This window comes from Pedobacter faecalis (assembly GCF_030182585.1).
Lineage (GTDB): Bacteria > Bacteroidota > Bacteroidia > Sphingobacteriales > Sphingobacteriaceae > Pedobacter > Pedobacter faecalis.
In genome coordinates this window covers 1,671,770-1,729,440 of the sequence record NZ_JARXOW010000001.1, presented here as the reverse complement: position 1 = coordinate 1,729,440, position 57,671 = coordinate 1,671,770, and the positions used below count along the sequence as shown (strand labels likewise).

Annotated in this window: 49 protein-coding genes (2 of these 49 running past the window's edge); 24 read left to right on the top strand and 25 right to left on the bottom strand. The window is 49.1% G+C overall.

Annotated features, from left to right (window positions below):
* A protein-coding gene (locus QEP07_RS07750; protein ID WP_285009332.1) for an NAD(P)H-dependent glycerol-3-phosphate dehydrogenase crosses the window boundary here: on the top strand, positions 1–667 show its 3' portion. Its footprint begins 332 nt before the window's first position; 667 of the gene's 999 nt are visible here — the last part of the coding sequence; its start codon lies beyond the left edge, outside the window; its stop codon occupies positions 665–667.
* Positions 668–719: 52 nt separating this feature from the next.
* Here QEP07_RS07750 and QEP07_RS07745 read toward each other — a convergent pair whose 3' ends face one another.
* Both QEP07_RS07745 and QEP07_RS07740 read right to left on the bottom strand, forming a co-directional pair.
* Positions 720–2,543 carry a DEAD/DEAH box helicase gene (locus tag QEP07_RS07745; protein WP_285009331.1) on the bottom strand — a complete coding sequence of 608 codons (1,824 nt, stop codon included), beginning with the start codon at positions 2,541–2,543 and terminating at the stop codon, positions 720–722.
* A gap of 87 nt (positions 2,544–2,630) precedes the next feature.
* A complete protein-coding gene (locus QEP07_RS07740) occupies positions 2,631–3,083 on the bottom strand; it encodes a DUF4293 domain-containing protein (RefSeq protein WP_285009330.1) in 453 nt (150 codons plus the stop codon).
* Between the two features lie 88 nt (positions 3,084–3,171).
* Here QEP07_RS07740 and truA point away from each other — a divergent pair, with 88 nt between their 5' ends.
* The 5 genes from truA to QEP07_RS07715 all read left to right on the top strand — a co-directional run bounded on the left by truA (position 3,172) and on the right by QEP07_RS07715 (position 7,666).
* Positions 3,172–3,942 carry a tRNA pseudouridine(38-40) synthase TruA gene (gene truA / locus QEP07_RS07735; RefSeq protein WP_285009329.1) on the top strand — a complete coding sequence of 257 codons (771 nt, stop codon included), beginning with the start codon at positions 3,172–3,174 and terminating at the stop codon, positions 3,940–3,942.
* Complete coding sequence (locus QEP07_RS07730; protein WP_256003916.1) at positions 3,935–5,707, top strand: ABC transporter ATP-binding protein; 1,773 nt, start codon at positions 3,935–3,937, stop codon at positions 5,705–5,707. Before truA ends, QEP07_RS07730 begins: the two co-directional genes overlap by 8 nt.
* A gap of 198 nt (positions 5,708–5,905) precedes the next feature.
* The gene (locus tag QEP07_RS07725; protein WP_285009328.1) at positions 5,906–6,670 is read left to right on the top strand and encodes a zinc-dependent alcohol dehydrogenase; all 765 of its coding nucleotides are present in this window, start codon (positions 5,906–5,908) and stop codon (positions 6,668–6,670) included.
* Positions 6,612–6,824, top strand: a complete 213-nt coding sequence (locus QEP07_RS07720; RefSeq protein WP_285009327.1) for a hypothetical protein — start codon at positions 6,612–6,614, stop codon at positions 6,822–6,824. The genes QEP07_RS07725 and QEP07_RS07720 overlap by 59 nt, the downstream gene beginning before the upstream one ends.
* Before the next feature lie 125 nt (positions 6,825–6,949).
* Positions 6,950–7,666: an MBL fold metallo-hydrolase gene (locus QEP07_RS07715; protein WP_285009326.1), complete on the top strand. Its 717-nt coding sequence runs from the start codon at positions 6,950–6,952 to the stop codon at positions 7,664–7,666.
* A 19-nt stretch (positions 7,667–7,685) separates the two neighbouring features.
* Here QEP07_RS07715 and QEP07_RS07710 read toward each other — a convergent pair whose 3' ends face one another.
* A complete protein-coding gene (locus QEP07_RS07710) occupies positions 7,686–8,672 on the bottom strand; it encodes a PAS domain-containing protein (protein WP_285009325.1) in 987 nt (328 codons plus the stop codon).
* A gap of 467 nt (positions 8,673–9,139) precedes the next feature.
* Between QEP07_RS07710 and QEP07_RS07705 the strand changes: the two genes are divergently transcribed.
* Positions 9,140–9,466 (top strand): hypothetical protein, encoded by a 327-nt coding sequence (locus QEP07_RS07705; protein ID WP_256003924.1) that lies wholly within the window; start codon positions 9,140–9,142, stop codon positions 9,464–9,466.
* Between the two features lie 11 nt (positions 9,467–9,477).
* Here the strand turns inward: QEP07_RS07705 and QEP07_RS07700 are convergent, their stop codons facing one another.
* Complete coding sequence (locus QEP07_RS07700) at positions 9,478–10,488, bottom strand: LacI family DNA-binding transcriptional regulator (protein WP_285009324.1); 1,011 nt, start codon at positions 10,486–10,488, stop codon at positions 9,478–9,480.
* 136 nt (positions 10,489–10,624) lie between these two features.
* Between QEP07_RS07700 and QEP07_RS07695 the strand changes: the two genes are divergently transcribed.
* A complete protein-coding gene (locus QEP07_RS07695) occupies positions 10,625–13,375 on the top strand; it encodes a glycoside hydrolase family 2 protein (RefSeq protein WP_285009323.1) in 2,751 nt (916 codons plus the stop codon).
* On the opposite strand, the gene QEP07_RS07690 is transcribed toward QEP07_RS07695, so the two are convergent.
* Positions 13,352–15,175, bottom strand: coding sequence for an MGH1-like glycoside hydrolase domain-containing protein (locus tag QEP07_RS07690; RefSeq protein ID WP_285009322.1), 1,824 nt, complete (start codon positions 15,173–15,175; stop codon positions 13,352–13,354). The genes QEP07_RS07695 and QEP07_RS07690 overlap by 24 nt on opposite strands.
* Before the next feature lie 85 nt (positions 15,176–15,260).
* Here QEP07_RS07690 and QEP07_RS07685 point away from each other — a divergent pair, with 85 nt between their 5' ends.
* The 7 genes from QEP07_RS07685 to QEP07_RS07655 all read left to right on the top strand — a co-directional run bounded on the left by QEP07_RS07685 (position 15,261) and on the right by QEP07_RS07655 (position 25,262).
* Positions 15,261–15,830 (top strand): RNA polymerase sigma-70 factor, encoded by a 570-nt coding sequence (locus tag QEP07_RS07685; protein ID WP_285009321.1) that lies wholly within the window; start codon positions 15,261–15,263, stop codon positions 15,828–15,830.
* 78 nt (positions 15,831–15,908) lie between these two features.
* On the top strand, positions 15,909–17,012 hold the full coding sequence (locus tag QEP07_RS07680) for a FecR family protein (protein ID WP_285009320.1): 1,104 nt from the start codon (positions 15,909–15,911) through the stop codon (positions 17,010–17,012).
* A gap of 215 nt (positions 17,013–17,227) precedes the next feature.
* A complete protein-coding gene (locus QEP07_RS07675; RefSeq protein ID WP_285009319.1) occupies positions 17,228–20,671 on the top strand; it encodes a TonB-dependent receptor in 3,444 nt (1,147 codons plus the stop codon).
* Positions 20,672–20,711: 40 nt separating this feature from the next.
* Complete coding sequence (locus tag QEP07_RS07670; protein ID WP_285009318.1) at positions 20,712–22,151, top strand: RagB/SusD family nutrient uptake outer membrane protein; 1,440 nt, start codon at positions 20,712–20,714, stop codon at positions 22,149–22,151.
* 4 nt (positions 22,152–22,155) lie between these two features.
* A complete protein-coding gene (locus QEP07_RS07665; protein ID WP_285009317.1) occupies positions 22,156–23,352 on the top strand; it encodes a DUF4369 domain-containing protein in 1,197 nt (398 codons plus the stop codon).
* A 36-nt stretch (positions 23,353–23,388) separates the two neighbouring features.
* Positions 23,389–24,474: a TlpA disulfide reductase family protein gene (locus QEP07_RS07660; protein WP_285009316.1), complete on the top strand. Its 1,086-nt coding sequence runs from the start codon at positions 23,389–23,391 to the stop codon at positions 24,472–24,474.
* Positions 24,475–24,494: 20 nt separating this feature from the next.
* Positions 24,495–25,262: a hypothetical protein gene (locus tag QEP07_RS07655; RefSeq protein WP_285009315.1), complete on the top strand. Its 768-nt coding sequence runs from the start codon at positions 24,495–24,497 to the stop codon at positions 25,260–25,262.
* Between the two features lie 165 nt (positions 25,263–25,427).
* Here the strand turns inward: QEP07_RS07655 and QEP07_RS07650 are convergent, their stop codons facing one another.
* The 11 genes from QEP07_RS07650 to QEP07_RS07600 all read right to left on the bottom strand — a co-directional run bounded on the left by QEP07_RS07650 (position 25,428) and on the right by QEP07_RS07600 (position 39,501).
* Complete coding sequence (locus QEP07_RS07650; RefSeq protein WP_285009314.1) at positions 25,428–26,594, bottom strand: MalY/PatB family protein; 1,167 nt, start codon at positions 26,592–26,594, stop codon at positions 25,428–25,430.
* Positions 26,595–26,602: 8 nt separating this feature from the next.
* On the bottom strand, positions 26,603–27,562 hold the full coding sequence (locus tag QEP07_RS07645; protein WP_285009313.1) for a TIGR03885 family FMN-dependent LLM class oxidoreductase: 960 nt from the start codon (positions 27,560–27,562) through the stop codon (positions 26,603–26,605).
* Positions 27,563–27,577: 15 nt separating this feature from the next.
* The gene (locus QEP07_RS07640; protein ID WP_285009312.1) at positions 27,578–28,357 is read right to left on the bottom strand and encodes an SDR family oxidoreductase; all 780 of its coding nucleotides are present in this window, start codon (positions 28,355–28,357) and stop codon (positions 27,578–27,580) included.
* Positions 28,358–28,390: 33 nt separating this feature from the next.
* Entirely contained in the window at positions 28,391–29,866 is a 1,476-nt protein-coding gene (locus tag QEP07_RS07635) for a gluconokinase (RefSeq protein ID WP_285009311.1), read from the bottom strand.
* Positions 29,867–29,919: 53 nt separating this feature from the next.
* Positions 29,920–31,194 carry a redoxin domain-containing protein gene (locus tag QEP07_RS07630; RefSeq protein WP_285009310.1) on the bottom strand — a complete coding sequence of 425 codons (1,275 nt, stop codon included), beginning with the start codon at positions 31,192–31,194 and terminating at the stop codon, positions 29,920–29,922.
* A 36-nt stretch (positions 31,195–31,230) separates the two neighbouring features.
* Positions 31,231–32,664 carry a RagB/SusD family nutrient uptake outer membrane protein gene (locus QEP07_RS07625; RefSeq protein WP_285009309.1) on the bottom strand — a complete coding sequence of 478 codons (1,434 nt, stop codon included), beginning with the start codon at positions 32,662–32,664 and terminating at the stop codon, positions 31,231–31,233.
* Between the two features lie 30 nt (positions 32,665–32,694).
* Positions 32,695–36,348 carry a SusC/RagA family TonB-linked outer membrane protein gene (locus QEP07_RS07620; RefSeq protein ID WP_285009308.1) on the bottom strand — a complete coding sequence of 1,218 codons (3,654 nt, stop codon included), beginning with the start codon at positions 36,346–36,348 and terminating at the stop codon, positions 32,695–32,697.
* Between the two features lie 40 nt (positions 36,349–36,388).
* Positions 36,389–37,564 carry a FecR family protein gene (locus QEP07_RS07615; RefSeq protein WP_285009307.1) on the bottom strand — a complete coding sequence of 392 codons (1,176 nt, stop codon included), beginning with the start codon at positions 37,562–37,564 and terminating at the stop codon, positions 36,389–36,391.
* Positions 37,565–37,630: 66 nt separating this feature from the next.
* Positions 37,631–38,224 carry an RNA polymerase sigma factor gene (locus QEP07_RS07610; RefSeq protein ID WP_285009306.1) on the bottom strand — a complete coding sequence of 198 codons (594 nt, stop codon included), beginning with the start codon at positions 38,222–38,224 and terminating at the stop codon, positions 37,631–37,633.
* Positions 38,225–38,401: 177 nt separating this feature from the next.
* On the bottom strand, positions 38,402–39,163 hold the full coding sequence (locus tag QEP07_RS07605; RefSeq protein WP_285009305.1) for an NIPSNAP family protein: 762 nt from the start codon (positions 39,161–39,163) through the stop codon (positions 38,402–38,404).
* Positions 39,163–39,501, bottom strand: a complete 339-nt coding sequence (locus tag QEP07_RS07600; RefSeq protein ID WP_285009304.1) for a zinc ribbon domain-containing protein YjdM — start codon at positions 39,499–39,501, stop codon at positions 39,163–39,165. The genes QEP07_RS07605 and QEP07_RS07600 overlap by 1 nt, the downstream gene beginning before the upstream one ends.
* Before the next feature lie 107 nt (positions 39,502–39,608).
* Here QEP07_RS07600 and QEP07_RS07595 point away from each other — a divergent pair, with 107 nt between their 5' ends.
* Positions 39,609–40,727 carry a glycosyltransferase family 2 protein gene (locus QEP07_RS07595; RefSeq protein WP_285009303.1) on the top strand — a complete coding sequence of 373 codons (1,119 nt, stop codon included), beginning with the start codon at positions 39,609–39,611 and terminating at the stop codon, positions 40,725–40,727.
* 39 nt (positions 40,728–40,766) lie between these two features.
* A complete protein-coding gene (locus tag QEP07_RS07590) occupies positions 40,767–41,204 on the top strand; it encodes a DUF8192 domain-containing protein (protein WP_256003967.1) in 438 nt (145 codons plus the stop codon).
* Positions 41,205–41,211: 7 nt separating this feature from the next.
* On the opposite strand, the gene QEP07_RS07585 is transcribed toward QEP07_RS07590, so the two are convergent.
* A complete protein-coding gene (locus tag QEP07_RS07585; protein WP_285009302.1) occupies positions 41,212–41,826 on the bottom strand; it encodes a porin family protein in 615 nt (204 codons plus the stop codon).
* 57 nt (positions 41,827–41,883) lie between these two features.
* Entirely contained in the window at positions 41,884–43,284 is a 1,401-nt protein-coding gene (locus QEP07_RS07580) for a DHA2 family efflux MFS transporter permease subunit (protein ID WP_285009301.1), read from the bottom strand.
* A gap of 74 nt (positions 43,285–43,358) precedes the next feature.
* On the opposite strand from QEP07_RS07580, the gene QEP07_RS07575 reads away from it, so the two are divergent.
* Positions 43,359–43,931: a YdeI/OmpD-associated family protein gene (locus QEP07_RS07575; RefSeq protein ID WP_285009300.1), complete on the top strand. Its 573-nt coding sequence runs from the start codon at positions 43,359–43,361 to the stop codon at positions 43,929–43,931.
* On the opposite strand, the gene QEP07_RS07570 is transcribed toward QEP07_RS07575, so the two are convergent.
* Positions 43,932–44,816, bottom strand: a complete 885-nt coding sequence (locus QEP07_RS07570; protein WP_285009299.1) for a PH domain-containing protein — start codon at positions 44,814–44,816, stop codon at positions 43,932–43,934.
* 114 nt (positions 44,817–44,930) lie between these two features.
* Between QEP07_RS07570 and QEP07_RS07565 the strand changes: the two genes are divergently transcribed.
* From QEP07_RS07565 to QEP07_RS07550, 4 genes are all read left to right on the top strand, one after another.
* Positions 44,931–45,416, top strand: a complete 486-nt coding sequence (locus QEP07_RS07565) for a DUF4112 domain-containing protein (protein ID WP_285009298.1) — start codon at positions 44,931–44,933, stop codon at positions 45,414–45,416.
* An 82-nt stretch (positions 45,417–45,498) separates the two neighbouring features.
* Positions 45,499–46,233: an SRPBCC family protein gene (locus QEP07_RS07560; RefSeq protein WP_256003983.1), complete on the top strand. Its 735-nt coding sequence runs from the start codon at positions 45,499–45,501 to the stop codon at positions 46,231–46,233.
* 61 nt (positions 46,234–46,294) lie between these two features.
* Positions 46,295–46,993 (top strand): outer membrane beta-barrel protein, encoded by a 699-nt coding sequence (locus QEP07_RS07555; RefSeq protein ID WP_285009297.1) that lies wholly within the window; start codon positions 46,295–46,297, stop codon positions 46,991–46,993.
* 55 nt (positions 46,994–47,048) lie between these two features.
* On the top strand, positions 47,049–47,537 hold the full coding sequence (locus QEP07_RS07550) for an ankyrin repeat domain-containing protein (RefSeq protein ID WP_285009296.1): 489 nt from the start codon (positions 47,049–47,051) through the stop codon (positions 47,535–47,537).
* A 78-nt stretch (positions 47,538–47,615) separates the two neighbouring features.
* Here the strand turns inward: QEP07_RS07550 and katE are convergent, their stop codons facing one another.
* The 3 genes from katE to QEP07_RS07535 form a co-directional block, all read right to left on the bottom strand.
* The gene (gene katE / locus QEP07_RS07545; protein WP_285009295.1) at positions 47,616–49,835 is read right to left on the bottom strand and encodes a catalase HPII; all 2,220 of its coding nucleotides are present in this window, start codon (positions 49,833–49,835) and stop codon (positions 47,616–47,618) included.
* Positions 49,836–49,842: 7 nt separating this feature from the next.
* Positions 49,843–50,394, bottom strand: coding sequence for a YciE/YciF ferroxidase family protein (locus tag QEP07_RS07540; RefSeq protein ID WP_285009294.1), 552 nt, complete (start codon positions 50,392–50,394; stop codon positions 49,843–49,845).
* Between the two features lie 166 nt (positions 50,395–50,560).
* On the bottom strand, positions 50,561–52,123 hold the full coding sequence (locus QEP07_RS07535) for a hypothetical protein (RefSeq protein ID WP_285009293.1): 1,563 nt from the start codon (positions 52,121–52,123) through the stop codon (positions 50,561–50,563).
* Between the two features lie 66 nt (positions 52,124–52,189).
* Here QEP07_RS07535 and QEP07_RS07530 point away from each other — a divergent pair, with 66 nt between their 5' ends.
* Positions 52,190–54,478, top strand: coding sequence for a redoxin domain-containing protein (locus tag QEP07_RS07530; RefSeq protein WP_285009292.1), 2,289 nt, complete (start codon positions 52,190–52,192; stop codon positions 54,476–54,478).
* A gap of 51 nt (positions 54,479–54,529) precedes the next feature.
* Here the strand turns inward: QEP07_RS07530 and QEP07_RS07525 are convergent, their stop codons facing one another.
* From QEP07_RS07525 to QEP07_RS07515, 3 genes are all read right to left on the bottom strand, one after another.
* Entirely contained in the window at positions 54,530–54,919 is a 390-nt protein-coding gene (locus QEP07_RS07525) for a GreA/GreB family elongation factor (RefSeq protein ID WP_285009291.1), read from the bottom strand.
* Between the two features lie 12 nt (positions 54,920–54,931).
* A complete protein-coding gene (locus QEP07_RS07520; protein ID WP_285009290.1) occupies positions 54,932–56,497 on the bottom strand; it encodes an FMN-binding glutamate synthase family protein in 1,566 nt (521 codons plus the stop codon).
* Between the two features lie 259 nt (positions 56,498–56,756).
* Complete coding sequence (locus QEP07_RS07515; RefSeq protein ID WP_285009289.1) at positions 56,757–57,221, bottom strand: ferritin-like domain-containing protein; 465 nt, start codon at positions 57,219–57,221, stop codon at positions 56,757–56,759.
* A gap of 78 nt (positions 57,222–57,299) precedes the next feature.
* Between QEP07_RS07515 and QEP07_RS07510 the strand changes: the two genes are divergently transcribed.
* A protein-coding gene (locus QEP07_RS07510) for a rhomboid family intramembrane serine protease (protein ID WP_285009288.1) crosses the window boundary here: on the top strand, positions 57,300–57,671 show its 5' end (the start). 636 nt of this gene lie beyond the right edge of the window; 372 of the gene's 1,008 nt are visible here — the first part of the coding sequence; it begins with the start codon at positions 57,300–57,302; the stop codon falls past the right edge of the window.

Here is a 57,671-nt window from a genome sequence, read left to right as displayed (position 1 = left end):
CATCGTGCCCGATGAAAACCAGATCATCGGCGAATTCCTGCATCATAAGTACGGAGTGCCTTATGAAGACCTGCTGGTTATAAGCGGGCCCTGTCACGCAGAAGAGGTCGCCCTCGAAAAACTCTCGTACCTGACTATTGCAGGCTTGGATACCAGCCTCGCCGCACGGTTTTCTGACCTGGTTTCGACCCGTTATATTAAGACAAACATTTCCGACGACATCTTTGGGACCGAATATGCAGCTGTGCTTAAGAATATTTATGCAGTGGCCAGTGGCATATGCCACGGTGTTGGGTATGGCGACAATTTTCAAGCTGTCCTTATTTCCAATGCCATACGTGAAATCAAGCGCTTTGTAGATGCCGTACATCCCATATCCAGAGACATCAATGAGTCGGCCTATCTTGGGGATTTGATGGTTACCGCCTACTCACAGTTTAGCCGTAACCGGACTTTCGGCAATATGATCGGTAAAGGGTACACCGTAAAATCTGCCCAGCTGGAGATGAATATGATCGCCGAGGGCTATTATGCGGCCAACTGTATGCATCACATCAACAAAAAATATAAAGTTGATATGCCTATCAGCCGGGCCGTCTACGCGGTACTCTATGAAAAGCACTCACCGCACATAGAAATGCGTCTGCTGACCGAGCAGTTAAGCTAAAAAGCCCTCTTAGTATAACTAAAAGGGCTTTCCGGATATATATTAAAAGATATTAAAATCTTCGTTTTCCACTATCGCGTCGTCCGCTGCTGCGTTCCTCGCGACTTTTGCCAGAGAAATCCCTGAATCCGCCTCCGCTTCCACCATCACGCCTTCCGCTTCTGCTTCCTCCGTCACGTCTTCCGCTGCTTCTTCTTTCACCATAGCCACCGCGATCGCTCCGGCCTCTGCTGCTACCGCCCTCAGTTTCGCCGGTCCGCTCGATCCTGACGCCGCGCCCGGAAAATTCAACGCCGTTAAAGTTGTTGAATAATGCACTAACGGCCGAATCTTCAACCTCGAAGAAAGAATATACACCTTTTAGGTCTATCTTGCCCACGCTCTTACCGCTTATCTTACCGTTATTGCAGATAAATGATAACAGATCGCCTCTGGTCAGATCATCTACAGAACCGATGTTAATAAACAAACGTGTATAACCATCATTTGCCCTACGGCCCCGGTCCGAACGTTCGCCGCGCTCAACACGGTCGCCACGATCTGCATCAGTTGAATTAAGATCAGGTGCATTTTTATAATACTCCAGGAATCTGTTAAATTCCAGTGAAGCGAAACGCTTGATGACCTCTTCCTTGCTTAACTCGGCAAATTCATCCATGATACGCGGGATATATTGCTCAATCTGGCTCTCATTCACCTCTACGTTATGTACTTTATGCACCAGGGCGAACAATTGCTTTTCGCATACATCAAATCCGGTAGGAAGGTCTGCTTTAGTAAATTTCTTACCGATAATCCGCTCAATCTGACGGATCTTACCGATCTCCTTAGAGTTCACAATGCAGATAGAAATACCTGTTTTACCTGCACGCCCAGTCCGGCCGCTTCGGTGCGTGTAACTTTCTATCTCATCGGGCAGCGAATAGTTTATCACGTGCGTAACGTTGTTCACGTCAATACCACGAGCAGCAACATCAGTTGCAATGAGTAACTGCATACTCCGGTCGCGGAAACGCTGCATCACCTTGTCACGCTGCTGCTGCGATAGATCGCCATGAAGCGCATCGGCGTTGTAGCCATCCTTAATCAGGTGTTCCGCAACATCCTGTGTATCGAGCTTGGTTTTGCAAAAAACCACGCCAAAGATCTCCGGGTTGAAATCAACGATGCGTTTCAGCGCAGCGTATTTGTCGCGCGCCCTCACCACATAGTACTCGTGCTCAATGTTCACGTTACCAGTGTTTTTTGTACCCATGGTAAGCTCTACAGGCTCATCCATGTAATTTTTCGCTATGCGGCGTACCTCAGGGGGCATCGTAGCAGAAAACAACCAGGTCTTTTTATCGTCAGGGGTTGTCGAGAGGATATCGTTGATATCCTCCTGGAAGCCCATATTGAGCATCTCATCAGCTTCGTCGAGCACCACATACTTCACATTGCTGAAGTCTATGGCCTTACGGCCGATAATGTCTAACATACGGCCGGGTGTGGCGACCACGATTTGCACACCAATCCTGATCTCACGAAGCTGCTGCATAATATTTGCTCCGCCGTAAACGGCTACAATATTAGCACCAGGAATGTTTTTAGAGAAATTGCGGATGTCGCTTGTAATCTGCAGGCAAAGCTCGCGGGTAGGGCACAGGACCAGTGCCTGCGGCTTTTTGCTTGAAAAGTCAATTAATTCTAACAGGGGCAAGCCAAATGCGGCTGTCTTTCCTGTTCCTGTTTGGGCCAAACCAACAAAATCGTTATTGCCCTCTAACAGTACAGGAATACTTTGTTCCTGAATCGGCGTAGGATTTTCGAAACCTAAATCCTTTACGGCACTAACAACATCATCACTTATCCCCAAATTACTAAATGGGTTTATCATGTATTATAATTTATTAAGCCGCAAAGGTACGGTTAATAATCCGTATTTTTACAGAAGCATAACTAAATAAAAATGAGGCAATTAAATTTATCTGAGTCTGTCGGCCGACTTCAGCAGCTGCTCGTCTTTCCTTATTCCGCGCATGGTAAGCAGCGAAAATATAAGTCCGAGTACCGGCATAAATAAGCCCGCACCATAGTTAAACGTCGAGCCTGCGATCATAGAAGCATAGTAATACATCCAGCCGCAGGCCACTAAGATCAGCACCATACAAATGCCCGTAATGCGGCGTTGAAGCGCCCGGTTTCTGAAGTTGAATATGTTTACAAAGAATAGTATTCCGGTAATAACAATGGTGATCAGCAATGGCGTAGCAGCGGTACTTTGAGTCTCGCCAGCTTCAGTTAAGGTATAAATGCCCGAACCTTTCAGCCAGGTTTCAACGCCCTCCCCCTGCACCGAAAGAATCGGCAAAGCAAGCATCAGGAACATGGTGATTGCCGCAAGAAAGAGCCATATCGATTGAATCCGCTGTATCATATCAATTCCATAATTTCAACAAAGATATTAAAAGGGCGCAACTAGGCAATTCAAAAAAGGAATTAGAATAGTAGATTTGTCTACTGACATGCAGCGCTACTTTATTGAGCTTTCATACAACGGAACCGCATATCACGGCTGGCAGATACAGCCGAATGCCATAACTGTGCAGCAGCGGCTTGATAAGGCGCTGAGCGTGTATTTTCGCCAAACAGTGGCTACCTTAGGCTGCGGACGTACCGACACCGGCGTTCATGCCACTCAGTTCTACGCTCATTTTGATCTAGATAGCGCGTCTGCCTGCCCTGAGATTGACGTGACCGGTGTAAACGCCCTGCTGCCCTACGATATCGCCGTAAGCCGCATCTTCGAAGTCGCAAACGATGCACATGCAAGGTTCGATGCCACAAGCCGTACCTATCATTATCATATCCATTTTCAGAAAGATCCTTTTAAAATCGACAGGTCTTGGCTCTACAAAGGGCGCCTGGACGTCGACCGTATGAACCAAGTTGCAGCGGTTCTACCCGAGTATACAGATTTTTCCTGTTTCAGTAAGTCCAATACCCAAACCTTTACCAACAACTGCAGGCTTACAAAGGCTGTATTTACGGAGCATTCCGGCGGACTACAATTTACCATTCAGGCCGATCGCTTTCTGCGCAACATGGTGCGCGCCGTTGTAGGTACCTTGATCCGGGTGGGGAAAGGTGAGATTGACCTTCAAGGCGTCCGGACCATTCTGGAAAGTAAAAATCGCAGCGCGGCAGGGCAGTCAGTTCCCGCATGCGGACTGTACCTTACCGAAGTGCAATACCCTTATATAGACAATGCTCATATAAACAATGCTCATGGCTAAACTACCCGGAGAAGCGATAAATACAGGATTGCTCAGGCGAATCTTTCGGTACGTCAAACCCTACAGGCGCACTTTTATCTGGGCTATTGTGCTAACCATCCTGCTGGCCCTCATTGCGCCGGTACGCCCGTTCCTTATACAGTACACGCTCGATCACCATATTATGACGGGCGACTATGCCGGACTGCTCAGTATCACCATCCTGATGCTCGTGCTGCTCGCCCTGCAAACCCTTTTTCAGTTCAGCCATACACTGCTCACCAACACACTGGGGCAGTCGGCCATACGCGATCTTCGCATAGACGTGTTCAATCACATCACCAGGCTCAGGCTCAAATATTTCGACAATACGCCGATCGGTCAGCTTATTACACGGACGGTGTCCGACCTGGAAACGATCGCTGAAATCTTTTCCGAGGGACTGATCGTCATCATAGGTGATATCCTGATGGTAATCGTTATCGTTGGGGTGATGGTTTATAAAGACTGGATGTTAACCCTCGTCGTGTTATTGCCCATGCCGCTGCTCATTATCGCAACTGCAGTTTTTCAGCGCGCCATCAAAGCAGCATTTCAGCAGGTAAGGACCGAAGTATCCAACCTGAACACCTATCTTCAGGAACATATCACGGGCATTTCCATTATACAGTATTTTGCCCGTGAAGAGCAGGAATATAAGAAGTTTGTGGGCATAAATAAGCGCTACCGCGATGCCAACATCAGATCTAACTGGTATTACAGCATCTTTTTCCCGGTAGTGGAAATCATTTCCGCCATGTCGCTCGGTCTGCTCGTGTGGTACGGCTCCCGAAGCATACTGGCCAAGCCCCTGGTGGTCACCCCCGGTATCATTGCCGAATTTATTTTGTACATCAGCATGCTTTTCCGGCCTATCCGCGAACTTGCAGATAAGTTTAACACCTTGCAGATGGGTATGGTAGGCGCCGAAAGAGTGTTCAAGGTGCTCGACAACCAGGAGATCACGGAAAACAAGGGCACATTCATGCCGGCCAAACTAAACGGACACATCTCCTTTAAGAACGTCTGGTTCGCCTACAACGCCGATAATTATGTGCTTAAAGACATTTCTTTTGAAGTAGAGCCGGGTAAAACCGTAGCACTTGTAGGGGCTACCGGCGCGGGAAAGTCGTCCACCATCAATATACTTAGCCGCTTTTACGAAATCAACAAAGGCGAAATCAGTATCGACGGTACGTCCATCCAGGATTATGAGCTTAATTATCTCAGACGCAACATTGCTACCGTCCTCCAAGATGTTTTTCTGTTTTCCGACACCATCTTCAATAACATTACGCTCAACAACCCCGACATTAGCATGGAGGCCGTTGTAGACGCCGCAAAAAAGGTAGGTGCGCATGACTTTATCCAGCGTTTACCAGGCGGATACCAATACAACGTCATGGAGCGCGGAGCCACATTATCTGCCGGGCAGGCGCAGCTCATCTCGTTCATCAGAGCGCTGGTGTACAATCCTGCTGTGCTTGTGCTCGATGAAGCAACCTCTTCCGTAGATACGGAAACAGAAATGCTCATTCAAAATGCTATCGACAACCTGATGCAGGGTCGTACCTCTATCGTGATCGCCCACCGCTTGTCGACCATACAAAAGGCCGATAAAATACTGGTGCTCGACAAAGGCGAGATCAAAGAAATGGGTACACACCAGCAACTGCTCAAACTAAACGGCTACTACAAACGCCTCTACGAACTTCAGTTCAGTTCAGCAGGCATCTCCGCAGGCTGAGTCGACTGGTACAGAAATTGGATGCGCTACGTTTCCTTGACCGAGCGTTTGCTGAGGCTTTATATCGAACTGACGTATCAGTCCAGATAAGCAATACAGGTATTTAACCCTGGAGCCCCGGTTTGTACTGATTTTTCCAGATATGGTAAACCTTCGGGGGGGAAGTCAGGTTGATGCATATAACCAAATAAGACAAACATGAGTGAGTCAATGAAAGCCGCGCTCAAAACAGCGGAAGGCAAATTTGAGGTCAAGGAAGTACAGCGGGTACAAATCCCGGCGCCCGACTGGGTGCTTGCACGCGTACGGGTCTCGGGTATTTGTGGTACCGATCTGCGTCATTGGGAAAAACATGAGCCAGAGCTGGAATGTAAAATTATGGGCCACGAACTCGCCGGTGAGGTGGTAGAAATAGGTTCGGAGGTGAAGAACGTGAAGCCCGGCGACCGTGTCGTTATCGAAACGCTGCTGGGCGACGGCACCTGCGATTGGTGCCGGGTTCAGCAATACAACTTGTGCCCAAACCTGTATAACGTTCGCATGGAAACCGTGTCACGTGCTTTCGCGGAATACCTTATCGGACCGGCCACGAAATTTCATAAACTTCCCGACCATGTAAGCTTCGAAGAAGCCACACTTCTGGATACTTTTTCGGTAAGTCTGCACGCACAGCATCTAAGCGGCCTGCATATCAACGATAAGGTCGTTGTTATTGGCGCAGGACCTATCGGATTGGGGCAACTGCAGCTCGCCAAAGCGTCCGGAGCTGATGTGCTCATTATCGACGTCGTGGAGTCGTCGCTGCGAGTCGGTGGAGCTGACCCGCATAGGCGGCAAGGTAGTCATCGTAGGCGGATTCGAAAAAGGCAAGATGCCCATGGAGATCGACTGGCAAAGTCTGCAGATGAAAGAGATTCAGCTTATTCCGAGCGCAAGCTATTCTTTCTGGGACATCTATCCTGAAATGAAGGTCTGCCTCGATCTGCTGGCCAAAGGAAAACTCAACGCCAGGAAAATGATCACGCACAGCTTTCCGCTCGATGAAATTAACAAAGCCTTCGAAACCGCACAGAAAAAAGAAAAGACCGGCGCAGTTTTCGTAGCGCTAACCATGTAAAGATAGATCATTATGAAACAGAGCGAAGACAACCATTTTATTCCTATGACCTCCGTTTCGGCCGGTTCAGGTAAGGAAGTAAACCAGATATTTATTACTACACAAATCAAATTGTTAATGTAGTCATGGTGGGCAGGCCGGGGGGCGACTGGGTGCTTATCGATGCAGGAATGCCAGGCAGCGGTCCAACCGTTTTGAAGGTAGCTGAAGAACGCTTCGGAAAAGACAACCCGCCAAAGTGTATAGCGCTCACGCACGGACATTTTGACCATGTAGGCGGACTTACTTATCTGCTCGAGCATTGGGGGGTCCCGGTATACGCACACATCAATGAGTTTCCTTACCTAAACGGGTCGCATGCTTATCCCGAGCCCGATCCTTCAGTAGAAGGTGGCTTGCTTGCGAAAATTGCATCCATATATCCGCACGAAGCCACCAACGTTGCTTCTGCACTGCACGAATTGCCGCATCACGATCGTATGCCCTGTTTTTCCGAGTGGAGCTGGATAAGCACGCCCGGACACTCGCCTGGCCATGTGGCATTTTACCGGGAAGACGACGGTGTGCTCATTAGCGGCGATGCCGTGATCACGGTGCGCCAGGATTCCCTATACAACGTACTGCTTCAAAAAGAAGAAGTAAACGGTCCGCCCCGTTACTTTACTTCCGACTGGGATGCGTCCCGGCAGTCTGCCTTAACATTGGCCGAATTGAACCCAAGCCTGATGATATCAGGTCACGGTCAGTTTATGGAAGGCGAGGAGCTTAGGGCCGGACTACAAAAGCTAGCCGCTGAGTTTGACGAGATTGCCCGGCCAGCATACGGAAAATATACAGACTAGTTCAAGCGTAACAACGCAGTTAACCATTTTTCAAGCGGTGTTGACTTTTGTTAATAAGCTCACGCACAATACAATCCAGATCGGTTGCCGAGGTTCGCAGATAGTTAAGCACCTGGCGGGTCGACTCCCGGTCACCAGGATCGTCGAGAAGTTGTATAAGGCCCAGTATGCGTGCCAGCGGCGCACGCAACAGATGGGCCTGCGTCCAGCTTACCTCTACACGCTCCGTCACGTCCTTGATCACGCCAATCATTCTTACCGCGCGGCCATGTTTATCCCTCAAAATGTAACCATTTTCCTCCACGAAAGCATACGTGTCATTCAGCCGTCTTATACGATAACTGGCCGCCCAGCTACTCTTATGCGTATCGGCCAAAGTCTGGTTTAAACTGTCCGTAACGCTCAGCACATCTTCGGGATGAACCAGCTTTGCCCATCGTTCTATCGGAAAATAGGTGTTTTCCTCATAACCAAACAGGCGGAAGAAAGCATCGCCCCAGTGAATATGATTACTTTCCAGGTCCCAGTCATATATAGCATCGTTGGTTGCCTTGTTAATATATTCATAGCGCTCATTGCTATCCTTCACTTTCTTTTCAGCCTCAACGAGCGATGTTATATCTACAGAACTCTGCACAATATACTGCACCTCTCCCTGCGAATCCAGCAGGGGGTACATTTCGATGTCCCAGTAACGCGCCCTGCCGGCAGCCTCATCCGTATGCGGTAAATCATAACGATGCTGCCGCATTACCTGTGCGCTCTTTTGCTCCATAACCTGGTCAAGGGCATGCTGAAAAGTTTGCAGGCGACTATCGTCGGTGCTATTCGCTGGAAAAGCTTCAAAGAAACTTTGACCAATAATGTCCTCAGATTTTGTGTGCGTAGCTGCTAGAAAAGCCCTGTTCGCAGTCGCAATAGTAAAGCGCGGCTTGTCGGGCCGCATAATTACACATGCCGTCGGTATGGAGTTATAAACTAATTGAACATTTTCTAACCTTAGCATCCCGTCTCGTAAAGCGTTAGACCTTTTGTAAATATATCATTAATTGTGTGCTTACGCTATAACAATCTCACCCGGGCATTGTGTTGTACTTACTTTATCACCCGTCGCATTCACGTACTGCATATAGCCGCGGGCAACGCTCCACCAGGTTCGGGCTTAATTGGGGCTTAATCCAACACTTGTCCACAAAAGATACCCTATTTTGCGAACAAAGCCCAGACCAGACCCAGACTATTCCCGAACAAGGTAGGGGCATGGAAGCCGCTTGTTATCCGACAAAAGTCGAAGGGTGTGCCGACTTTTCCCGGCTTTTTTCTATGGATTGCCCCAAATCAAACGCTCACTTAACGTTGCTTAGGTGACCCTCATCACTAAAAGTTATAACCAGCGTCCCAAATGCTGATGATGGATGTCATGGCGGACGAGTCGCAAGAGCCTGATCTTTGAGTTATTAAATTAATAACATCATGGCAACACTAGCATTAACAACAGCACCTTCAGTTTCTTTAATACACAGATATAACCAATTCGCTGATGGTCAGCAAAAGTACCATCTGGGTTGGTTTCTTGTATCTATACTGGTTCATGCAACCATTCTCGTGCCGCTTACTTTTGTGGCAGTGTACGCTTTAGGCGGACATGTACTTCCCTGTCTGGCTGCAAGTATGGTTATCTTCTTCGTAAACATTGTGTGTAATATGAGCGGCATGAAAACAAGGACAACGATATTTGTATTCGGACTGAGCTTACTGATCCACGCTTCTATATTGCTGATCACGCTGGCGGGTGTTTAAACCCTCCGCGTTCAGATACCCACCCAGTGTAACTCACTGCTTAGTAAAGTCGTGTCAAATTCATAAACCGGGTATTTGCTTTCAATCAACGTGATGAGTTTTTGGGCAGCGATCCTGCCCATTTCAAATGCATTTTGGCGGATGTAGGAAATGCCTGGCGACAGGAGGTCTATCACCTCCGAGTTGGAGAAGCCTATAATACTTAAAGGGCGGGGCACGTTGAGCATACTTAAAACCCGGACGGTCTCGGTGCTGATCCGGTCACTTGCAATTAAAAGCGCCTCCGTTCCCCATGGTGCCGACAGCAGTTCCTGTACAATGGCTTTTATTTCTTCTCGATTTCTTCCGCCTTCGTAGCAGTACTTAACGAGATGCTGCTCAAGGTTCAGGTTGTGTGCAGCCAGGGCATCTGAATATCCCTGAAGGCGTTCTTGCGTAATCGACAGATGTGGGGCATTACCTAAAAACGCGATCTTTTTATATCCTTTCTGGATGAGAAGGGAAGTTGCTTCGAAGGCCGACCTTACGTTGTCTGTGGTTATCTTAAAGGTCTGCATCTCCGGGATAATCCGATCAAACAGGACTAGGGGCAGGCCGCGCTGATGAAGGTTGGTTACATGGCTGTAGTCTGTTGTTTGCGACGACATGGAGATCAGCAGGCCATCAACCGAGCGGTTTGCCAGGTGCTCTACGTTGATCACTTCGCGGTGGTAAGTGTCGTGGCTTTGCGTGATGATCACATGGTAGCCTCTCTCGTAAGCAACCGACTCGATGCCGTTGATGGCCTGGGAAAAAAAGCTGTTGGCAATGTCGGCCACCGAGACACCTATGGAATTGGTTCTCTTATTTCTCAAACCACGTGCAACAGGATTAGAACGATAGTTTACCTTTTCTGCATAGGCAAGCACCTGCCGTTTTGTTTCGGCACTTACTTCATGGCTGTCGGTCAGCGCCCGCGAAACGGTAGATGGGGAAACCGACAAGGCCTGAGCAATTTGCTTGATTGTTGCTGCCTGGAACATAAACAAGTATAAGAAAAAATCATGGCACTATGGCGCTTAAATCATCACTTTTCCGGGAACGATTGCGTAGTTTTATCAAGGCGGGCTTTTGCTTTGTAGGCCCGAACTTCTTAATCTTGCGATAAACGTATCGACGATGAGAAGAATTTGTACCGCAATATTATTCATCCTGGCCTGCTCCTCTGCAGTGGCGCAATCCACAATCGTTAAATATCTTTCTGGAAGAGACAAGGACCATACGGTGAACTGGGACTTCTTCTGCACCGATGGCAGAAAAAGCGGGTACTGGACAAAAATACCGGTGCCGTCCAACTGGGAATTGCAGGGTTTTGGTTCCTATAATTATGGGCACGACAAGGTAAAGTCCAATGAACAAGGCCTGTATAAATATGAGTTCGGCACTGGTAAAGTGGATGGAAAGCGGGTGTTTATTGTCTTCGAAGGTTCCATGACAGACACCAAAGTGATGATTAACGGCAAAATGGCCGGGCCGGTTCACCAGGGCGCTTTTTATCGTTTTAAATATGATATTACCGATTTGCTGAAGCCGTCAGGTAAAAACCTGCTGGAAGTAACGGTCAGCAAAACATCGGCGAATGCCTCGGTGAACCAGGCGGAGCGGAAAAGTGACTTTTGGATCCTGGGCGGAATTTTCCGACCTGTTTACCTGGAAATTGTGCCGCAGAAGTTTATAGACCGGGTGGCGATAAATGCTAAGGCCGACGGCTCTTTTGAGATGCAGGTATTTCCGGAAAACCTGAATGGTACGGAAACTATTGAGGCGCAAATCCAAACCCTGGAAGGCAAGGCCGCGGGCGCGTCATTTTCTGCCAATGCAGGGAATACGGCCGACTCGGTCGTACTGCGCTCGCAACTAAATAGCCCGCAATTGTGGAGTGCCGAGTTCCCCAACAGGTATCAGGTTGTGGTGACCATAAAAAATGCGGGGCAGATTATCCATCAGGTTAAACAGAAGTTTGGTTTCAGAACAGTTGAGTTGAGGAAAAATGACGGACTCTATGTAAACGGGGAAAAGATATTGCTTAAAGGCAGTAACCGGCACAGCTTCTGGCCTGAGAGTGGTCGCACGCTGAGCCATAGCATCCATCTCCTGGATGTGCGCCTGATGAAGGAGATGAATATGAACGCGGTGCGGATGTCCCATTACCCGCCGGATCAGGATTTTCTGGACGTGTGCGATTCTGTAGGTCTGTACGTGATAGACGAACTTACAGGCTGGCAGTCGAAATATGACACCGTAGCCGGTCGCAAACTGGTTAAGGAACTGGTTGTAAGGGATGTTAACCACCCGTCCATCCTGTTTTGGGCCAATGGTAATGAGGGTGGATTCAACCGCGCACTCGATAATGACTATGCCTGGTACGATCCGCAGAAGCGGACCGTAATACATCCCTGGGAAAAGTTTAACGGAACAGATACGCGTCATTATCCCGATTACGATTACATGGTAAAATCTGCTGCCACAGGCAAAGAGGTATTTTTCCCAACCGAGTTTATGCATGGCCTGTACGACGGAGGAGCGGGGGCCGGTCTGGACGACTACTGGAACCAGATGCTGAAGCACCCGCATGGCGCAGGCGGCTTTATCTGGGCATTTGTAGACGAGGCGATCCTTCGCACGGATAAGAACGGCGCATACGATACCGACGGCAATCATGGAGCCGATGGCATCGTTGGTCCGCACCGTGAAAAGGAGGGCAGCTTTTATACCATTAAGGAAATATGGTCGCCTGTCTACGTGGGACTTCGCAAGATCGGGGCCGACTTTTCAGGTAGAATAGAGGTAGAGAACAGGTACGACTTTACGAACCTCAATCAATGCACCTTCCAATGGAAACTGGTCGATTTTCCTGCGGCAGACAAGAAAGGTACGGAGCCTATCGTAAGGGCATCGGGTTATCCTAAGCTGGCGAATGTAAAACCGGGGGAAAAGGGCTGGCTGGAACTGAACCTGCCGGGCTCATGGAGAAACTACGGCGCCTTGTATTTAACTGCTTATGGGGCCGATAAAAAAGAGATTTTTACCTGGAGCTGGGCGCTGAAGCCAGCTGAGGTGATGGTTCAGAAAACGAGATCCGCTCGGTCGGCGCAGCTAAAAGCGGACGATCAGGGCGACAATCTTCAGATCATATGCGATGGCACGACCTATGTATTCGACAAGGTAACCGGGTATATCAGCCAGGTGCTCAGGAAGGGAGAAACTGTGTCCTTGTCGGGCGGACCGGTCCTTGCAAGCGGCGCAGCCGAATTGAAGATGTTTTCCCACCATGAAGTTGATGGCCAGTACGTGGTTGAAGCGAGTTACGGGGGTGCAGGTGCTTTGCGTGTTAGATGGACTTTTGCTTCAGGTACACCGGCAAAACTCGAATATGAATATGGTCGACAGGACGCTGCGGATTTTAGCGGTATAACCTTTAATTATCCCGAGGAAAAGATCACCGGTATGAGATGGCGCGGGCGCGGACCTTTTCGCGTATGGAAGAACCGCATGAAGGGTCAGCAACTAGGCGTATGGAAAAAAACCTATAACAATACCGTCACCGGAGAGCATTGGCAGTATCCTGAGTTTAAGGGCTACCATGCTGAGGTAAGCTGGGTAACGGTGCAGACTAAGGAGTCGCCGTTTACGGTGTACTCCAACGATGAAGATGTCTTTTTTCAAATGCTCAGGCCGGCGAAGGAAAAGGACGTCCTGAATAATAACGTCGGACCAGTCTTTCCGGAAGGGAGCATAGGGTTTCTGGATGCTATTAATCCGATCGGCAACAAATTCCACGCAGCAAGATCCACAGGCCCGGAGGGTCAGAAGAATGAAGCAAAAGCGGAGCGGATAAAGCGGACGCTATGGTTTGATTTTGGCCGGTAGTTTATAGGTAGTGGCCTGCGACTGGAGTTTGCCGTCTATCCAAACGCATAATCTGCTTTGATTGCCGGGTTTGGCTGTGTCCCAGTCCTTTTTCCAGATGATGTCAACATCATGTCCGTGGTAACGAAGGTTGCCAAGGTAAAAATAATCCCAGCTGTTGTCGGGCAACAAAGGTTGCACGGCAAAGCTGGAGCTGTGTGATGCCTTAAAACCGATCAGGTCTTCGATGATCATGTCCGGAAAACTCGAGTGGAAATAGTCTTTCTCCCCGCCAAAGCCATCGCCGTTACTGGGGATGTACCATTCGCCGATGTTGGGCTCCTTGCCATGCATTACAGCGAGTTTGCTGATATAATCGAGCAGTAACTCCTTTTCTTTCGCCGATGCGTTCTTTTTATAGTCCCTCAGGTAGTTTGCATAGCCTTTATAAACCATCGAGTTTTCATAGGGCCAGCCCCGTCCGTTCCAGGCGTAAGCCTGTTCATTATAATAAGGGTGCTGCCTTTCCGCAGTAGTCATGCCCTTTTCGTGGTAAAAGCCCTTTGGCGAAGAAAACATTTCCCATGCCTTGCTATATTTCTGGTAGCTGGAAGCGGGGATGAGGTTAAAATACCAGGGCGAATAGCCAACGGATTCGCGGACACGCGCCTCATAGTCGCCCGTGCCGAACTCATTATCCCCCGCACTTAAGGAATTGAAAAACTGATCCTCTTCATTCCACAATACCTTCAGCACTTTGCGCTGCAGCCGATTTGCTTTCGCAAGGTATTCGGCCGATTTACCGCTTTTTCCGTTCAGTTGATACAGATCAGACAAAGATTTCAGATTGCCATACATATAGGCGTTCAGCGAAGGCCTCACCATATAATAATCCGGATATCCCTTACGGAAGGCTGTTGGGTATAGTTTCGCCTGCTCCGTTTGTGCCGCTTTGTCAGTGGTTCCCCAGCCCAGATAATAATCTCTCCAGGTCTCATCCGTGTAAATGCTGTATGGGCCTTTGCTTGCTATAAGTCCCATCACGGCCGAGAGACTGAACTCCATGCCATTGTATAAATCGAGGATCTTGTACATACCCGCCGTTTTAGCACTCGTATTTTTTACGGTAAAAAGGCTGTCCCAGCCCTTTTGATGGCGTTCCAGGTCGAGAAGTATTTGCTGTAGCCACTGCTTGTCCGGATGTATCTTCAAAAAGGCATCTACCCCATTTACCATCCAGCTCGAGAAATGGTGACTTTCGGGGCGGCTCAGGTAAGTAAGGAAGTTGCCGTTTTCACGCTGGTTCAGCTTAGATGCCGACCCGCTCATGAAATAATCGGCGTAAGATTTTAAATACTTTTCGTCACGCAACCAGCGTACATCGTAAAACTGGTGGCCAGCCGGACAGGTAATCGCGCCGCTCAACGAAGCCCAGGGCTTAACCCCGAAAAATTCTGTGACCACCCAGTACTTTTTATTGTCGTACGGGTCCTGGTATTCCTTAAGATGCTTACTGATCATCCACCAGCGATAGTTGTACACCTTAGAGATCACGCTGTCGGAGCTCATGAACAGCGGAACGTTATTCATGAGGAAAGCCTTATTGTTTGTGGCATTGTAGGGGCCGTCAGAGTCAGGTCTTTCTTTGTAGGCATTGAACTGATCTATCTGCGATCCCAGCTGGTTCTGCGATTCGAGTTTTAACCTGCGCAGTTCTGCATTGTATACGGTATTGTCCTGCCCGGAACCTGAAAACGAGAAACCGAACATTTGGGCGATTACAGCGAGCGCAGATATGATATACGAGGAAATCCTGAACATTTGGTGTTATGTTTGATTAGCAGGACAAGTTACCACAAAAGCAGGAAAAAAGCATGGTTTTTTACTAGCTTTACCCTGGAAGTTTATGAGTGTTTATAGTTCACAAACAGATGCGCAGTTGCTGAACCTGTTAAAGCAGGATGACCGCGGCGCGCTCAATGAAATATATAGAAGATACCAGGGGCTTCTTTATAGCCACGCTTACCGCAGGCTGGCCGACCGCGAGGAGGTACGTGACATTATACAGGAATTGTTTGTCTACCTCTGGACAAACCGGCACCAAATTCAACTCAATACCAGTCTGTCTGCCTATCTCTATGCCTCAGTGCGCAACCGGGTACTCAATCTGTTCAGGAATAAGAAGGTAAGGGACAACTTTGCGGCTTCGCTGCAGGAATTTATTGATCGCGGGGAGACGGTCATAGAAGAGCAGTTTCGAGAGAAAGAATTGCGGGCACTAATTGAAAAAGAAATTGAGGCAATGCCTGCTCAAATGCGGATGGTATTTGAAATGAGCAGGAAGATGGAGATGAGTCACCAGGAGATAGCGGAAGCGCTAAACATATCACCGCACACCGTGCGCAATCAGGTACATAATGCGCTTAAAATCCTGCGTGGTAAACTGGGCCAAAAAGGGCTTTTGTTGCTATTTTAATTTTTTTTCATTTTTATCTAGTCCCTGGAGTGGTTTGCCGTGTCTTATCATTAAAGCGCGTAATCCCGCGCAATTATTATGAAATCAGAAGAGGCAGATCAGTTAATTGAAAAATATAACAACGGCAAGGCAAGTGCTTCCGAGCGTGCTCTGGTAGAAAGCTGGTACCTCAAGTATCCGGAAGGCGCCAGGTTAAGTGAACAAGACTTGCTGGCGGAGCACGATGCGGGTCTGCACCGGCTGAATGCTTATCTCGACAAGGGGCGGCGCATAAGGCTGCTGCAGCGTGTTGCGGCTGCGGCGACTGTTTTTCTGGTCCTGAGCACAGGTATTTATTTTTACGGATCTGCTCCACAAGGCATTAAGGATTCAATAACGCCCGAACAGGATATCGCCCCGGGAGGAAACCTGGCTGTGCTTACGCTTGCCAACGGTGATACGCTGAACCTCAGCTCGGTCAAGGCTGGTGTAGTGATCGGGGCTGAAGGATTAACCTATACGGATGGTGCAAGGGTAGGTGGTCCAAATGCGACTGCCAACCCTGGTTCTGCGGAGGAGATCACTGCGGAAACGCCGCGCGGTGGCACGTACAGGATTCAATTGTCTGATGGCACGCTGGTGGTAATGAACTCGGAAAGCAAACTTACTTTCGCTCAGTATTTCAATGATCAAAGCCGCATTGTTGAGCTTTCCGGCGAAGCTTACTTCGAAGTGGCAAAAGACCCGGCCCGACCTTTTGTGGTAAAAACGAACGGGCAGGAAGTTCGCGTGTTGGGAACACACTTCAATATCAACAGTTACACACAAAACAGATCGATACGAACCACCTTGCTGGAGGGCAGCGTCCGCGTTACTGCCTCCAATAGCGAGCTTATTTTAACTCCGGGCTACCAGGCCGTTTTAACAGGTGGCCAATTGAGCCAGGCAAAAGCCGATCTGGAGGAAGCAGTTTCATGGAAAGATGGCTATTTCCGGTTTAACAATGAAAGCATTACAGACATCATGTCTAAGCTGGCGAGATGGTACGATATAGATGTCGCCTACGAGGGCGACATCACCGATGAAGGTTTTACGGGAACAATTTCTAGGTTCAAAAAAATCAGCGATGTGCTGGCCATGCTCGAAACAACCAAAACCGTTCATTTTAAGATTGAGGGAAGGAGGGTTACCGTTATGAGATAATTCTACATGGTAATTCCAGTAAAAAAGCACCCCGGCCTAGGAACCGGGGCGTAATAACTGGCTTAACATTAACTAATCTGAACGATCAACTATTGACTGGCCCTCCCATCTTCGAAAATGATGGCCAGCCATGTAAAACCAACTAGCAAATGTACAATATTTACACCACAAGGGGTAGGGGTCTTTTTTGCCGTCTCCCTAAAATTCTGCTCATTATGAAGCTGACCACTTTGATCATGATTGCAGCGATCCTGCAGGTTAGCGCAGGTACCTATGCCCAGAAGATTACGCTCTCAGAAAAAAATGCCCCTATAAAAAAGGTGCTCGATCAGATCAGGGCGCAAAGTGGATACGATTTCCTGTTCACCAACAGCAACCTGAGAAATGCAAACCCTGTAAGTATCAGCGTAAAAAATACCGAGCTGAAAGATGTACTGAAGCAGGTTTTCGAAGGACAACCTTTTGAATATACCGTTTTGAAAAATTCGGTGGTAGTATCAAAAAGGGAACCCTCTATACTCGACCAGATAGGCCAATTTTTTTCGGCTGAAGACATTCGGGGTGTAGTGGTCGATGAAAGCGGCAAGCCGATTCCGGGTGCCGGAGTTAAAATAAAAGGGACTAACAGGGGTGTCCGTACCAACGATCAGGGCGCTTTCGTCATCAACGTTGACGCGAACACGATTCTGGTCTTTAGTTATGTGGGATACGAAACGAAGGAGCTGCGCGCCACCCCCAATATGAGGGTATCCATGACATTGAGCCAGAATAACCTGGAAGATCTTGTGGTGGTAGGCTATGGAACCACCAAAAGAAAAGACCTCACAGGTTCTGTGGCTTCAGTAAACCTCGACGAGGTGCGCAACGTGCCTTTTGCCACCATCGATCAGGCGTTGACGGGTAAGGCAGCCGGGGTACAGGTGGTGCAGGCAGACGGATCACCGGGCGGGGTAGCCAAGATCCGCATCAGGGGCGGAACTTCTTTGATGGGTGGAAACGATCCGCTTTATATCATCGACGGGGTGCAGGTCCAGGTGCAAAACCGTTATCAGGCGGGCGCCGCAGATATTGTTAGCCCGGTAGAAAGAGGGGGTAACGACGACCCTAACTTTACCGTGGCCGGTTCTTTTGCACGCGGACTAAATAGTTTGGGTGGGTTAAATATCAATGATATAGAAACCATCGATATTCTCAAAGATGCTTCGGCAACAGCTATTTATGGTTCGCGCGCGGCCAACGGAGTAGTGATTATCACGACTAAAAAGGGTAAGGCAAATCAAAAGCCGGTTCTGGAAGCCAACTATTACACGGGGATAAGCAGTCCCGAAAAGGAGCGGGTGCTGAACCGTGATCAATATATCATGCTGGTAAAGGAAGCTGCCCAAAACCTGAATAATGCCCGTGCAGCCCTGGTTCCTGCATTGGCCCCCAATCCGCTCGCAACGCAGATCCTCAACGATCCGAATTTCTTTGGAACAGCCAATACGGATTGGATGGATCTTGTGCTGAGAAACGGTATTACACAAAATGCCGATGTTTCGGTGAGGGGTGGTGGAACAGGTTCACGCTATTACACATCCATAACCTACAACAAGAATGAGGGCACTGTTATTGGTACCGACTACTCCCGCCTTGCTGGTAAAGTGAGCCTGGATAACGACATCACTTCTAAACTTCGGTTTAATACGAATCTCGACTATGGCTTCATGACAAACAACATTACCAATGGTATCTATACGCAGGCGATGTTTGCACCGCCCACTGTAGAGCCATACAATGCAGATGGAAGTGTCAAGGTTATTGATCCCGCATCAATTGGTGCATACGCCTATGAGGGATTCCAAAATCCTTTATTGCTCACTAAAGGCGTAAACAAGTCGAACACGATATTCCTGATCGGAAATGTCGCGGGAGAATATGATATTCTTAGCAATCTGAAATTCAGAAGCTCCGTGGCGGTGAATTACAATAATTACCGTCAGAACAATTACATTCCAAGCACGGCTTCCATAGCTACACCAAACGGAACGGGAAGTTCTAATAACGGTACCGCCACGCAATCGCAGGCCCAGCAAACGAATACGTTCTTTGAAAACACGGTGACCTGGGACAAGGAGTTCAACGAGAACCACCGTCTTAACCTTTTGGTGGGTACCTCCTGGCAGATCACCAAATCAAACGCTTTTTCTGCAAGCGGACAGGGCTTCCCGGACGACACTTACCTGAACAATCTATCTTCGGCAGCTGTAACCCTGCCTGCTACCGGCACTTCCGACCAGAACTCGTTACTAAGTTTTTACATGAGGGCCAACTACAGTCTGATGGATAAATACCTGTTTACTTTTACCGGCAGGTCAGATGCATCGTCTAAGTTTCCTAAAGCAAATCGTGTAGGGTATTTTCCTTCTGGTGGTGTCGCCTGGCGCATTTCACAGGAAAACTTCCTGAAGGAGATCAGTTGGATCAGTGAAATAAAACTCCGTGCAAGCGCTGGATATACTGGAACGCAAAACATTGCAGACAATCTGTTCTATACGCTGTATGCACCCGTATCTTATGCAGGGCTGAACGGCTTGTCGCCCAGTCAGCTCGGTAATGATAAACTGAAATGGGAATCTACGCTGCAGAAAGATGCTGGAATTGACTTTGCATTTTTCAATGCAAGGCTGCGCGGCGGTGTCGGTTATTACGAAAAGTCGACCACAGGAGTCTTGTTCCCAACAACCGTTGCGGCGAGTTCCGGTTTCAACGGTGTTACGGCAAATATTGCGAATATCCGTAACCGAGGTCTTGAAGTAGAACTGAGCGGTGATTTTATTCGTAACAAGAACTTCCAGTGGTCGGGTACAATGAATGTGTCTGGAAACCGTTCCAAGGTTCTGGCACTGTCAAACGACTTCGCTGATCCGAATAATCCGACGATATATAACTACGGGAATACCGTATTGAAAGTAGGTGAACCCGTTGGACTGTTATATGGACGGGTATTCGATAAAATATTGACTACCCAGGCTGAGGTAGACGCTTATAAACAAGGGAACATACTGGCCGGAAGTTATCCTTATCTAGGAATTGGCGACGCCAGCTATATTCTTGACGACAATGCTTTCGGTGTTCCGGGAATACGTTATTTTAAGGATGATATCATTGGGCGTGCCGAGCCAAAGTATTACGGCGGTTACACGAATAGGTTAGCCTACAAAGATTTCAGCCTTACTACGCTCGCTACCTTCTCCTACGGTGGGGATATTTTCTATCTCGCTGACGTGCAAAACCAGGATATGGCAAAACGCACTAACAAAAGTGTAGCGATCCTGGATCGCTGGACACCGGAAAATCCCAGTGCCACCAGGCCGCGATTAATCCAGGGCCAGGGCACCTATGCTTATGCGGCGAGTAATAATGTTTATGATGCCTCTTTTATCAAGCTAAAGTCCGTAACGCTTGCTTACCAGTTTCCAAAGGGCTTAACGGACCGGTTAAAGGTAAACGGCATCTCGGCTTACGTTTCGGGAACCAACCTGTTCACAATTACGGATTATCCGGGTGTTGATCCGGAAACGAGCAACGATCCGTATAGTTTAATCGGCGGCTATAGCGATTCAGGGGGTTACCCGTACGTAAGACAGTTCAGTTTCGGCGTACGCGTTGGCTTGTAGGGAACAGACAAGAGTGGATTTACATTCAAATAAATGGAAGATGAAAATATTATATAAAATTCTTACAGCCGCCGTCATGCTTACGGTGATTTACAGCTGTGAAAAGGAACTTGGAGCCTTACCAAAAAATGCTAAAGTCGAATCAAATACGATTCTGGATCAGGCTACTGCTCAGATTGCTTTAAACGGCGCCTACTATAACTTTGCCAACGCAACCAATATAAAAACCGGCTGGCAGATGCACCAGGTTCTGCCGGCCATGTTTGCTGGCTACCTTGGCTACGGCTTTGGCCAGTTGGGGCAGGAAGATAACCAGAACCTTAGTGCGTCGGGTACTTTTTGGGATGAATCATACCGGTCTCTAAATGCTGCAAATGGCGTATTAAAGGGAGTCAATGCGCTACCAGATAACGCTTTCACAGGCAACCGGAAAAAGGAAATCCTGGGCGAAGCCAAGTTTATAAGGGCTTATTCCCATTTTAAGCTACTGAGCTATTACGCAGAGTGGTACAAAATAGGCAGCACCCAGGGTGTGTTACTTCGTGACGAGCTATCGACGTTGACGAATATTGCTAAAAAGCGCAGTACAGTAAAGGAAAGCTACGACTTTATCCTTTCCGATCTCGATGAAGCCATTGCAAATGCACCGGTAACAAACCCAAATCATTACGCCACCAAATGGGCGGCTATGGCTTTGAAAATGCGGGTATTGATTAATCGGGGGCAGCAAGGTGATTATGACGAGGTGATAAGCCTTGCTGATAACATCATCCAAAATAGTCCTTTTGTACTGGAGCCAATTGCAGAGGACATATTTCATAAAAATGGTCTGGCTAGTAAAGAAGTAATCTTGGGTGTAAAACCACAAGCGCTCCAGCCTTCCGATCCCTATAGCAAAAGCAGGCAATACTGGCCATCTGCATCGGCTTTGTATGTTGCAAAGGCAAAATTGAAAGACCTGTACGCAAACGATCCCCGGCAAAACTGGGTTATTGGCATTGCTAATCCCTCAACTTCATCGCCGAACACATTTTATTTTACTAAATATCAGCTGGTAAACGGAACGCCGTCTCTGCTTACTGAAACCGACTACGCGATACGTCTGACCGAGGTGTATCTGCTTAAAGCTGAAGCGATCGTCAGATCTGGCGGCAGTCTGGCTACTGCCAAAGGGCTGGTACACCAGATCCAGGAAAAAGCGGGAATAACTGCGACTACCAATAATATTCCATATCTGTCAGTTGAAGCGGCAAACTCTCCGGAAGCGCTCTTAATAGAAATTTACAAAGAGACTTCGAAAAGCCTTGTAGGTGAGGACGGCAGTGAATGGATGGCCTTGCTCAGGTTGCCTTTCGCAACTGTTCAGCAACTCAAGCCGAGCATTACCAGTCAGATCCAGTACATCATTCCAGTGCCTGTAACCGAATTCCGGTACAATCCGCTGTTTGGTGAACAAAACACAGGATACAGTAAAAACTAAGACTATGAAACATTATTTATTCGCGTTTTTAATCAGCGCTGGCTTTATGCCAGCGCTTGCGCAACAAAACTCTTTTGTTCTTAATGGAAAGATAAAAGGGCAATCATCTGGTTATATCAAACTTAATTACGCTGCGAATGGCAAATATTTACAGGATAGCGCAGTTATAAACAACGGTTCTTTCGTCTTTAAAGGCTCACTTGGCGAGCCGTCTATGGCCTATATTATTGGTCCCACTGCAGGTCGTGCCATGGACGATCCTAACGTGGGGTCGTTTTTCCTTGAGCCGGCAAGCCAAACCATCGATCTGACGGCGGGCGACTTCAAGAATCTGAAGGTCACAGGTTCAAAAACACACCAGGAGTATGCTGACTTACAAAGCAAAAAGAAAGCGCAGCTCGACCAGATCGCAAAAATAGGTGCGGCTTATGATGAGGCCAACAAACGTTATATCGAGGCAAGACAAGCTGGGAAATCGGAGACGGAACTTGATGCGCTCAAAGAAAAAGCGAATGATATTAAAGATCAAATGGATCCGTACAGGGAAGCGATGGACAAAATTGATATGGAGTATATCAAAACGCGCCCAGATTCGTACTACTCTGCTTATGCCTTACGGTGGAGGGTTTCGGGTATGCCGCTTTCGGAGGGCAAGGCGCTTTATGCTGGATTGTCCGACAGAATTAAAGCAACCAGCCAGGGGAAAGAGATTGCTGAGGAACTTAGAAGCCTGGAAGGCGGATCTCCGGGTGCAAAGGCCAATCTGTTTAGAGCTACAGATATCAACGGACAGCAGCTCGACCTGAACGACTACCGCGGCAAGAAATACATATTACTCGATTTCTGGGCCAGTTGGTGTGTACCCTGCCGGAAAGGAAACCCGCACCTCTTATCGCTCTATAGCAAATACAAAGATAAAGGACTTGAAATCGTAGGCGTGTCTGACGACGACAGTAATCATGAAGCCTGGAAGAAGGCTGTTGCCCAGGATAAAATAGGCGTATGGCGTCATGTACTACGCGGCCTTAAGCGGGTAGGTAACGACTTCGACCGGTCATCGGATCTTAGCGATGCTTATGCTATTCATTCCCTGCCAACGAAAATACTTATTGATAAGAACGGCGTTATTGTAGGACGCTACGGGGGAGGTGGTGAAAACGACGAGGCTATGGATAAAAAACTAGCAGAAATATTTAACTAAGTATTTATTACATTTATTTAACTAACATAGTACGTTATGAAAAAAATTGGAACATTATTAAGCGCCTGCCTCCTCTATGTAGTGGGCGGAGCGTATGCTCAGCAGACCAAAGTAACGGGCGACATCAAGGGCCTCGGCGACGTAGAGGTTAACATTTACTACTATGAAGGAAAGGAAACGAAAACGGGTACGGTGCAAACAAAAGATGGAAAGTTCACCTGGACGGGCAGCTTCAAGGAACCGCAGAAAGTAACCATCATGTTTCCGCGGCAGGCCGCATGGGTATTCCTTGAACCCGGGAATATCGCCATCAGGGGTACTGCAGATTCTCTGCACGCGCTTAAAGTGACCGGCTCTAAAACGCAGACAGAAGCTGACGCTTTTGAAGCCTCCCAAAAATTTCTTGACGATCAGCAAATGCCATTGTACGAGAAATACGGAAAGGTGAGTAAGGAGGAGCAGCTTGCTATTGAGCAGAAACTTGATGATATCAGACGTCAGAGAAGGGAGCTGGCCGACAAATACATTTCTGCGCATCCCGAAAGTGCCTTAAGCCTTAGTCTGGTTACCGACCGTGCAAGCATGGGCAGTTACAAAGACATACAATCGGCCTACAACAAGCTCGGTCCAAAGGCAAAGGCGACGGCGGAAGGTCAGCGCCTGGCCGAACGTCTAACCGTGCTTAAGCGGAGTGACATCGGCACCCCAATGCTGAACTTTACTCAGAACGACGTTGACGGTAAGCCCGTTAGCTTCGCTGCCTTTAAAGGCAAATATGTGCTGGTCGACTTTTGGGCAAGCTGGTGCGGACCTTGCAGAGCCGAAAACCCTAATGTGCTGAAAGCATACAACACCTACAAAGACAAGAACTTTACGGTAGTCGGCATTTCACTAGACGATAAAGCGGAAAACTGGAAGAAAGCGATCAAAGACGACGGGATGCCGTGGACACAGCTATCTGATCTTAAGGGTTGGAAGAACGAGGTGTCGCAGTACTACGGCATCAACGGAATTCCGAGCACGCTGCTGGTAGATCCTCAAGGCAATATTATCGCAAAAGACCTCCGCGGAGAGATGCTCAATCATAAACTTGAGGAATTATTCGGAAAAAAAGCGAAATAAGCAGTTAAGCCCCCCATACTATGCAAATGAAAGTAAAATGGATAGCCATATTACTGATTCTTTATTCAGCAATTGGCCTCGCCCAAACAACCAAAATCATCGTAAGAGCGAAAGCGAAAGATGCTAAGTTCCTGCCTGCATCGCTTGGCGTACATGTAACCATTCGGAACAATATGACAGGTGAGGTTATGGCTAAGGGTATGGCAACAGGCGGATCTGGAAACACCAATGTGATTATGGCAGAGGCTATTAAGCGAAATCAGCAGCTTGCCGACGCGGGCACCTCGAAGTTTGAAGCTTCGCTGGAGCTCACAGATCCGACGTTTGTCGACATAGAGGTCATCGCCTCCGTTAACCGGAGAAACGGTACGAAAAAAATAACTACACAAACCTGGCTGATTCCCGGGAAAGACATACTGGGCGACGGTATCGTGGTGGAGATTCCAGGTTTTATCGTCGATATCCTTGCGCCGACAACACAGCAATATACACGGCTGGAATCCATTAAGGAGGGTAAAATGCCCTTGAAAGCGAGCATTACCATGGCTTGCGGCTGTGTCATATCCAAAGGAGGCACCTGGGATTCCGAGGCATTTACGACGAAGGCGATCATTAAGCATAATGGGCAGAAGATCGGTGAAGTACCTTTAAAAATCACTGATGTCTGGAATAATTTCGAAGCCGCGATACCCATTACAGCTAAGGGCGATTATGAAGTGCATGTGTATGCGTATGACCCTAAAACAGGTAACATTGGCGTGGATAAGATAAACTTCACCGTCATTTGATAGTAACAGGTGTCCACCAAGTTCGGGCTTAATCAGGGTTTAATCCAACACTTGTCCACAAAAGGTACCCTATTTTGCGAACAAAGCCCAGACCAGACCCAGACTATTCCCGAACAAGGTAGGAGCATGGAGGCTGCTAGGTGGCCGGTAACTATCGTGAAGGGGTTACGACTTTTGTCGTCCTGATACTCCTCGCACCAGCCTGTCCAAACCCTCTTCAAGCAGGGGGCGCGGACAGGCTATATTGATCCGAAGGAATCCTTCTCCGCCCATGCCATACATGCTGCCCGCGTTGATCCACAATTTCTCCTGTTCGAGAAGTGCGGCCGAAAGTTCGGTAGTTGAGATCGGGAGTGAGCGGCAGTCGGCCCAAACCAAATACGTCGCCTCTAAGGGCAGCACACTAAGGCCCGGAAGTTTGGTTTTGAATACTTCCCGGAGATAGAGGTAGTTGTTATACAAATAGACCTTTAGCGCTTCAAGCCAGGGCTCGCCTTCGTTGTATGCAGCTTGCAGCCCCTCAACCGCGAAAGGGCTGAACATATTGGTGTCCTGCATGCGAAAGGTAGCCTCAATCTTTTCCCGGTATCCGGTGTGTGCAGTAAACAGGTATCCAACCTGTAGTCCCGCCAAGTTGAAACTCTTGCTCGGAGATGAAAGCGTAATCACGGCTTCCGGACCGGCAACAGCGGCAGTGGGAATATGCCGGAACCCTGTATGTACCAGGTCTGAATGAATTTCGTCTGAAACGATGATCAGGCCATGTTTTCTGCAAATATCAGTCAGTTTTGATAGTTCTTCCCGGTTCCATACCCGGCCGGTAGGGTTATGCGGATTGCAGATGATCATGATCTTCGTCGACTCCTGCTGCGCTTTCTCTTCCACGTCATCAAAATCAATCGTATAACGGCCATCGCTGTATATCAGTTCGGATTCGATGACCTGGCAGCTACCACTGCCGATTGATTCGTAAAAGTGATTATAAGCCGGGGAGAGCAGTAATACCTGGTCGCCCGGCGCGGTCAGGGAACGGATTAAGGCCGACAAGGCCGGAATGATACCCGTGGTGGGTATGATCCATTCTTTTTGAATAGAGAACCCGTGCCGCTTATGCCACCAGTTTACAATAGCTTCGAAAAACGTATCAGGAAGCAGGGTGTAACCGAAAATGCCATGCGCTACCCGCTTAGCCAGCGCCTCAACTATGGGTGGGGCAGTCTTAAAGTCCATGTCGGCCACCCACATCGGGAGTATAGTCTCTTCCGCACTCGCGTCCCATTTTACGGCACTGGTACCTTTGCGGTCAATCAGTTCATCGAAATCATATGTCATGCCCGAAGTTAAGAAAAACGGGGCAATACCTGCCGACCAAAGTCGCTGATAAACGCCTCTTGCTCCCGGTTCACATTATGCAGAGCGATCCGTTCAAATCCCAGCGATAAATCCTGCTTAATCCATTCGGCATGCTCTTCCAGGCTGGCCGAAACGCGCACCATGCGCTGCAGGTCTTCCCGCTTCACAAACTCCGCCGCTGCGTCGAAATGCTCGGGCGTGGGCATATCGCCCAGCACAGTGCCCTGAAAAATGTTAGTACGCCACTGCTCATACGCACCTTCAAATGCCTGTTCTTCCGAGCTGGCATAAGATAGCTGCACCTTCAAATGCACGGGTTTATCCGCGCCTCCATTGCTGCGGAATGCATCCACCACCTTCTTCAGTTCCTCGTAAGGCTGATGCACTGTAATCAGACCATCTGTCCAAGTGCCTGCCCATGCTGCGGTTTCTTTGCTGACTGCCGCGCAGAATAACCTGGGTTTTTGCTCGGGAAGTGTATACAACCGCGCTGTTTCCACAGTTACAAGCCCCTTGTGGCTTACGGTTTCGCCGTTTAAAAGCCTTCTGATGATTTCCGCACACTCCAGCAAGCGTTCATTGCGCGTTTGTTTGGCGGGCCATTTCTCGCCGGTAATGTTTTCATTCAATGCTTCGCCGCTACCCAGATTGATATCAAACCTTCCAGGAAACATTTCAGCCAGGGTGGCTATTGCCTGTGCAACAACGGCCGGGTGATAGCGCTGGCCGGGGGCGCATACCACGCTGTATGGAAGACTGGTGGCATGCATGGCCGCACCCAGCCAGGCAAAAGAAAAACCGCTTTGTCCCTGCCTGTGGCTCCATGGATGAAAATGATCTGAGGAAGCAATGGCGTCAAAGCCAACGCGTTCCGCCATCGCGGCATATCTTAGCAATTCGCTAGGCCTGAATTGTTCATGCGAAGCGTGATAAGCAAATGTTGTCATATTGATGCGTTAAATCTATCCGTTGTCTACAAAACCAGGGTAAAGCGTCATGCCTCCGTCTACATAAATGGTTGTCCCCACTACATAATCACTCTCATCCGAACCCAGCCACACGGCCGCTTTGCCGATATCTTCCGCTTCGCCTATGCGTTGGTAGGGAATCAGTTTAAGTAGTTTTTTGCGCTGTACCTCGTCCGACCACACCTCCTCATTAATGTCGGTAGCTATGGCACCAGGCGATATGGCGTTTACCCTGATCTTTTTGGGCGCAACCTCCAGCGCGAGCGATTTCATGAGCATAAGCACGCCGCCCTTTGAGGAGGCATAGTTCACATGGCCTGCCCATGGAATAATATCGTGCACGGAGCTGATAAAAATAATGTTGCCCTTACATGAGCCGGTATCTTCTTTAGATTCGAAATGCCTGATCGCCTCCCTGGCGCATAAAAATTGGCCCGTAAGGTTGGTGCCAATCACGCCATTCCATTCTTCGAGCGACATCTCGGCAAACGAATTGTCCATCTGTATGCCCGCGTTGTTGATCAGGATATCGAAGCCGCCGAATTTTGCTATAGCCGCCTCAAACATGGTGGCGACTTCTGCTTCGCTGCTCACATCGGCCTGGTGAATAAAACCTTCGCCGCCGGCCTTTTCAATTTCGTGTAAAGTTTGCTGCGCGCCCTCTTCGTCGCTATGGTAATTGATGACAACCCGCGCGCCCTGCTGCCCATAGGCAATGGCAATACCCTGGCCGATTCCCGAACTTGCGCCGGTCACGATAATCGTTTTTTTCATATCTGATACCTGTTGTTTCCACTAACAACATCGTCAGGCCCAGATCGTTTTCAATAAATGATATGATTTTCGATATCGGCCGAACACCTGCTGGTACACCCGGTGGCGAACATCATTGGGTTCTATTACCCTGTCGGCTTTCCGTTCACCGAGCCGGACAAAAGCCTCGGGCCAGACTTTCCTGATCGCCAGGTAGGCAGTGCCTACGGCCGATGCGTCTTCCACCTGCATTAACAGCAGCCGTTTTCCGGTTACATCAGCAAGCAACTGCATCCAGACGTCAGAGTTGGTGAAGCCGCCACTTACATGGAGCGCTTCAATCGCGCCCGATCGTTCCTCAATGGTTTTCAGTACGTCGTTGAGCGCCAGGCAAACACCTTCAAGGCCAGCCCGAAAAAAATGCGCCTGCGTATGCAGCGAGCGAATATTGAGAAAGGCACCGCTTGCACTCGCCTCCCATATCGGTGCCCGTTCTCCGTGCAGGTAAGGCAAAAACAATAAACCTTCGCTGCCTGGCTCTACGTGGTCAATGGCGTCAAACAGGTCTTTGTAAGCGGCGTCGCCCACCTGCTCCACATTCAGGAATTTTTTCAGCAGCCAGTCTACCGTATTGCCGCCGTTATTTACTGCACCGCCACTCACATAGGTCTGCTCGTCCAGTCGGTAGTTAAAGATCATGGTTTCATCATCGCTGATCGGCGCCCGGCCGGTTACCCGTACCGCGCCGCTGGTGCCTATAGTCAGCGCCGCTTTTCCACGGCCATGTACATAAGTACCAAGATTGGCAGAACAGCCATCGCTTGCGCCAATCATCACAGGAACGGGCTGGTCCAGGCCCAGCCTGGAGAGCAGCGTCGCATCGCTCAGATCCCTCACGAAGTCCGTATTTTTAAGATCAGGCAGCTGCGTCGCTTGAATTTCCGTAAGTCTTAGCGCTTCTTCGTTCCAGCATAAGCTTGCCAGATCAAACAGGCCCGACGCCGAGGCGACGGAGTAATCGGCTTCAAAATGGCCGAACAACTTAAACCAGATATAATCTTTTATAGAAAGAAATCTGGCTGCGGCACCGAAGAGTTCCGGTTTTTCGCGTCGCAGCCAGATCAGTTTGCATAAAGGTGACATCGGGTGGATGGGCGTGCCGGTGTTCCGGTACAAGCGTTTCCCGGTTTCCGTACCCTGCAGTTCTTCCGCAACTGCGGCGCTCCGCACATCAGCCCATGTCATCAAAGGCATTAGGGGCGTTCCCTCAGGATCTGCCAAGATCAAGCTGTGCATGGCACTACTCAGGCTGATCATTTGCGGCGGCCTGCCTACCAGTTCAATCGCTTCTTTTACCGATTGCAGGAAGGCCAGCCAGATATCCTCCGGTTCCTGTTCGCTGGCTCCGGGTTCGGGGTGAGAACGTACGTAAAGGCGACTTGCGGCCCCAAGTATGGCGCCCTCCCGGTCCACCGCTACGGCCTTGGTACTTCCGGTTCCTATATCAACACCTAAAACGTATTCCTCCATCGGGTTTCATGATTTCCTAGCAAGTTAACCCGATTACGGCAAATCTGTTTCGTTTAAGAGGATTTTTCTGCAGCGAGTTCCATCATCGCCTCCAGTTCATTGATCAGTTCCGAGTCGGTCGTAAATCCCACAGAAAGGAAACGGAGTTTACCCTTTTTATCGATAATGGCTTTGGTAGGTATGCCCTTAACCTTGTAGGCAGCCAAGGCCTCATAAGCCCCAGCCTTGCCGGCGATCGGTTTGTCCATCAATACATGAAAGCTATACTTGTTCTTGTCCACAAACGATTTCACGCGTTCCAATGCACCCGCTTCTTTTTCCTGGGTAGCAATAAAAAGGAACACCACATCATCATGTTTCGATACCATTTTCTGCATAGCAGGGAAGGAGGCGATGCAAGGCACACACCATGTTGCCCAGAAATCCAGCACCACTACCTTTCCGCGGTAATCCGAAAGCGATACCGTTTTACCGGTAAGGTCTTTCAGTACAAACCCAGGTGCTATGGTGTCGAGCATTTTACTGGCCAGCGACGTTTTTAAAACCGATTGTACACCCTGCTGCAGTTGTTTCAGATACTCATCGAAGCCAGCTTCGCTACCCTGTTTCTTAACGTACAGTTCTTTCAATTGGGCATCCATCGCAGCGGTCGATTTGCCGGTGCTGATGAGGGTTTCTAACAGCTTGTACGCTTTATCGGGCTGACCGTTCAGTGCAAGCAGCCTGGCGTATCTTTCGGCCGAAGGCGCCATAGCCTCTTCAGGTGTGCTGTCAAAAGCTTTCTCCTGATTTGCCAAAGCTTCTTTGTATTTGCCATTGGCAAAAAGGGCAGCCGCATAGGTGTCGTAGTAGGGATACTTTGCAAAATCCATAAAGCGTTTCCAGTCAGCCTCACCCATCTCGGCAGGTCGGGCAGCCGGATCATCTTTGTAAGAGAAATAAAGGTCAAGTGTCTCTTTCGACAGCTGCTCCGCCATTTTTGGATCGCCATCTTCCCGCAGAAGCGTACTCGCCGCCATGTTTAAATAGGAGGTTTGGTTGAATTTGTTGCGTAACTGACCGATGTATTTCCGGAACTCCGGATATTGCTTTTTGCCCAGGTAAGCCATTGCCGCAGTGCCTTTCAGCATGTCCATCGTTTCTGCGTCCTTTACATTATCAAGCTTGTTGTCTGCAATAATCTTATTCATCATGGCAACAACCTTTTCAGGGTCTTTTTCTTTGGCCATAACTTTCACCTGCTCCATCAGGCTGTTTTGTTCCTGAGCCCTCAGGGATGAACAAAGGGCACTCATAAAAATGAGGAATACTATGCTGATCTTTTTCATATCGGTATTCTGTTTAAATGTCTAATCTTATTCTTGTTAAGGATTGTCGGGCATGCCCGGATTGGTCTGAAGTATTCGTTTTGGTATCTTTAATACAAGTCGCTCCTTTTTGAGCGTATAAACATCTGTCGAGCCGTCGGCCCCACGTAACGTATGCGTGTAAACCGGCATGGTAAATAGGGGGTCTACAGACAGGCGCCTCATGTCGAACCATCGGAATCCCAGTCCCGCAAATTCGCGTAGGCGTTCCTCGAAAACGAAGTCCAGCAAGCGCTTCTGATCTGCGCTCACTGCGCCCGGAACTGCAGCTTCAGCCTGAGGAAGCCTCTTGCTGCGCAACTGCTCCAGCGCGGTTACAGCGCCCTGACGGTCGTTGGCCCTGGCTTTGCATTCGGCCAGCAGCAGATACACTTCAGGCAGGTTTACACCAAAAGGGACAATGGTTGGCGCGGTTCTGCGCTGGGCGCCTGCCTGGAATGGATCGCCAACAGGAAAGGGTGTAGGTGAATACAACAAGAGGCGAAAGTCGGCCGGATTGTAAAGCGCCATAGTCTGACTGTTTACCTGCAAGGTATTCATTAAGGCATGAAAGTTGGAGAACTGGCGCAGATAGGCCACCTCCCGGTTGTCGGGTGTTAATGGATAGTTCGGCCCAAAAAAGTCGACCGGCATAAACTCCCCGTTTGGCGCAAAGGTCTGGTTATAATCGTATAAACCCAGTGGAGTTTGTGCTGTAGTAAATCCCTGCAAAGCAGATTCAAGCAGCGGAAGTGCATCGTTAAAGCGACGCATAAACACGTGTACTTTGCCCAATAAAGCCTGGGCAGCAGGCCTGCTCATACGTAGCCGGTGAAACACCTGGGCAGGGAGGTCGGGCAAGGCGCGTTCCAGGTCGGCGACAATAAAATCATACACTTCCTGCACCGAAGCGCGGGTAAAGCGGTTGACGGTGATGTCTGCCGTGGTAATGATCGGGAAGCCGGGGTCGGCCGCTGCGGTCGACTGCTCATAAGCCTTGCCGTAGTAGTTGATCAGCAGGAAATACGTCCATGCCCGTCCCGCAAGGGCTTCAGCCAGTATCGCCTTTTTCTGCTGCAAAGTGCCATCGCTGGCCTCCATCACTTCGTTGATGATCTTGTTGTATGTGTAAATGGCAGACAGCGGTCCCGAGGTTTCCGCAGCGTTCTCGTCGGGCTGATAAATATCGGCGCTCCACGTAAACAGACGCTGTTCGCGAAGGGTCAGACCGCTGTAATAGGGTTCTTCCATAGTCACCTCGTCGCCCAGAAGGATCTGTGCGTCGGCCCCTACGTTCTGAAGATCAGGGTTGTTTAGCAACAACTCATAGTCTTTAATATTTACGGCAATTACCTTGCCTTTTGGCAAAACTTCCAGAAAGCTTTTTTTACAGGATATGCCCGAGAAGAGCACTGCAAGCATCAGGAGAGGGTAAGTAATATATCTTTTCATAATTCTTTAATCATTTGGTAACCATCAATATTAGAACCGAACACTCAGGCCGGCGGTAAGGCTACCCTGGTCGGTACGCATATACCTGATCCCGCCAGCGTATTCGCCGGCCAGGCTGCCGCCTGGCGCATCATGAAACTCCGGATCTATGCCGTCTTTGTTTGCCTTCCACAGCATCACGTTCGAAAGCTGAAGCCGTAACCTCACGCCGCTCAATCCTGCCTTGGATACCAGAGTCTGCGGAAGGTTATACGCCAGCGACACATCGCGCAGTTTTACGAAAGCCGCGTCAACCACATTTACATCGCCCTGGGTGTAGTAGCGGGTGTCACGGCGACTGCTATTCAGGCTGTTCACGGCTATCCAGGAGGGTACATTGGTATGCTGTTCATCACCCGGCTGTTTCCATCGGTCGGCAAACTCCGCATGTACATTTCCGCTGCGGAACCTCAGGTCGCCGTTTTGCATGGCATTATTAGCCGTCATATTAATCAGTCCGTTGCCCGAGTAAAAACTGTTCACATCCCTGCGCATCACATTACCGAAATTGTACACCATGTTGGCCGCCAGTTCCAGGTTGCCGAAGGTGAATATATTGCTAAGTCCGCCGTTCCATACAGGCTGAAAAGTACCCATGTACAGCACGTCCTCCGGCTTTGCGACATTCCTTTCTTTCGTTACCTCGCCCGACTGCAGCCTGATCTGCGGATCGCCCAGGTTGTCCAGTCCGTCGAAGTCGTAAGCAAACACCGCAAATGCCGAGTGACCGGCTAGATAAATCGTACTTGCTTTTTGCGTGCCCGTAGAAATCAGTACCGGTTGGTTGAGCCTCGTAATTTCATTGTGGTTGTAGGCCAGTGCAAGCTGACTTACCCAGCGGAACCTGTCTGACGAGATATTGACCGAACGGCCCGACACCTCAACGCCAGTATTTTGCATGTCGCCGAAATTACCGATCACCGTATTATAACCCGAGAGCGGATTCACCTCCATCTGTCCGATCAGATTATCCGTTCTCTTGCTGTAAAAGTCGACAGAACCACTTAGCCTGTTGCCTTGCAGAATCCCGAAATCAACCCCGGCATTAAACGTGCGCGAGCTCTCCCAGCTTAGGGCAGCGTTGGCTGGTGTGGTTATCGACAGACCCGTGTTACCGGGAAGGGCAGAGCCCGACCTCGCATTCAGGATGTCATAAGAAGCTGCGGTTCCCGGTACGGGCGAGTTGCCCGTAAGTCCATAGGATACGCGGAGCGACAAATTATTAAAGATGCTCTCCGACATAAAAGCCTCCTCACGCAGGTCCCAGCGCCCGCCGATGCTCCAAACAGGCTTGTTTTGTGAGGAACGGTCCTTTCCAAAAAGGTTCGACTGATCCAGACGCAGACTGCTGTTCAGCGTATAACGGTTCAGGTAAGTATAGTTCATGGTGCCGTAATACGACAAAAAGCGCACCCGCGACTCTGTTTCTGTGAACGGTCGCCACGCCCCCAATACACTCCGCGTTCCCGAGTTTGGCATTACCGTGTTTGGCACACCGGTACCCGAAAGTCGCAGGTAATCTATAGCTGGATAGGTTTGAAGCAGTTCGTTGTAACCCCTGGTCAGTGTCTGATTATTCTCGAGCAGTTGTTCCTGCACTTCCTGGCCCGCCAGTAAAGAAAGCTGATGCTTGCGGTCGGCCCAATCGCGGTCGTACGCCAGCTGGTTTCGTATGGTCCAGTTGTTTTGCGAAATGTTCAAGAGTGCATACCTGCCACCGTCTACCGGCAAATGATAGGTTGGAAGTTGTCCGGGCGCAGCCGGGGCTACGGTAAACTGTGCCGCTTCCGAGCGGACCAGGTAGCTCCGGCTGTCGTCGTACGACCGGCTCTTGTCGGACGTCTTGAAATACCCGTATACACCAGAAAAGGAAAGTCCGTCAACAATGCGTGCATTCAGTCCCCCGGTTATCCTCGCGGCGAGCATATCGGCCGAAGTGTACCCGAAGTCCCGCTCATCAAGCGGGTTGTAGTTCAGGCTCAAGCCGCTTCTTTGCTCAAACAACTGCCGGTTCGCTTCTGACAGATGTTTCACATACGGAATGGAAATGGAGTTGCCCTGCGCATCGCGAAACAACTGATAAGGCAGAAAACGGTTGTCCACCTCAATGTTTCTCGGGCTGCTGCTCCGAACATTGGTCAGGTCCGTAATCAGGAATACGTCTATATATTTGTTCAGGTTGTAGTCCTGCTTAATATTGATCTTGTAGCCGTTGTTCTTTTCCTCCGGGCGATTGCTTTGTGTACCCGTATAGGCCAGCGACCCGTATATCCCATAAGACTTTCCACCGCCCTGAAGGGACACCGTATGGTTGGTGAGCATGGCGGGGCGGTACCAGATATCGCGAATCTGGCTCAGGTTATTGATCGCAGCCAGGCTATCCAGGCTGGCATTGGCTTGTGCCTCGCTTATCAATCCACGCTGCTGGTTATACAATATGACGTTATGTGGCGGTACACCTACCGAGGCCAGACCGGTATAGCCGCTGACGGTATTCCAGGGATATAAATCTGGTCTGAAAATATCCCGCGCAGCCTGAATAAATTCCGCGCTGCCGAGTACCGGATAATAGTCGAGGTCCGGCTTTCCCTGAAAATTAGCAAAGCCGTCGTACGATATGGCCAGCTTCTCGCCGCGGATACCCTTTCGGGTCGTAATTACGATCACCCCGTTTGCCGCCCTGGCGCCCCAGATGGAAGCTGCCGAGGCATCTTTCAATACCGTAATATCATCTACATCCTGAGGGTTGATCGAATTGATATTATCCAGCGGCACACCGTCGACCACCACCAGCGGCGATTTATTGCTGTTGATGGAGGTCAGTCCCCGAATCAGGATAGGGTTGCCTGATGCCGATGGCGCATTGTTTACCGTTAGTCCCGGCACCAGTCCATCCAGCCGCTGCAAAATATTCATTGACGTTGTTCTGTCTTTCAGTGTTTTCAGGTCAGGCTTGGCATAAGCACCAGCACCGCGACCAGCGGAGAAGGTCTGATAGCCGGTATTGATCACCACTTCTTTTAGCTGGGCCGACGACTCGTTCAGTACGAAGTCGACATACAGGCGGGTGGCAGCACTCACATAGGCTTCTTTCTCGTTGGTGCCATATCCCATGCAGGATACCTTAACGGTATAAAAACCCTGGCTCAGGTTCTCAAACAGATACTCACCCTTCTCATTGGTTATGCCTTTTTGTCCCGATGGCTCCAGCACCACATTTGCATTGGAAACGGGAGCGCCGTTGGTGTTCTTGACAGATCCGCTGATCGCCGCTGCGCCTTTGCCACTGGGGTCAGCAGGCGGACGAGCGGGCTGCGCTTTCAGGAAGATCGTCTTGTTGCTGATCTCGTACGACAGGTTCTGGTTGCGCAGAATCAGGTTCAGGAAGTCCGACAAGGGCATCTTGCGTGCCGCAACCGTTACCGGCTGCGTCGTTTTCAGCAGGTCTTTTGCGGCAAACACGTTATACCTGGTTTGCTCCTTAATAACCTGAAAGATGCTTACCAGTTGCACTTCTTTTCCTGTGTAGGTAATCAGCGGCTCCTTTGCTTGCCGCGCATTGGCGCCTAAATAAGTCACCACGAGCAGCATGCAGAGCCATATGCCTCTGGGCATCCTCAAGTTGGGTTTAGCAGGTTCTTTCATTGTTTATTGGTTTAGTTGGTTGGTTGCTTTAGTTTGCGGTTTATGGGAAAACGACCAGTCGCTTTCCTTTCTCGAGGCGGAAGTTCACGCCCGACATTTTTAGTCCTTTTAACACGGCCGAGAGCGGAAGCGAGCGTTCAATCTCGCCGATGAACTCCATTTTAGGGATCTGTTTTTCATAGATCACTTCTATATCATACCAGCGGGCTAAGTCACGCATGATTTCCTGCAGGTCTGCATCCTGGAAATTAAATAGGCCTTCTTTCCAGGCCATCACCTCTGCAATACCGGAAGGTCCGATGTCGGCTATAGCCATCTGCTTGCCCGTTACCTGCGCCTGTTGCCCCGGCTTCAGCATACCTTTACTGGCATTGCTGTGCAGTCGGACCGAACCTTCTAGCAAAGTCGTGCGCATTACCTTCTCGTCCTTATAAGCGCTGATATTGAAATGCGTACCCAGTACCTCTATGGTGTTCGATTCATTTATTTTTACTTTGAACGGCTTTCTTGGGTTATGCGCGACTTCGAAATAGGCTTCTCCCTTCATCTCTACCAGTCGCTCTTTTCCGGTAAATGCCACAGGGTAGGTGATGGAGCTGGCTGCATTGAGCAGCACAGTGGTACCGTCGGGCAAAGTAAGCTGATAGGTTCCGCCTCTTGGTGTTTCCAGCGTATTATACGCCGTAGCTTCAGGCGCGGTTCCCAGAGCTGCGTATATCACCTTTCCGTCTTTTTTAACGATCTGAATGCCTTGCTGGGCGGCCAGACTACCGTCTGCTGCGCTGTCGAGCATGATCTTTTTTCCGTCAGCCAGCGTAAGCATCGCTTTCGGACCTCCTGGCAAAACATCCTCAGCCAGTTGCGCAGTTTCCTTACTAACCTCAGAAAGACGGGGATCGATATTGCTAAACCAGAAATAAGTGCTAAGGCCGGCCAGCAATACAGCAGCAGCGGCATAACGCCACCACAATTTTCGGGTCGCAGGCGTCTTTAATCCTGCGGCCTTATCGGTTTCCAAAACCCTTTTCAAAGAAGCCTCCATGCGGTCGCGGTCCACAGCCGTTTCGTCCGACTTCTCCAGCATGTTCTGAAGAATGCTGTTCAGTTCCGGGTGATGCTTGTCGGCCGACAGCTCCAGCAATTGCAGCCTTTCCTGATCCGTAAGAGTATTGTTGAGATATTTCTCTATGAGTTGTTTAACAGGTGTACTTTCCATAATGTGATGATTGATCTACACACCATAGAAGGCCCCCTGATAGAAACGTACTACTGAATCCGAAAATTAATACACAAGCAGAATGATGAGCAGCGGTATCGTTTGTCCGTTAGCGACAAGAAACTTGCGGATATCCTGCAGCGCAGTTACCAGGGTATTCTTCACCGTGCTTACCGACAGGTCCAGCTGTGAGGCAATTTCTGCGGGTTTTAAGCCTTCTTCCCGGCTCATCTGATAAATGCGCCGGCGGCTTGGGGGCATCCTGGCTATGGCCTGTTCAACCAGTTCCCTGATCTGCCGCGCCTGGGTCAGGTCGGCCGGCGTTTCGCCGCTCAACACGGGCGGGGCCGACAAAAGCCTGTCGCTCGTCCTTTGTTTAAGCAGGTTCTTTCGCATAATCGCGATAGCCTCCCGCGTAGCAATAGTGTATAGCCAGCCCCGGAAATTCAGTATACCAGGCAGTTGGTCTCGCGACAGCCACACACGAATAAAGGTTTCCTGAATGGCTTCATCCACATCATCTCCGCGGGGGTCCATGCGCGAAATAAAGGTGAATAGTTTTGGGTAATAGGCACGGAACACGAGGCCAAAAGCAAGCTCATCTCCTTCAGCTATCCGCAAAAGCAAATCCTTCTCTTCATCTGGCAGGTAATGTCCCAACGAACCGGCTATATATTGTTCAACAAAAGGTCTGTCTCCATTTCAAATAACAATATACCATATGTTTCCGAATGTCGCATATGCGGATATCCGGCAATGTTAGCAAGGCGGTCATAAGCTGATAAACACTTTATCAGCATAGAAGGCTGGCAACCAGGAACGTACTATGCCGGTTGATTAAATGTCAGAATAATCTGTCGGATACAATAAGAACTGTGAGTTTTTAGACACATTGTTCTGGTACTCCGGCATAGCGGAAAGCTTTTTCCAGTATGCATCTTTACCAAAAGCATCCCAATGTTTGTCACGGTCGGCCCGGTTCTCAAATGTGGTCATGTACATCAGGTTAGGCATAGCACTGCCTGAAATCACTTCGCCATAAAAAACGGCGTTAAAGTTCAGACGCTTAAACAAACCAATCTCATCGCCCTCGTTAAACATCCTGATCTTATTCGCTGATATCTTCTCCGTATGTCCCTCATAACTTCTCAGCTCATAAACCCGGTCCTTTTTTGGTCCGCTTAACTTAGGGAGCGCATATCGGGGACTGCTTTTGAATGCATTCAGCAAAATGCTCTCTATACGTTCATATGGCTTATCATTATACGGAGCGTCCAGATACGCTTTTCCGTCTTGCTGGTACCGGCGATCTTTTCCAAGTTTAGCATCAATGCCAAGGAAATCTTTAGCTGATCTGAAAGGTATCAGCACATAGATCAGTCGCTCCGGCCCACTGGCAATAGGTTTAAATACACCAACATCGCTGACACCTGCACGATGCAGGGCCGGGAGATAGGCCTGCTCCAAGAATTGGTCGACACGCTCTTCCTGGTCAGCAGATTTCAAATGATAAATTTTTATCTGGTAGAAATCTCCCTTTGCAGCTAAGACCAATGCTGGCACGAACCCCAGCAGAATAATCGTGAAAAACCTTTTCATTATGCTTTTTTTACAAATTCAGATTTCAGCGCCATGGCACCAAAACCATCAATTTTACAATCGATATTATGGTCGCTGTCTACCAAACGAATGTTCCTCACCTTGGTGCCCGCCTTAATGCTTTGCGAAGTTCCCTTTACCGGAAGATTCTTGATCGTTACCACAGAATCACCGTTTTGCAGGATATTGCCATTGCTGTCTTTCACCACGAAACCTTCAACCGTAGTCTCTGTTTCTTCAGGATTCCACTCGTGTCCGCATTCCGGGCACACCAGCAGGTTATCCATTTCATACGTATATTCAGATTTACAGAGCGGGCATGGTTTAAGTTCGATCATAGCTTGGCTTTTCAGTAGGCAAAGTTAATAATAAGTATGAGCACCAGCAGGCTATTTTTTTCCAAACAAAGCGACCGGGAAAAGGTTACTGTAAGCAAAACCGGTTCATGTTTATTTTGCTAAGCTGTATTTTGGTGTTCCTTGGCTTCCGCCTGCTGGTTGCGGCCTATAACTATTATACCTTTCCCAGTCTGCAGCGCGCAGCATGTTCCAGCAATGCTGGCCTGGTGTCAATCCTGATACCGGCAAGAAATGAACAGGACAAGATCAAACGCTTGCTTGACTCCATTCTTTTGCAGCAGGGAATACAGTACGAAGTCATCGTGCTTGATGATCATTCTGCAGACGAAACTTACCAGATCGCCCATACTTTCGCTCAACAGCATCCGCAATTCCGCGTTCTTAGAGGAGCGCCGCTCCCCGGGGGCTGGACGGGAAAAAACTTTGCATGCTACCAGCTTGCCGAAGCTGCCAGGGGCCGCTATCTGCTCTTTCTCGATGCCGACGTGGTACTGCACCCATCGGCGATAAGCAGTGCAGTTTACCGCATGCAAAGCAAGAGACTCTCATTGCTCAGTCTATTCTCCGATCAGCAGATGCTTACCTGGGGCGAGCAGATGACCGTGCCGCTAATGAACTACCTGCTGCTTACCTTGCTGCCCATACGACTTATTCGCTCGCATGCCGATCCCATTTTTTCGGCTGCATGCGGACAGTTCATGTTATTCAATGCTGAAGACTATCAACAGCATCAGTTTCATCGGCAGGCCAAATCTATCGTTGCGGAAGACCTCGTGATCATGAAGATGCTAAAGCGTTATGGTAAGAAAGGAGAGGGGCTGATTGCGGGGGGACTCTTGCAGTGCAGAATGTACTCGGGCTATCAGGATGCGGTTGATGGTTTCAGCAAGAACTTCATTGCGCCCTTCAACAACAGTATACCCTTGTTCCTGCTTTTTCTGACGGCGGTAGTCGCCGGGCCGCTGCTTGTGCTGGCGAGCGGCAACCTTTATCTCATTTTGGCCCTCACGTTTATTATCGTCACCACACGATATTTCAGTTCGCGCCTGTCCGGTCAAAGCGTTGTCAATAATATCTTATTGCACCCCCTCCAAATGCTTAGCTTGGCCTGGATCGGCTTTCTCGCCGTCCAGCGTAAATTAACCGGATCTGTAAGCTGGAAAGGGCGACTGCTGGTTACCGCCGGCGCAAATGCCAAAATGTGATGGTTATTTTGTAACTTTAGACATACCAAATCCAGTGCCGTGAAACATGTAATAACTCTTCTGTTTTTATCGATCGCTTTTCTCACCCAGGCGCAAGAGAGTACACTGGGCAACAACGACTACGCGAGGCTCTCACCCGAGGAAGCGCAATTTCTTACCGAATATTTTTCAGAGCAGAAAGTAAAAGTCGACTTTAAAGGAAAGAAGGTCGCGTTTATCACCGGGCAGGGCGGAACGGTGATCTCTACAAAAAGCAGCTTCTTTAAGTATGCCCGAAAGTATAAAGCCGATGGCGGCACTTGGGCCCGGAAGCTTAAGTTCAGGGAATTCGAACAAACAGGTGGCTATAACATCATTGTGGCCTATGGAGGCGTAAAAAATATACTCCTGCCCAAGCTGCTTTTTGCCAAGCTAAGGCGTGAAGGCGGCGCACAAAAAGAGCCCGGCAATACCGGGCCCGTGATAAGTTACAATTAGCCTTTTTCTACAGACCGAAAACAAGGCCAGCGTTCAGACTGCTGCGGCTGTTCTGAATCTTATTTCCCTGATTGTCTTTGAAAACATCCGTTAAGCCAGCCTGGCCGTCTGTCTCCAGCAAAATCTTAACGCGGCTGCTGACTGGTATTTTTACGCCTATCCCCAGAGCTAGACCCGCATCAACCGATTGTGAAATTTCTTTCAAATCTGTACCCATTGCCGTTTCTTTTGAACTCAGCAGAAATCCGGCATAAGGACCGAAATTAAGATACCAGTTGCGCGTTTTTCCAAAGTGCCAGTTTGCCATAACAGGCACGGTCAGGTAATCGAACTGATAGTTCGTCGGGACGGCTTCACCGTTGTCGAACGAGATGTAACCGTTGTTCCATCCCTTCTGGTCGTAAGCCGCCTTGGCTTTAATACTCCAGCGGTCAGAAAAAAAGTAATCTCCTGAAACCGTTACGTTAACGCCTGTACGGTATTCAGTGTTCGTGTTGGAGCCACTCGTCACTGTCGCCAGGTTCAATCCGCTGTTGATACCAAGTTCGAAATCGCCTTTTTCCTGTGATGAGGCTGTCAGATAGGTTGCGCCACACAGTAGCATGGCAAATAATTTTTTCATTAATACATTAATTTAGATGCGACCAATATCGCACAAAAATTCAATTAACAAAAAAAATTAATGATGACCTGAGAGATCCTCGCCCGCATTCTTTTCCAGGCGAAGGAACAACATGCTGGTGACCGCCGTAATGGCAGCAAGCGTAAGGAAAGTATAGTGAAACGCATGTAAAATGTTTTCCGCCTGCAGCCAGGCCGAACTGGAATATTTGGCCAGCAAGAATGCGCCTACCGAAATACCCAGACTCATAGAAAGCTGTTGCATCACCAGCAATAAGCTGTTGCCGCTGCTGGCCGTTTCATTGTTGAGCGCCGAAAGAGAGATTGTGTTCATGCTGGTCAGCTGTATGCTGTTTACCGCTCCATAGACCACCAGCAGCGGGATCAGGTTGGGTAGTTTCGTATGTTCATTCACCAGGGAGAAAAGCGCAATGACCGCCGCAATAAGGAGAGTATTGATGATCAGCGTTCGCTTATAGCCCATCTTTTTCACCAGCGGAACCACCCAGGGCTTAATAAGCACGGAGGTAAGTGCCACGGGAATCAACATGATACCGGAGGTCATGGCAGATTGCTTCATGCCGAGTTGAAACAGGAGGGGAAGCAGCAGCGGCATGCCACCGATGCCCAGGCGTGTTAGGAGGTTGCCGAACACACCGATCCTTAGTGTCCGGATGCGAATCAGTCCGAGGTTTATAAGCGCCCGTTCCTTGATGCGTCTGTAATGAAAGTAATAAAGGTTCATTAGCACAAAGCTGGAAGCAAAGACAAGTAGAAGCAAAGATTCACTGATAAACTCGTGCGTACCCAGCTCAATCCCCAGCGTTAGCAACAGTAGAGAGCCGCCGAAAAACAGCATACCAAAGAAGTCGAATTCTCCTCCCGCCCGTTGATACTGTGGCATGTGCTTGTTGGCGTAATACATGCCGAACAGGCCTATCGGCAGGTTAATCAGAAATATCCAGTGCCATGAGGCAATCTCAACAAGCCAGCCGCCCAGTGTCGGGCCAATGATAGGGCCTACCAGGCCGGGTATCGTGATAAAATTGATCACACCCAGCAGTTTCTCTTTGTCGTACGTATACAAAATGGCCAAACGCGACACGGGTACCATCATAGAACCGCCGATCGCCTGAACGACGCGGGAGACAATAAGCATGGCCAGCGATTGCGATAAGGCGCAGAGTAATGAACCAAAGGTGAATATACCGATAGCAGCTACAAACACCTTGCGCGAGCCAAACTTATCCGACGCCCAGCCGCTGAGTGGGATGAGCAGGGCAAGCACAAGTACGTAACTGATGATGATGCTTTGCAGCGAAAGTGCCGGTTTCTGCAGGTCGGTAGCAATAGAAGGTAAAGCGGTGTTCAGGATGGTACCGTCAAGCGACTGCATAAACATGGCCAGCGCGGCAATCCAGGGCAAAGTTCTTAATGTCGACGAGCGGGGTTGTTCCATTGTAGCATTAACATCCCGTCCGTCCGGTGGTTTTACCGTATTGTATTATTTCTGCTAAATTAGCTGTGTAAGCGATGGAACAGATTGAAATATTTTATCCTGAAACGGTGGCCGACTGGAACGAGTGGCTGGCAGCTAACCATCAAAAGAAGCAGTCCGTTTGGCTAGTGCAGCATCACAAGGCCTCAGGCAGGCCAACAGTCAGCTGGAGCGAGGCGGTTGATGTCGCTTTATGCTACGGATGGATAGACAGTAAAAAGATCAAAATAGACCAGTATACCACGCATCAGTTTTTCAGCAGGCGAAAGCCCAAAAGCACCTGGTCCAAAATAAACAAAGACAAGGTCGAACAGCTGGTAAAGGAAGGGCTTATGTCGGATGCGGGCTACGAGAGTATCCGGATAGCCAAAGAGAATGGTTCCTGGAATGTGCTCGACGAAGTTGAGGCCTTGCAGGTGCCGGCCGATCTTCAGCAGGCCTTTGACGCAAACCCAGGTGCCGAAGCCTACTATAACAGTCTCAGTAAATCCATAAAAAAAATGATGCTGCATTGGATCGTTTTGGCAAAGCGGCCTGAGACCCGGCTAAGCCGTATTCAGGAGATTGCCAGTCATGCGGCAGAAGGGACTAAGCCGAAGCAGTTTTAATCAGACAGCCCGGCCAACAGTTGGGAAGTTGTTTTTTATGCGCTTAGCTTCGTGATCTGGAAATTTGTTCTGGAAAACTGAATACCTCATCAATAGGCTGGTAAAAGTGAACGACTCGCCATTTTTGAGGGTTATAACATACACGAAACAATCGTTCCATAATCCCCTGCCAAATACACCGTGAACCTCTATCCGCTGTATTTCCCTCTTTGAAAGCGTCTTTTCTTTCCCTGCCGGACCGAATCTGAATTGATCTGCCGCTCGCGAGAGCTGCAAATATTTGTTTTTGTCGCAGGACCGATAATTAAAATAAAAATAAATATGTGGACCAGCGAGGAAAATCACAAACAGCATTAAGGCAGCGATGCTTTCGATGGCAACTGGCCGAGACCTGTCAATTGAATCAGCCATCAATATAATAACCGCCGCGACGAGCATAAACTGCCAGAACTTGAAGAATCGAAGGCTTGCCATCCTGTCGACCACATACTCAAAGGTATCCGTGATAAAGTATGAAGCCCTGCTCCACGTAAAACTGTACTTCTCAAACCCCTCAATATGGCCATCTTTTTCAAAGAAGTCCGTTATCCACTCGGAGGCTTCCTGTAGGGTAGGCGCGACTTTAAAATAAACCTTCTTCCTGCTGTCGAGGTAATACAGGCAAAACTTTCCGCTAAAATAATGTCCCAGTTTCAGGTACGTACCAGTTGGGTGCTCTATTGTAACCGAAGGACAAGTCAGCTCTACCGATGCCAGGCTTCGCTCCGTAGCCCAGGGGTATTCCTGGATCAGCTTCAGGGTATCCTGTAAATTCCTTGGAGCAATCTGGGCAAATTCGCCCTTTTCGCTTTTCTTATACTGAAGTTTCGAGATGAGTTGCGTCACAAATAAAGATGCATTTCCTGTTAGACAGTGCTAAATATACCGATAATGTGCTAAAGCAGCAAGCAACCTCAGTCCTCAGCAAACAAATCGCCCCCGATCAAGTTATAGTGCTAGATGAAGACAGAACGCTATACCCCAGACAGGCCCGACATTCCCGAACTCAGGTGGATTAACCGCCTGGCATATCTGATGGACAGCCAGTTCAGGTTGCCCGGCACCAGGTTTCGCTTTGGACTCGATCCGCTTATTAACCTTTTTCCCATTGCTGGCGACATGGCGGGATTTCTGGTTTCGGCAGGTCTCATGCTGGCCATGGCCCGTAAGGGCGCCAGCAACAAACTGGTTGTGCTCATGAGCCTGAACATCCTGCTTGATGCCACCATCGGTGCAATCCCTGTTATCGGGCAAATCTTCGACTTCTTTTTCAAGGCCAATAACCGGAACATCAGGCTGATGAACGAGCACTACCTGGAAAACAAGCACCAGGGTAGCGGCAAAGGCATTATCATCTGGACACTGATCATCCTCTTCCTGATACTGGCTCTGCTTATTTACCTGCTCTGGAAAGTGGGTGCCTGGCTTACCGGACTGATCTTTTAAACACCGCTGGTGTAAGCATTTTCGGTTGTAAGCCAAACTATTGCGCAAGTACATTGTTCTTTGGATACTAATAAAAACACCTATGAAAAACGAATGGATAAACAAAGTAACGGATGGCCTGAGCGAACTGAGCATAGAGCCAACAGGCAGGGAAAACATTGATCAGAGCGAGCGTCTAGTGTCGGTACTGGCGGGTGGATGGCTGCTTTACAACAGTCTGAAGAAGCTTGGAAAACATCCCATTCTTGCCCTCGGAGGCGTAGCTGCTGGAGGAATGATGCTATACAGAGGCGCGACTGGCGTTTGTCCGGTATATACTTATCTGGACAAGGATACTACTGATCCGGAATCGATCCGCATTGTAGAAGACATCGTCGTAAACGCACCAAGGGAAAAGGTGTATGCCTTTTGGCGCGAGCTTTCTAACCTGCCGAAGTTCATGACGCACCTGAAAAGCGTAGAGGAGCAAAGCGATGATGTTTCGGTGTGGACGGCAAACGTACCGGGCGGATTGCTTGATCTGACCTGGAAGGCCGAAATTACCCGGGAAGATGAGGGCAAATACATCGGCTGGCAGTCTATCGAAGGTTCGCAGGTCGACAACGCCGGCAAGGTGGAGTTCAAAGATACCCTGAGTGGCACTGGTACCGAACTCCATATTGAGATCGAATATTTTGCCCCGGCAGGAAATGTAGGAAGAAGCATTGCTTCACTCTTCAATGGCGTGTTTGAACGAATGATCCGCGAAGATGTGCAAAATTTTAAAGCTTATGCAGAGGATGCTGATTTTAAGCAATATGCAGGTTTAGCCCTGTAGATTTTTAGTCGCCTAACTATGAGGCTCGTTCCTTATATTAGGCGACTGTAAATCTAAATTAATGAAAAAAACCTTTCTGGTATTAGCGCTCCTGGCCGGCTTATATAGTCAGGCCAACGCTCAGCAACAACTCAAGTTTTCAGTGAAGGCGGGATTAACCGCCCCTAAATTCGTCACCGGTGGTGGAAACACCGACATCAAAAGCTCTAAAACGAGTTCCTTTTACGCCGGCGCTTCCGTGGACATCCCACTCAACACAACCTTATCAATTCAGCCTGGCCTGACTTTTATTGGAAAAGGCTTCAGGCAGTACTTCGCAGAGGTAGACTTTGTTGAAGGGCAGTTGTTTTTAGTCACTATTGACCAAAATACAAAGCCGTATTATATTGAGCTGCCCTTACATTTGGTCGCAGGTTTTAACCTGATAGGGGGAAAACTTCAGTTAGGTGTAGGTCCGTACGCGTCCCTTGGCGTGGCAGGTAGGAACATAATCAAAGCCAACGCTGTGATGGAAAGCCGAATTGGAGGCGATGGGTTTGAGTTTCACGAAGAGGATAAGATAAAGTTTGGAAGATCTGCAGAAGCAAATATGCGGCGTAGCGACTTTGGCCTGAGTACACTAGTCGCGTTTCAACTGCGTAATGGTATCGGTTTTCAAGGAGGCTTTAGCCGTGGGCTCATTTGGATAGATAATGTCGAGGCGAATAACGTTAAGATCTATAATCAGGTGCTTTCATTAGGCTTGTTTTATACCCTGTAGAGTTTGTTCCAACTGATAGGACTAAACATTTGTACAATTTGATTGTTCAAATGCTATGAATAACAACACTCAAATCATCATACATGCAGCACGCGTTGGAAACGTGGAAGTTCTGCAGGAACTCGTCAGGCAAAATGCAGATGTAAACGCACGAGATGAAAAAGGCTATACACCGCTGATCATTGCATGCTATAACAATCAATACCAGGCAGCAAAATTTCTCATAGAAAACGGGGCCGACATTAATGCGGCCGACAACGGCGGAAACACCGCGCTGATGGGTGTGGCGTTTAAGGGATATGAACAGATCGCTACACTGCTGATTGAAAATGGTGCCTCGCTCGATCTGCAGCATGGAAATGGTGGAACGGCACTTATGTTTGCCGCCATGTTTGGCAGAAACGAGCTCCTGAAGTTGCTGCTCAATGCTGGTGCCGATGCTACGCTGCTCGACGTTCGTGGCCTGTCTGTATTTGATCTTGCAGCACAACAAGGCAATACGGAAGGGCTTAACATTCTTGAATCTATGGCCAAAGCGAGCTAAAAACAGTCATAAAAAAGGCGCGTAACGAAGGGTTCGATCCCTGCTACGCGCTTTTTCGTTATTATGGTCCCCGACTTATTAAGCCGGAACCATCCTTGGCTTTTCTCTCTCCCAGAAACGATGCAGTTTAATTGCTTTGATAAAGAGATCGCTCAGTTTTTCAACATCGCCGCCTACAGCAACGCCCTCCTTAAGTACGGTCTCCTCGCTAAACTCATCGGGCAGTTTCTTATGAAAATAGGTAGCCTCCAATACCTGCATCGCCTGCTCATCCGCGGCAATCGCCTTGCAATGCTTAAAGGCCTCATTCAGAAAATGTACCGCATTAGCTTCTGCTTCGAGTGTCGCAACGCTGTTGGTTCCTCCCGGCACGTAGACAGCATCAAACAAAACCGATGCCGCGGTCAGGAAGCTATGGTCAACCGTGAGAAACGTGCCGTCGGCTGCCGTCACCTCTCCAAGTCGTGGTGCAATCAGCTCAGCAATTGCCCCCTGTGCCTCAAGTGCCGCGCGCATCGCCCGAACAGAACCGGCCGTTACGCCATCAGCCACCAGGATGGCAATCTTACGGCTAACGATACTGTCCTTTGGTGTGTTCACCATACTCAGCGCGTCAGACTTATCCAATGAACCTTCAACCTGAATCGGTTCGTAGTCCGCCGGATCACCGTCGGCCGGTACACTTTTGTTGACTGGTTGTTCAGGTTGCTGCGGTACTGGCAGCCCTAAGCCATAGGCTACCTGACTGGCCAGTCCGTCGTCAACCAGTTTCAGTATGCCCAACATACGTTGCCTGATGGCAACCGTTTTTACCTTTCCAAGTTCAAATACCAGGGCATCTACCAAATGGTTCTTTTCGGGGTCCGACTGACTGTTGAAGAATAACCGGGCCTGACTAAAGTGATCCCTGAAACTATCGCTTCTTGCGCGGATCTTTTTCGCGTCGATACGTTCCTGGTAAGAGGTAAAGCCACCATCGGCTGCCTTAACCTGCACCGGATCATTGTTGCCCAGCGTATTCGGATTATAGCTGGCTTTCCCGCGATTGATCGTCTGGCGCATAAAGCCGTCGCGCTGGTTGTTGTGTACGGGAACGACCGGCCTATTGATCGGGATCTCATGAAAATTCGGTCCCCCCAGCCTGATCAGTTGCGTATCTGTATATGAAAACAACCTGCCCTGCATCAGCGGATCGTTGGTAAAGTCGATGCCCGGAACAATATGGCCAACGTGAAAAGCCACCTGCTCTGTTTCCGCAAAGAAATTGTCCGGATTGCGGTTCAGGGTCATTTTACCAACACGTTGCACCGGCACAAGTTCTTCAGGAATAATCTTAGTGGGATCCAGGAGATCAAAATCATATTTAAACTCATCTTCCTCCGGCACGATTTGCAAACCAAGTTCCCATTCAGGGAATGCCCCCGCTTCAATCGCATCCCAAAGGTCGCGACGATGAAAATCAGGGTCCTTTCCGGAAATGTTCTGAGCTTCGTCCCAAGCCACAGAGTGTACACCCAAGAGCGGCTTCCAATGAAATTTCACGAAGCTGGATTTTCCTTTCGCGTTGATTAGCCTGAACGTGTGCACGCCAAAGCCCTCCATCATCCGGTAACTTCGCGGAATGGCGCGGTCGCTCATCAGCCACATAATCATGTGTGCCGACTCGGGCATCAGCGAAATGAAGTCCCAGAAAGTATCGTGCGCCGAAGCAGCCTGCGGTATCTCATTATCCGGTTCAGGCTTCACGGCATGCACCAGGTCGGGAAACTTCAGGGCGTCCTGGATGAAAAATACAGGCATATTGTTGCCCACCAGGTCAAAATTGCCTTCCTGGGTATAAAACTTAACCGCAAAGCCCCTTACATCGCGGGCCAGGTCGGTCGACCCCCTAGATCCGGCAACCGTAGAGAAGCGCACGAACACGGGCGTTTCAATGTCGGTATCGTTTAAAAAGGCCGCTTTAGTGTATGCCGACTGAGATTTGTAGAGTTTGAAGACGCCATGCGCACCCGAACCCCGTGCATGTACAACGCGTTCCGGGATGCGCTCATGGTCAAAATGCGTAATCTTTTCTCTCAATATAAAATCTTCCAGCAAGGTCGCGCCACGCTCTCCCGCTTTCAGTGAGTTCTGGTCGTCATTTATTTTTACACCATGATTGGTGGTCATCTTTTCGTCGGTTGCATCCGCAGTGTGCGGGAGGAGCGACTTCGTTTTTTCAGTTTCCTGCTGAGGTACGAGTTTGCGGTCTATCGCCTTCTCCGTACCCTGTTTTGGAGGTGAGTTTTTCTTTGCCATAGTTCAGTTATGCCTCCTCAGCAGCTTTATAGTTTATATTCTTTTCTGCGATCTCGGTCAGGTTCAGATCGGCATTCTTTTCTTCCTCAAGTGTTTGAGTAAGTACCTCGGCAACGTCTGAAAGGCCCAGTGTAGCCGCCAGCTGAACCAGTCCGCCATAAGAGGCAATTTCATAATGCTCCACTTTTTGCGACGCTAAGATGATCCCAACATCGCGTGTAGCCGTCCCAGCCTCAGTGCTCTCAATGATGCTTTCGCCCTCTTTGGCCAGCCCTTCCATCGCGTCGCACTTTTTGGCCTGCGGCTTTTCGCCCAGCAGATCAAAAATCTGCTCGAGCCTTTTTACATGTGTTTCCGTCTCGGTAAGATGCTTGCCAATCGCTCCAGCAAGTTCCGAAGATGTCGCAGATTTCTGCATTTTAGGCAGCGTTTTCACCAGGTGATTCTCTGCCCAGTATAAGTCTTTAATGCTGTCTACAAATAGTTCCTTCAATGCCGGCTCCGCTGCCGGATTTGTTTTTGTGCTGAACTTAGGTTCAGATCCACTTTTAGCTTTCATAGGGTTATGTATAGGGTGTAATACCCATACCTAACAATCGTGCTGCTAAGTAGTTTTAGACAGTATCATATATACTCCTTATACAATGCTCCAGCAATGGTTGAATGGTCGTTGGATCATTCAACCATTGCTCAACGATCATTCAAGGATCGTTCAATCATGTATTTTATTTACCACGATAGAGGTATAGCGCCCCGTAAGTCCAGTTCGGACCGCTTAAGCCAGGATAGTTGAACCGGTCCATCATCAGGGCGACGAAACGGAAAGGGTAGCCCTCGGGCAACTGCACCACATTGGGCCATACCCGGGTCCCTGATGTTTCGCTCCATGGCGGCAGGTCCATCTTTAAAACCCCGGCCTCCCTAAGATCTGGGTAGGTGTATATAAAAATTTGCCGTTCAGAACTGCCGGAAAAACAATAATAGCGGCCATCTATCTTTTGAATGGATGTGCCGGTAGAATTATGGGCCACCGGGCCTGCTATCTTTTTGTAGCCCTTGTTCCAATGGGCCGATTCAAGGATAACAGCTTTATAACCATCATGATTTTCGCAGGTAAGTATGCGCCATTTTTTTGCCTGTTCATCGAAAAGGATGTGCGGATCTTCAATGTCGCCCACAATCCCAAACGGTGCGGCGGTCATCACCGAAAATCCGAACCTTGGATCTTTTCTACTTTCTATGGTGAGCAGTTGCTTTTTCTCTTTGTCGGGATTGGCATATGCACTAAAACCAGTGGTAATTCCCCGCCAGATCTTATCGCGGCGGTCGAAGAAAATGTGTGAAGCCACTTCATTTCTGAGCAGGCCATCGTTGCGATCGAACACAATAATGCCTTCCAGCTTAACATCAAACACCGTTGGGTCCATGCTGAACACGCCCTGGATATGATGAGGAAGGGCACGCCCGCGAATAGACATGGTGTACCACAATCTTCCCTGATCGAGAAGCGGCTCTCCATTTTCATAGGTTATGGCGCGGATGTCGGCCTGGCCGGTGCCAGTGGTCAGCGCCATGCCGGCCTTGTTGATGCTGACTTTGCCGGAGCTTATCGATGAAAACAAATGTGATTGAAAGGTATGGATCCGCTCTTTGCTCCGCAGATCTATGTCCTTGTTAAAATCAGCTTGTCCGATCACTTGCGGCAGCTCCCCTTTTTGCAGGTAGAGCACAAGTCCACTACCAAGCATTTGCAAAATGATCCTGCCTTTCAGGGTTGTGTTTTCGACACCAGGCACCGTAATGGACGATTCTTTGATTAAGTGAGTATTGTTGTTTAGCCTCAGTCTCGCGCCGGTCAACATGCCGCCTTTGTATTCTATCGTAATAAATATTTGTTCCTTCTTAGCCGGATCAGAGAACTCAAAGCCCAATTCCCCTTCCCCGGCACACGAATTCAGATCGATGGTGTAAGTGGAAAAGGGATTAAATCCGCCCATCCAGGTGGCGGTTTGCGTTTTCTGTGCCGATTCGATAACAAGCTTGCCTTGCTCAATAGAAATTTCAGACTGGTTCGGCAGATAGTGCGCCACCGGATGCATCGACTCCATTCCGACGATTTTCTGCGGGTCCAGTTTGGCCAGGGGAATCGATTGGCCTTCATCGAAGATCAGTCGGCGTACGGCCTGACGTGTAAAACTGATCTGGTCGGGCAGGGTTTGCTGACCAAAGGCCGGGTGGGTCGACATGAACACGAAAAATATCAGATAATGAATCAGTTTGCGCTGCATGCCAGCGAATATAAAACTATTTGACAGGTCAAAAAAATCCATATCTTTATTTGAAATAACCAAAGTATGAAAGTCCAATTATCGCTCGCATTTGCTTTGCTGCTCAGCATGGGCACCAAAGCGCAAACGCTCAATCTGCCAAAGAACCACAGTTTCGAAATACAAACGACACAAACAGATAAGGGCAGTTATCCTTCAGAAATTACGGATACTTATGCTTTTAAGTCGCTTGGCAGGAATAAAGACGGGAACTTTATGCTGGAGTGCAAGTTGGTACATGCAACTTTCGGTTCTTCGCAAATGGGGGGAACGTTGCTCAATACGGATAAGATTAAGGATGTGGATTTTAGAAATACCGCAATTCTCGAACAGCTGGCGCTTTTAAATCAGCCTTTCCAGGTCTCCGTCTCGCCCGGCGGGAAGGTGTTGTCTGTAACCGGTGCTGAGGAAGCGTTAAAGCAAAGGCTTGGTTCCTGGAATATCGAGAGTGAAATTGCCGAAAATATGCTGCGTAACTTTGAAACCCTGATTCAAGGCAAGATGCAGATGTTGTTTTTTGAAGATAAACCTGCAGACATAAAGCAGGCACAAGCTGCTGCCGCAGGGGAAAATAGCATGAGCCTTAGCACCTTGAACAGCACAGCACATACTACAACTTATCAGGTTTCAAGTCAGACAGAGGACGTTTTCGGAGTGCGGAAATTTGTGGTCGACAAAAAAACCGGTTTGATTAAAGAATCCAGATCCGAAAATAAAACGCAGTTTAAGCAGAGTCCGCAGGCGGGGATCAGCAACAATGCCCGGGTAGATGTATCGGTAGTTCAAAAGCTAATGCCGTTTAAAGAGCGCAAGCCACTTGATACCGCCTGGATTAATATGGCAGTAAGGTTTAGCTACTGGAGCGATGCTTTAAAGGAATTTGGTAAACACGATTCGACGCGGGTTTTTGCATTGTTTAAGAAACCAGACTCTCGGTTTGTCAACGACAATTATTATATTCAGAACAGGCTGAGTGCCCTGCAGCGCGTGGATGGCGATAAAGCAGATTCAATGTACGACTCCTTACTCCGCGCTACGCCCAACAGGCTTCTCGCTGGCAATTACATCCACCTGGTGAACAAACTGAGTTTTACCTATTATGGAGAGCAGGATGTAGTGTCGCTCTACGATCTGACCACCTATGCCGCAAAGACGGAAGCTTTAGATAGCTGGCTGCAAAGCTCCTTTTGTCAGGCCGTACGCGGGGCAAAAAGTCCGGATCAACTGGACGGCAAAATAGACAAGGCTTATGTGCTGAGCGGTATGATGCTTGCCAGTAAGGATGCTGAGTATCTCAAGAAAGTAAGGCCCCTGGCCATTTGGTCTAAGGCCAAGCAAGCATCAAGTGCGGAGGCTGCAATTGCAGCGGCTAAAACATTCCATGATATGTCTGATCAGGACATTCAGGCAGGTAACGGTTCACGTTATGCGCTGCTGGTGTATCAAATGCTCCAGGCAGCTGGTCGCCCAGTCGAAGCGGGAGCGCTCCTCGATGGTACGATAGCACGGTTGGAACGGTTTACCGCCGATTCCTTAAGCGCGAGAAAGCATCTTGATAAAAATTTACTGGCCGGAGCTTATTACCTGAAGTTTCTAAGGGATGAGGCGAAAGGCGACGGTTCTGCATTCCAGAGCTTATCTAAAGCTGCACAATATTCACCGGCAAGCGGTAAGGAAAAAGCGTATATGAGTTTTTACGATCGGGCGTTGCTTGATACCAAAGAAGGGTACCGCGACCTGTTCATCGAAAAGCTATTGGCGGTCGGCAATGAGGCCGAAGCGTCTGATGTCTTCGTAACTCATATCACGGCTATGCCCGAGCAAATCCTTGAAATGAAGAAGCTGTACGAAGAAAAGTTTAAGAAGGATGATTTTTCTGCCTTTTTTCAAAAGCGGATTGTAAGTGGCTGGCCTGCTGCCCCAACTTTTGCGCTTGCTGCGGTGAACGGCGGTCAGCATAGCCTGGCCGATTTTAAAGGTAAATGGTTGGTCATGGATTTCTGGGGTACCTGGTGCGGGCCGTGCCGGGCTGAAATGCCCGAAGTCAACCGCTTCAGTGACGAAGTAAAGGATGGCAAACATAAAAACGTCCAGTTTCTGAGTGTTGCCTGTAACGATCAGGAGGATAAAGTAAAAGCATATCTTGCGGAGAACAAGTTCGGCATCCCGGTAGCGATGTCAGACGGGGTTATTCAACGCAATTATGCGATAAGAGGTTATCCCTCCAAGATCATCGTCTCACCCGAGGGTAAGATGATACAGGTCGATTTCGGAAAGGATTGGAAGAAAGTTATTGCAGCTTTTAGTCAGCTGTAAGATAAAACGGGCGGCATCTGTATAATGTCGCCCGATCAAACCCTCAGAGCATTAATCCTCCTCATTATGCACCTCAGCAATCCTGAACTTCTTCAGGCCTGCCGGCACTTTCCATTGCACAGTTTCGCCCTTGCTGAAGCCGATGAGGGCGGCGCCGATAGGGGATAGGATCGAAATCTTATTCTCCTTGATATTGGCATGCTGCGGCAACACGAGGCATACTTCCCTTGAGGAGCCGTTCTCTTCGTCGACAATCTGCACCCGCGAATTGATGCGGATGACGTGCGGCGGAAAGGCATATTTTTTAACCACCACGGCTCTGCCGAGTTCGGCCGAGAGCGACATGTCGCCTGAGCTGCCGTCGGTTTTAGTAAAATACGGTTTAAGTAACTGATAATCATCTTCCCTGATGATTACCGGGATGTTCGAGTTTAAATTCATAACAATATATTTTTAGTTTAAAATCCTTGATTTGAACCAGTTTTCTCTGTAGTCGTTTTTATTCTGAAAGTAGATGTCCTGAAAGCTCAGGGTCTGGTGACTGTTCAACTTGCGGAATATTTTTGCCGGGCTGATCTCCGACAGGTCGGCAAAGCCGGCGGCTTCCATCAACTGGACTGCGGCGGTTAGGGTCTGCTTATGGTAGTTGGCCACCCGCGCACGCTTGTCGCGCACATCAAGTCCGTATGCCCTGGCTTTATCTTGCGTCGCTATGCCCGCCGGACATTTACCGCTATTGCACTGCAGAGCCTGCACGCAGCCCAGCGCCAGCATCATGCCTCGTGCACTATAGCAGCAGTGGGCGCCCAGCGACAGCGCTTTTATGATGTCGAAACCGGTAACAATCTTGCCTGAGGCAATAATGCGGATATCATTTTCCAAACCATAGTGCTTCAGGGTGCGGTTTACAAAGGCAATAGCGTCATAAAGCGGCATACCTACATGATTGCTGAACTCCACGGGAGCTGCACCTGTGCCGCCTTCCGCACCGTCTATGGTGATGAAATCAGGGATGATGTTGGTCGCATATATTGCGTCACAGATGTCGGTGAAGTCGCTTTCGCTGCCTATGCATAGTTTGATGCCGACGGGCTTGCCATCTGACAACGCCCTGAGGAAACCCAGAAAGCGGATCAGTTGCGTCGCGTCTGAAAAGGCATTATGCGCCGGTGGGGATATCACTGCTGTGCCGACCGGAACATGACGTATCCTGGCGATCTCCTCTGTGTTTTTATTGCCCGGCAACATGCCGCCAAGTCCGGGTTTCGCACCTTGGGAGAGTTTAAGTTCAATCATCTTAACGGCCGGTCGTGAGGCTTTTCGCATAAAGAGTTGGGGGTCAAACTTGCCTTCGGCATCCCGGCAGCCAAAGTATCCGGTACCGATCTGCCAGATCAGGTCTGCCTCATAAAGGTGGTAGTCGCTGATTCCGCCCTCGCCGGTATTGTGCGCAAATCCGCCTAGTTGGGCACCCTGGTTTAGCGCGCTGACCGCGGTACTGCTTAGCGCACCGTAACTCATGGCACCGATATTCAGGATGCTTGCATCGTAGGGGCGCTTGCATTGGGCGTTGCCAACTCTTGTGCGCATCTTACCTGTAAACTTTTTCGGGAAGACAGCATGTGCCAGCCATTCATGTCCGGCCGCGTTCACATCAAGCTGAGTACCGAAAGCAATGCTCTCCCTTTCGCCCTTGGCCCGCTGGTATACCAGACTGCGCTGAATGCGGTTGAAAGGCTTGCCATCCAGGTCAGATTCCCACAGATATTGTCTTAACTCCGGCCGGAAAGCCTCCATGAAATAGCGGACATAGCCAATTAGTGGATAGTTTCTAAGGATGGTATGTCGGCGCTGAACCGCATTGTGTACGGCGATGGATAACAGCCCGGTAGCAATAAGCGCCAGCCATATAAAGCTGATATGGATATAAAGCGCCAGGAACCAGGTGCCTAAGCTAAAAAGTAGTAAAAGTGATATAATAAGCGTTCGTGCAGAACTCAATTTCCAAGTGAAAAACATAGCAAAAAGATTTAATAGTGAAAGACTGTAGTGTGATCCCCAGACCCTTACGAAATTGTTTAGGAGGCCTGGGCTACAGTACTAAAAACCTTAAAGCACGAGAAAAAGTAGTGAAACGCCGGTCGGATAACCGAAAGTAAAGCGCAGCAGGCAGCCTTCACGAAAAGGGATTTCGTGTTTACGGGCTTGCCGTACAAAGGGGCGCTATGTAAACTTTGGTGTGCCAAGTAAGGCAAAGATAAGGAAAATAAAATGGACGTCAACCATTCAGCTCTTCGAGGCGACGGCGGTAGGTCTCAATCTCCGTAAGCGCCTCGCGGATGCCGGTGCGCTGACGCTGCAGCAGTTCGAGATGATCAACGTGAAGCGCCGGATCCTCTAATACTTTGTCGAACTTTTCAAGTGCCGCCTTTTCGCCGGTTTCAATGGCCGATAATATAGCGATGTCTTCTTTACTGCTTAAAGCCTGCTTAATGTCGATCCAGGTGCGGTGAAGTGCACCCAGTACGCCGCCGCTTTCATTTTCAGAGTCGCCGCCATGTGCACGCAAGTGTGTCTTCAGGTCGTCCGCGAACGCAGCACGCTGGGCCGAGTAGGTTAGAAATAACCCTTGTAACTCTATGCTTTCAGTCGTCGTGCTGGCCGAGTCATAGCCCTCCTTTCCATCGTTCAGGATATTAATTAAACCCTTCAGGTCGCTGATTACTTGATTGTTGCTCTCCATAACGCAGATATTTTTATAAATAAACCAATATCAACGGTCATTAGTTTTCCGTATATTGTGTGGACCAAATTAACGCGTATGGCAACGACACTTCCCAATCGGTCAAATTCCACTTCCCAGGAGGTATATCCGCTGGGCGATATCTCTCCCGAGGCATACCGGGGTCTGGCCCTGCATGCTGCAAAAGAACTGGGCTGGGCGATTTTTGATATAGATGCAACAGGCTTCAAGGCTTATACAAATCCTTATGTTGCTGCCGATAACCGCCTTATACAATTTTCGGTTAACGACGATAAGGCAAGTGTCCGATGCGAGAATATTCGTGCACATTTAGCCGGTTTTGGCGGTAATCGCATTTTTCAGTTCATAGAAAAGATGCAGGCCATGCGACCCGATTTTACTGAGGAAGAATTGAAGTCCATATACGAGCGCCAGGAGATGTTAGCAGTA

What these genes read in the sequence shown, in the direction of transcription:
- QEP07_RS07720 (WP_285009327.1), top strand. Translation starts at nt 6,612, where the DNA reads ATGAAAGAGATTCAGCTTATTCCGAGCGCAAGCTATTCTTTCTGGGAC.
- QEP07_RS07675 (WP_285009319.1), top strand. Translation starts at nt 17,228, where the DNA reads ATGAAGCTGACCACTTTGATCATGATTGCAGCGATCCTGCAGGTTAGC.
- QEP07_RS07530 (WP_285009292.1), top strand. Translation starts at nt 52,190, where the DNA reads ATGAAAGTCCAATTATCGCTCGCATTTGCTTTGCTGCTCAGCATGGGC.
- QEP07_RS07615 (WP_285009307.1), bottom strand. Translation starts at nt 37,564, where the DNA reads ATGGAAAGTACACCTGTTAAACAACTCATAGAGAAATATCTCAACAAT.
- QEP07_RS07535 (WP_285009293.1), bottom strand. Translation starts at nt 52,123, where the DNA reads ATGCAGCGCAAACTGATTCATTATCTGATATTTTTCGTGTTCATGTCG.
- QEP07_RS07695 (WP_285009323.1), top strand. Translation starts at nt 10,625, where the DNA reads ATGAGAAGAATTTGTACCGCAATATTATTCATCCTGGCCTGCTCCTCT.
- QEP07_RS07730 (WP_256003916.1), top strand. Translation starts at nt 3,935, where the DNA reads ATGGCTAAACTACCCGGAGAAGCGATAAATACAGGATTGCTCAGGCGA.
- QEP07_RS07525 (WP_285009291.1), bottom strand. Translation starts at nt 54,919, where the DNA reads ATGAATTTAAACTCGAACATCCCGGTAATCATCAGGGAAGATGATTAT.
- QEP07_RS07625 (WP_285009309.1), bottom strand. Translation starts at nt 32,664, where the DNA reads ATGAAAAGATATATTACTTACCCTCTCCTGATGCTTGCAGTGCTCTTC.
- QEP07_RS07700 (WP_285009324.1), bottom strand. Translation starts at nt 10,488, where the DNA reads ATGTTCCAGGCAGCAACAATCAAGCAAATTGCTCAGGCCTTGTCGGTT.
- QEP07_RS07550 (WP_285009296.1), top strand. Translation starts at nt 47,049, where the DNA reads ATGAATAACAACACTCAAATCATCATACATGCAGCACGCGTTGGAAAC.
- QEP07_RS07515 (WP_285009289.1), bottom strand. Translation starts at nt 57,221, where the DNA reads ATGGAGAGCAACAATCAAGTAATCAGCGACCTGAAGGGTTTAATTAAT.
- QEP07_RS07645 (WP_285009313.1), bottom strand. Translation starts at nt 27,562, where the DNA reads ATGACAACATTTGCTTATCACGCTTCGCATGAACAATTCAGGCCTAGC.
- QEP07_RS07540 (WP_285009294.1), bottom strand. Translation starts at nt 50,394, where the DNA reads ATGAAAGCTAAAAGTGGATCTGAACCTAAGTTCAGCACAAAAACAAAT.
- QEP07_RS07630 (WP_285009310.1), bottom strand. Translation starts at nt 31,194, where the DNA reads ATGAAAAAGATCAGCATAGTATTCCTCATTTTTATGAGTGCCCTTTGT.
- QEP07_RS07680 (WP_285009320.1), top strand. Translation starts at nt 15,909, where the DNA reads ATGAAATCAGAAGAGGCAGATCAGTTAATTGAAAAATATAACAACGGC.
- katE (WP_285009295.1), bottom strand. Translation starts at nt 49,835, where the DNA reads ATGGCAAAGAAAAACTCACCTCCAAAACAGGGTACGGAGAAGGCGATA.
- QEP07_RS07555 (WP_285009297.1), top strand. Translation starts at nt 46,295, where the DNA reads ATGAAAAAAACCTTTCTGGTATTAGCGCTCCTGGCCGGCTTATATAGT.
- QEP07_RS07560 (WP_256003983.1), top strand. Translation starts at nt 45,499, where the DNA reads ATGAAAAACGAATGGATAAACAAAGTAACGGATGGCCTGAGCGAACTG.
- QEP07_RS07655 (WP_285009315.1), top strand. Translation starts at nt 24,495, where the DNA reads ATGCAAATGAAAGTAAAATGGATAGCCATATTACTGATTCTTTATTCA.
- QEP07_RS07660 (WP_285009316.1), top strand. Translation starts at nt 23,389, where the DNA reads ATGAAAAAAATTGGAACATTATTAAGCGCCTGCCTCCTCTATGTAGTG.
- QEP07_RS07580 (WP_285009301.1), bottom strand. Translation starts at nt 43,284, where the DNA reads ATGGAACAACCCCGCTCGTCGACATTAAGAACTTTGCCCTGGATTGCC.
- QEP07_RS07640 (WP_285009312.1), bottom strand. Translation starts at nt 28,357, where the DNA reads ATGAAAAAAACGATTATCGTGACCGGCGCAAGTTCGGGAATCGGCCAG.
- QEP07_RS07620 (WP_285009308.1), bottom strand. Translation starts at nt 36,348, where the DNA reads ATGAAAGAACCTGCTAAACCCAACTTGAGGATGCCCAGAGGCATATGG.
- QEP07_RS07565 (WP_285009298.1), top strand. Translation starts at nt 44,931, where the DNA reads ATGAAGACAGAACGCTATACCCCAGACAGGCCCGACATTCCCGAACTC.
- QEP07_RS07745 (WP_285009331.1), bottom strand. Translation starts at nt 2,543, where the DNA reads ATGATAAACCCATTTAGTAATTTGGGGATAAGTGATGATGTTGTTAGT.
- QEP07_RS07715 (WP_285009326.1), top strand. Translation starts at nt 6,950, where the DNA reads ATGGTGGGCAGGCCGGGGGGCGACTGGGTGCTTATCGATGCAGGAATG.
- QEP07_RS07605 (WP_285009305.1), bottom strand. Translation starts at nt 39,163, where the DNA reads ATGAAAAGGTTTTTCACGATTATTCTGCTGGGGTTCGTGCCAGCATTG.
- QEP07_RS07690 (WP_285009322.1), bottom strand. Translation starts at nt 15,175, where the DNA reads ATGTTCAGGATTTCCTCGTATATCATATCTGCGCTCGCTGTAATCGCC.
- QEP07_RS07665 (WP_285009317.1), top strand. Translation starts at nt 22,156, where the DNA reads ATGAAACATTATTTATTCGCGTTTTTAATCAGCGCTGGCTTTATGCCA.
- QEP07_RS07595 (WP_285009303.1), top strand. Translation starts at nt 39,609, where the DNA reads ATGTTTATTTTGCTAAGCTGTATTTTGGTGTTCCTTGGCTTCCGCCTG.
- QEP07_RS07635 (WP_285009311.1), bottom strand. Translation starts at nt 29,866, where the DNA reads ATGGAGGAATACGTTTTAGGTGTTGATATAGGAACCGGAAGTACCAAG.
- QEP07_RS07685 (WP_285009321.1), top strand. Translation starts at nt 15,261, where the DNA reads ATGAGTGTTTATAGTTCACAAACAGATGCGCAGTTGCTGAACCTGTTA.
- QEP07_RS07705 (WP_256003924.1), top strand. Translation starts at nt 9,140, where the DNA reads ATGGCAACACTAGCATTAACAACAGCACCTTCAGTTTCTTTAATACAC.
- QEP07_RS07670 (WP_285009318.1), top strand. Translation starts at nt 20,712, where the DNA reads ATGAAAATATTATATAAAATTCTTACAGCCGCCGTCATGCTTACGGTG.
- QEP07_RS07575 (WP_285009300.1), top strand. Translation starts at nt 43,359, where the DNA reads ATGGAACAGATTGAAATATTTTATCCTGAAACGGTGGCCGACTGGAAC.
- QEP07_RS07725 (WP_285009328.1), top strand. Translation starts at nt 5,906, where the DNA reads ATGAGTGAGTCAATGAAAGCCGCGCTCAAAACAGCGGAAGGCAAATTT.
- QEP07_RS07600 (WP_285009304.1), bottom strand. Translation starts at nt 39,501, where the DNA reads ATGATCGAACTTAAACCATGCCCGCTCTGTAAATCTGAATATACGTAT.
- QEP07_RS07710 (WP_285009325.1), bottom strand. Translation starts at nt 8,672, where the DNA reads ATGCTAAGGTTAGAAAATGTTCAATTAGTTTATAACTCCATACCGACG.
- QEP07_RS07585 (WP_285009302.1), bottom strand. Translation starts at nt 41,826, where the DNA reads ATGAAAAAATTATTTGCCATGCTACTGTGTGGCGCAACCTATCTGACA.
- QEP07_RS07740 (WP_285009330.1), bottom strand. Translation starts at nt 3,083, where the DNA reads ATGATACAGCGGATTCAATCGATATGGCTCTTTCTTGCGGCAATCACC.
- truA (WP_285009329.1), top strand. Translation starts at nt 3,172, where the DNA reads ATGCAGCGCTACTTTATTGAGCTTTCATACAACGGAACCGCATATCAC.
- QEP07_RS07520 (WP_285009290.1), bottom strand. Translation starts at nt 56,497, where the DNA reads ATGTTTTTCACTTGGAAATTGAGTTCTGCACGAACGCTTATTATATCA.
- QEP07_RS07650 (WP_285009314.1), bottom strand. Translation starts at nt 26,594, where the DNA reads ATGACATATGATTTCGATGAACTGATTGACCGCAAAGGTACCAGTGCC.